Annotated in this window: 58 protein-coding genes, 8 tRNA genes and 1 other RNA gene (1 of these 67 running past the window's edge); 28 read left to right on the forward strand and 39 right to left on the reverse strand. The window is 45.0% G+C overall.

The features are described from left to right. Positions 1-108: 108 nt before the first annotated feature. The 12 genes from ACED45_RS12125 to mutY form a co-directional block, all read right to left on the reverse strand. Positions 109-184 (reverse strand) — tRNA-Phe (locus tag ACED45_RS12125). A 235-nt stretch (positions 185-419) separates the two neighbouring features. Further along, entirely contained in the window at positions 420-2045 is a 1626-nt protein-coding gene (locus tag ACED45_RS12130; RefSeq protein ID WP_371714139.1) for a methyl-accepting chemotaxis protein, read from the reverse strand. Between the two features lie 394 nt (positions 2046-2439). Next, positions 2440-2515, reverse strand: a tRNA-Asn gene (locus tag ACED45_RS12135). Between the two features lie 56 nt (positions 2516-2571). Next, positions 2572-2647, reverse strand: a tRNA-Phe gene (locus ACED45_RS12140). A 7-nt stretch (positions 2648-2654) separates the two neighbouring features. Beyond that, positions 2655-2730: transfer RNA gene (locus ACED45_RS12145), tRNA-Thr, on the reverse strand. 71 nt (positions 2731-2801) lie between these two features. Then, positions 2802-2877 (reverse strand) — tRNA-Asn (locus ACED45_RS12150). 56 nt (positions 2878-2933) lie between these two features. Continuing rightward, a tRNA-Phe gene (locus ACED45_RS12155) sits at positions 2934-3009 on the reverse strand. 7 nt (positions 3010-3016) lie between these two features. Beyond that, a tRNA-Thr gene (locus ACED45_RS12160) sits at positions 3017-3092 on the reverse strand. 74 nt (positions 3093-3166) lie between these two features. Continuing rightward, positions 3167-3242: transfer RNA gene (locus ACED45_RS12165), tRNA-Phe, on the reverse strand. A 103-nt stretch (positions 3243-3345) separates the two neighbouring features. Continuing rightward, positions 3346-4479 (reverse strand): membrane-bound lytic murein transglycosylase MltC, encoded by a 1134-nt coding sequence (mltC, locus tag ACED45_RS12170; RefSeq protein ID WP_048659428.1) that lies wholly within the window; start codon positions 4477-4479, stop codon positions 3346-3348. 69 nt (positions 4480-4548) lie between these two features. Then, entirely contained in the window at positions 4549-4821 is a 273-nt protein-coding gene (locus ACED45_RS12175) for an oxidative damage protection protein (RefSeq protein ID WP_010435637.1), read from the reverse strand. A gap of 28 nt (positions 4822-4849) precedes the next feature. Continuing rightward, positions 4850-5911: an A/G-specific adenine glycosylase gene (gene mutY, locus ACED45_RS12180; protein ID WP_048659427.1), complete on the reverse strand. Its 1062-nt coding sequence runs from the start codon at positions 5909-5911 to the stop codon at positions 4850-4852. A 165-nt stretch (positions 5912-6076) separates the two neighbouring features. Between mutY and trmB the strand changes: the two genes are divergently transcribed. Together trmB and glsB are read left to right on the forward strand one after the other, a co-directional pair. Next, positions 6077-6796, forward strand: a complete 720-nt coding sequence (gene trmB, locus ACED45_RS12185; protein WP_010435641.1) for a tRNA (guanosine(46)-N7)-methyltransferase TrmB — start codon at positions 6077-6079, stop codon at positions 6794-6796. Between the two features lie 185 nt (positions 6797-6981). Beyond that, complete coding sequence (gene glsB / locus ACED45_RS12190) at positions 6982-7902, forward strand: glutaminase B (protein ID WP_048668736.1); 921 nt, start codon at positions 6982-6984, stop codon at positions 7900-7902. A 111-nt stretch (positions 7903-8013) separates the two neighbouring features. Here glsB and hemW read toward each other — a convergent pair whose 3' ends face one another. From hemW to ACED45_RS12225, 7 genes are all read right to left on the reverse strand, one after another. Continuing rightward, positions 8014-9201 carry a radical SAM family heme chaperone HemW gene (gene hemW, locus ACED45_RS12195; RefSeq protein WP_371714140.1) on the reverse strand — a complete coding sequence of 396 codons (1188 nt, stop codon included), beginning with the start codon at positions 9199-9201 and terminating at the stop codon, positions 8014-8016. Continuing rightward, positions 9201-9800 carry an XTP/dITP diphosphatase gene (locus ACED45_RS12200; RefSeq protein ID WP_048668738.1) on the reverse strand — a complete coding sequence of 200 codons (600 nt, stop codon included), beginning with the start codon at positions 9798-9800 and terminating at the stop codon, positions 9201-9203. Before ACED45_RS12200 ends, hemW begins: the two co-directional genes overlap by 1 nt. Before the next feature lie 46 nt (positions 9801-9846). Continuing rightward, positions 9847-10278, reverse strand: a complete 432-nt coding sequence (locus ACED45_RS12205) for a DUF4426 domain-containing protein (RefSeq protein ID WP_102431289.1) — start codon at positions 10276-10278, stop codon at positions 9847-9849. Between the two features lie 28 nt (positions 10279-10306). After that, a complete protein-coding gene (gene yggU / locus ACED45_RS12210) occupies positions 10307-10597 on the reverse strand; it encodes a DUF167 family protein YggU (protein ID WP_009847703.1) in 291 nt (96 codons plus the stop codon). A gap of 29 nt (positions 10598-10626) precedes the next feature. Next, positions 10627-11184 carry a YggT family protein gene (locus tag ACED45_RS12215; RefSeq protein WP_017067798.1) on the reverse strand — a complete coding sequence of 186 codons (558 nt, stop codon included), beginning with the start codon at positions 11182-11184 and terminating at the stop codon, positions 10627-10629. Positions 11185-11260: 76 nt separating this feature from the next. After that, positions 11261-12079 carry a pyrroline-5-carboxylate reductase gene (proC, locus tag ACED45_RS12220; protein ID WP_102431288.1) on the reverse strand — a complete coding sequence of 273 codons (819 nt, stop codon included), beginning with the start codon at positions 12077-12079 and terminating at the stop codon, positions 11261-11263. 82 nt (positions 12080-12161) lie between these two features. Next, the gene (locus ACED45_RS12225) at positions 12162-12866 is read right to left on the reverse strand and encodes a YggS family pyridoxal phosphate-dependent enzyme (protein WP_102431287.1); all 705 of its coding nucleotides are present in this window, start codon (positions 12864-12866) and stop codon (positions 12162-12164) included. 26 nt (positions 12867-12892) lie between these two features. Here ACED45_RS12225 and ACED45_RS12230 point away from each other — a divergent pair, with 26 nt between their 5' ends. Next, entirely contained in the window at positions 12893-13930 is a 1038-nt protein-coding gene (locus ACED45_RS12230) for a type IV pilus twitching motility protein PilT (RefSeq protein ID WP_371714141.1), read from the forward strand. A gap of 14 nt (positions 13931-13944) precedes the next feature. Continuing rightward, positions 13945-15054 carry a PilT/PilU family type 4a pilus ATPase gene (locus ACED45_RS12235; RefSeq protein ID WP_048668740.1) on the forward strand — a complete coding sequence of 370 codons (1110 nt, stop codon included), beginning with the start codon at positions 13945-13947 and terminating at the stop codon, positions 15052-15054. 69 nt (positions 15055-15123) lie between these two features. Here the strand turns inward: ACED45_RS12235 and ACED45_RS12240 are convergent, their stop codons facing one another. The 9 genes from ACED45_RS12240 to metK form a co-directional block, all read right to left on the reverse strand. After that, a complete protein-coding gene (locus tag ACED45_RS12240) occupies positions 15124-15282 on the reverse strand; it encodes a hypothetical protein (protein WP_165886710.1) in 159 nt (52 codons plus the stop codon). Between the two features lie 98 nt (positions 15283-15380). Next, entirely contained in the window at positions 15381-15803 is a 423-nt protein-coding gene (gene ruvX / locus ACED45_RS12245; RefSeq protein WP_048659417.1) for a Holliday junction resolvase RuvX, read from the reverse strand. A gap of 55 nt (positions 15804-15858) precedes the next feature. After that, on the reverse strand, positions 15859-16422 hold the full coding sequence (locus ACED45_RS12250) for a YqgE/AlgH family protein (protein WP_371714142.1): 564 nt from the start codon (positions 16420-16422) through the stop codon (positions 15859-15861). Between the two features lie 104 nt (positions 16423-16526). Further along, entirely contained in the window at positions 16527-17477 is a 951-nt protein-coding gene (gene gshB / locus ACED45_RS12255) for a glutathione synthase (RefSeq protein ID WP_371714143.1), read from the reverse strand. A 9-nt stretch (positions 17478-17486) separates the two neighbouring features. Then, positions 17487-18218, reverse strand: a complete 732-nt coding sequence (gene rsmE, locus ACED45_RS12260) for a 16S rRNA (uracil(1498)-N(3))-methyltransferase (RefSeq protein WP_055319636.1) — start codon at positions 18216-18218, stop codon at positions 17487-17489. 152 nt (positions 18219-18370) lie between these two features. Beyond that, entirely contained in the window at positions 18371-19102 is a 732-nt protein-coding gene (locus ACED45_RS12265) for an endonuclease (RefSeq protein WP_102333138.1), read from the reverse strand. Positions 19103-19253: 151 nt separating this feature from the next. Continuing rightward, positions 19254-19754 (reverse strand): SprT family zinc-dependent metalloprotease, encoded by a 501-nt coding sequence (locus ACED45_RS12270; RefSeq protein WP_123284043.1) that lies wholly within the window; start codon positions 19752-19754, stop codon positions 19254-19256. A gap of 80 nt (positions 19755-19834) precedes the next feature. Continuing rightward, a complete protein-coding gene (locus tag ACED45_RS12275) occupies positions 19835-20632 on the reverse strand; it encodes a DUF2189 domain-containing protein (RefSeq protein WP_017067802.1) in 798 nt (265 codons plus the stop codon). Positions 20633-21001: 369 nt separating this feature from the next. Then, the gene (metK, locus tag ACED45_RS12280; protein WP_017062234.1) at positions 21002-22156 is read right to left on the reverse strand and encodes a methionine adenosyltransferase; all 1155 of its coding nucleotides are present in this window, start codon (positions 22154-22156) and stop codon (positions 21002-21004) included. 358 nt (positions 22157-22514) lie between these two features. Here metK and tkt point away from each other — a divergent pair, with 358 nt between their 5' ends. The 5 genes from tkt (at position 22515) to mscS (ending at position 29579) form a co-directional block, all read left to right on the forward strand. Then, entirely contained in the window at positions 22515-24509 is a 1995-nt protein-coding gene (gene tkt / locus ACED45_RS12285; protein ID WP_048605833.1) for a transketolase, read from the forward strand. A 213-nt stretch (positions 24510-24722) separates the two neighbouring features. Continuing rightward, complete coding sequence (epd, locus tag ACED45_RS12290; protein ID WP_065675480.1) at positions 24723-25772, forward strand: erythrose-4-phosphate dehydrogenase; 1050 nt, start codon at positions 24723-24725, stop codon at positions 25770-25772. A 166-nt stretch (positions 25773-25938) separates the two neighbouring features. Next, entirely contained in the window at positions 25939-27102 is a 1164-nt protein-coding gene (locus ACED45_RS12295) for a phosphoglycerate kinase (protein ID WP_017059064.1), read from the forward strand. Positions 27103-27257: 155 nt separating this feature from the next. Continuing rightward, positions 27258-28334, forward strand: coding sequence for a class II fructose-bisphosphate aldolase (fbaA, locus tag ACED45_RS12300; RefSeq protein ID WP_060982706.1), 1077 nt, complete (start codon positions 27258-27260; stop codon positions 28332-28334). A 378-nt stretch (positions 28335-28712) separates the two neighbouring features. Next, complete coding sequence (gene mscS, locus ACED45_RS12305) at positions 28713-29579, forward strand: small-conductance mechanosensitive channel MscS (protein WP_171732413.1); 867 nt, start codon at positions 28713-28715, stop codon at positions 29577-29579. An 82-nt stretch (positions 29580-29661) separates the two neighbouring features. Here mscS and ACED45_RS12310 read toward each other — a convergent pair whose 3' ends face one another. Further along, on the reverse strand, positions 29662-30291 hold the full coding sequence (locus tag ACED45_RS12310) for a LysE/ArgO family amino acid transporter (protein ID WP_146490595.1): 630 nt from the start codon (positions 30289-30291) through the stop codon (positions 29662-29664). A 142-nt stretch (positions 30292-30433) separates the two neighbouring features. Between ACED45_RS12310 and ACED45_RS12315 the strand changes: the two genes are divergently transcribed. Beyond that, positions 30434-31330, forward strand: coding sequence for a LysR family transcriptional regulator ArgP (locus tag ACED45_RS12315; RefSeq protein WP_055319632.1), 897 nt, complete (start codon positions 30434-30436; stop codon positions 31328-31330). Between the two features lie 111 nt (positions 31331-31441). Next, a complete protein-coding gene (locus ACED45_RS12320; RefSeq protein WP_371714144.1) occupies positions 31442-32155 on the forward strand; it encodes an oxidative stress defense protein in 714 nt (237 codons plus the stop codon). A gap of 112 nt (positions 32156-32267) precedes the next feature. Here ACED45_RS12320 and serA read toward each other — a convergent pair whose 3' ends face one another. The 5 genes from serA to zapA all read right to left on the reverse strand — a co-directional run bounded on the left by serA (position 32268) and on the right by zapA (position 35625). Further along, positions 32268-33497 carry a phosphoglycerate dehydrogenase gene (gene serA, locus ACED45_RS12325; protein ID WP_371714145.1) on the reverse strand — a complete coding sequence of 410 codons (1230 nt, stop codon included), beginning with the start codon at positions 33495-33497 and terminating at the stop codon, positions 32268-32270. 261 nt (positions 33498-33758) lie between these two features. Then, positions 33759-34415: a ribose-5-phosphate isomerase RpiA gene (rpiA, locus tag ACED45_RS12330; RefSeq protein WP_048605825.1), complete on the reverse strand. Its 657-nt coding sequence runs from the start codon at positions 34413-34415 to the stop codon at positions 33759-33761. 101 nt (positions 34416-34516) lie between these two features. Further along, a complete protein-coding gene (locus ACED45_RS12335) occupies positions 34517-35116 on the reverse strand; it encodes a 5-formyltetrahydrofolate cyclo-ligase (protein WP_371714146.1) in 600 nt (199 codons plus the stop codon). 6 nt (positions 35117-35122) lie between these two features. Beyond that, a non-coding RNA gene (gene ssrS / locus ACED45_RS12340) (6S RNA) lies at positions 35123-35305 on the reverse strand. An 11-nt stretch (positions 35306-35316) separates the two neighbouring features. Next, positions 35317-35625, reverse strand: coding sequence for a cell division protein ZapA (gene zapA / locus ACED45_RS12345; protein ID WP_004735366.1), 309 nt, complete (start codon positions 35623-35625; stop codon positions 35317-35319). 308 nt (positions 35626-35933) lie between these two features. Here zapA and ACED45_RS12350 point away from each other — a divergent pair, with 308 nt between their 5' ends. The 3 genes from ACED45_RS12350 to ACED45_RS12360 are packed head-to-tail and all read left to right on the forward strand — an operon-like array spanning position 35934 to position 38947. Further along, positions 35934-36509 carry a YecA/YgfB family protein gene (locus ACED45_RS12350; protein ID WP_019826273.1) on the forward strand — a complete coding sequence of 192 codons (576 nt, stop codon included), beginning with the start codon at positions 35934-35936 and terminating at the stop codon, positions 36507-36509. A gap of 24 nt (positions 36510-36533) precedes the next feature. Beyond that, positions 36534-37712: a 2-octaprenyl-6-methoxyphenyl hydroxylase gene (ubiH, locus tag ACED45_RS12355; RefSeq protein WP_371714154.1), complete on the forward strand. Its 1179-nt coding sequence runs from the start codon at positions 36534-36536 to the stop codon at positions 37710-37712. 11 nt (positions 37713-37723) lie between these two features. After that, positions 37724-38947, forward strand: a complete 1224-nt coding sequence (locus ACED45_RS12360; protein WP_371714147.1) for an FAD-dependent 2-octaprenylphenol hydroxylase — start codon at positions 37724-37726, stop codon at positions 38945-38947. 99 nt (positions 38948-39046) lie between these two features. On the opposite strand, the gene ACED45_RS12365 is transcribed toward ACED45_RS12360, so the two are convergent. The 3 genes from ACED45_RS12365 to ygfZ form a co-directional block, all read right to left on the reverse strand. Then, positions 39047-39253, reverse strand: coding sequence for a DUF1107 domain-containing protein (locus ACED45_RS12365; RefSeq protein WP_009847660.1), 207 nt, complete (start codon positions 39251-39253; stop codon positions 39047-39049). A gap of 562 nt (positions 39254-39815) precedes the next feature. Continuing rightward, the gene (locus tag ACED45_RS12370; RefSeq protein WP_371714148.1) at positions 39816-40277 is read right to left on the reverse strand and encodes an aminoacyl-tRNA deacylase; all 462 of its coding nucleotides are present in this window, start codon (positions 40275-40277) and stop codon (positions 39816-39818) included. A gap of 4 nt (positions 40278-40281) precedes the next feature. Next, the gene (gene ygfZ / locus ACED45_RS12375) at positions 40282-41253 is read right to left on the reverse strand and encodes a tRNA-modifying protein YgfZ (protein WP_371714149.1); all 972 of its coding nucleotides are present in this window, start codon (positions 41251-41253) and stop codon (positions 40282-40284) included. Positions 41254-41420: 167 nt separating this feature from the next. Here ygfZ and ACED45_RS12380 point away from each other — a divergent pair, with 167 nt between their 5' ends. Beyond that, positions 41421-41681, forward strand: coding sequence for an FAD assembly factor SdhE (locus tag ACED45_RS12380; protein WP_004735374.1), 261 nt, complete (start codon positions 41421-41423; stop codon positions 41679-41681). Beyond that, a complete protein-coding gene (locus ACED45_RS12385; RefSeq protein ID WP_371714150.1) occupies positions 41629-42048 on the forward strand; it encodes a protein YgfX in 420 nt (139 codons plus the stop codon). The genes ACED45_RS12380 and ACED45_RS12385 overlap by 53 nt, the downstream gene beginning before the upstream one ends. A 101-nt stretch (positions 42049-42149) precedes the next feature. On the opposite strand, the gene nadB is transcribed toward ACED45_RS12385, so the two are convergent. After that, the gene (gene nadB, locus ACED45_RS12390; RefSeq protein WP_371714151.1) at positions 42150-43766 is read right to left on the reverse strand and encodes an L-aspartate oxidase; all 1617 of its coding nucleotides are present in this window, start codon (positions 43764-43766) and stop codon (positions 42150-42152) included. Positions 43767-44155: 389 nt separating this feature from the next. Here nadB and rpoE point away from each other — a divergent pair, with 389 nt between their 5' ends. The 11 genes from rpoE (at position 44156) to acpS (ending at position 53561) form a co-directional block, all read left to right on the forward strand. Next, positions 44156-44734, forward strand: a complete 579-nt coding sequence (rpoE, locus tag ACED45_RS12395) for an RNA polymerase sigma factor RpoE (protein WP_008223963.1) — start codon at positions 44156-44158, stop codon at positions 44732-44734. A gap of 26 nt (positions 44735-44760) precedes the next feature. Beyond that, positions 44761-45384 carry an RseA family anti-sigma factor gene (locus tag ACED45_RS12400; RefSeq protein ID WP_371714152.1) on the forward strand — a complete coding sequence of 208 codons (624 nt, stop codon included), beginning with the start codon at positions 44761-44763 and terminating at the stop codon, positions 45382-45384. Next, positions 45381-46343 (forward strand): sigma-E factor regulatory protein RseB, encoded by a 963-nt coding sequence (gene rseB, locus ACED45_RS12405; protein ID WP_048659400.1) that lies wholly within the window; start codon positions 45381-45383, stop codon positions 46341-46343. The genes ACED45_RS12400 and rseB overlap by 4 nt, the downstream gene beginning before the upstream one ends. Continuing rightward, positions 46340-46810 carry a SoxR reducing system RseC family protein gene (locus ACED45_RS12410; protein ID WP_048605807.1) on the forward strand — a complete coding sequence of 157 codons (471 nt, stop codon included), beginning with the start codon at positions 46340-46342 and terminating at the stop codon, positions 46808-46810. Before rseB ends, ACED45_RS12410 begins: the two co-directional genes overlap by 4 nt. A 137-nt stretch (positions 46811-46947) precedes the next feature. After that, the gene (gene lepA / locus ACED45_RS12415) at positions 46948-48741 is read left to right on the forward strand and encodes a translation elongation factor 4 (RefSeq protein ID WP_048615653.1); all 1794 of its coding nucleotides are present in this window, start codon (positions 46948-46950) and stop codon (positions 48739-48741) included. Between the two features lie 245 nt (positions 48742-48986). Next, complete coding sequence (lepB, locus tag ACED45_RS12420; protein WP_017066013.1) at positions 48987-49883, forward strand: signal peptidase I; 897 nt, start codon at positions 48987-48989, stop codon at positions 49881-49883. A 26-nt stretch (positions 49884-49909) separates the two neighbouring features. After that, entirely contained in the window at positions 49910-50587 is a 678-nt protein-coding gene (rnc, locus tag ACED45_RS12425) for a ribonuclease III (protein ID WP_017066012.1), read from the forward strand. Beyond that, positions 50580-51551: a GTPase Era gene (era, locus tag ACED45_RS12430; protein ID WP_017059042.1), complete on the forward strand. Its 972-nt coding sequence runs from the start codon at positions 50580-50582 to the stop codon at positions 51549-51551. Before rnc ends, era begins: the two co-directional genes overlap by 8 nt. A 102-nt stretch (positions 51552-51653) precedes the next feature. Further along, positions 51654-52382 (forward strand): DNA repair protein RecO, encoded by a 729-nt coding sequence (gene recO, locus ACED45_RS12435; protein ID WP_019826299.1) that lies wholly within the window; start codon positions 51654-51656, stop codon positions 52380-52382. Further along, positions 52379-53116, forward strand: a complete 738-nt coding sequence (gene pdxJ / locus ACED45_RS12440; RefSeq protein WP_102319871.1) for a pyridoxine 5'-phosphate synthase — start codon at positions 52379-52381, stop codon at positions 53114-53116. The genes recO and pdxJ overlap by 4 nt, the downstream gene beginning before the upstream one ends. Positions 53117-53180: 64 nt before the next feature. Next, the gene (gene acpS / locus ACED45_RS12445; RefSeq protein ID WP_017059039.1) at positions 53181-53561 is read left to right on the forward strand and encodes a holo-ACP synthase; all 381 of its coding nucleotides are present in this window, start codon (positions 53181-53183) and stop codon (positions 53559-53561) included. A 125-nt stretch (positions 53562-53686) separates the two neighbouring features. Here the strand turns inward: acpS and barA are convergent, their stop codons facing one another. After that, on the reverse strand, positions 53687-56500 hold the full coding sequence (gene barA, locus ACED45_RS12450) for a two-component sensor histidine kinase BarA (protein ID WP_371714153.1): 2814 nt from the start codon (positions 56498-56500) through the stop codon (positions 53687-53689). A gap of 165 nt (positions 56501-56665) precedes the next feature. Between barA and rlmD the strand changes: the two genes are divergently transcribed. Next, a protein-coding gene (gene rlmD, locus ACED45_RS12455) for a 23S rRNA (uracil(1939)-C(5))-methyltransferase RlmD (RefSeq protein WP_055319625.1) crosses the window boundary here: on the forward strand, positions 56666-57671 show its 5' portion. The gene runs 314 nt beyond the window's last position; 1006 of the gene's 1320 nt are visible here — the first part of the coding sequence; it begins with the start codon at positions 56666-56668; its stop codon lies beyond the right edge, outside the window.

A 57671-nucleotide genomic window follows, 5' to 3' on the forward strand; every position in this document is an offset into this window, starting at 1 on the left:
TGGTGACCTACTGATTACAAGTCAGTTGCTCTACCTACTGAGCTAAGTCGGCACATAATATTTCTTTGTGCTTTACTGTTGTTGTCTAGGACACCAACAAATAAATTGTGGTGCCCGGAGGCGGAATCGAACCACCGACACGAGGATTTTCAATCCTCTGCTCTACCGACTGAGCTATCCGGGCGACGAGGTGTATTAAACGTGTTTTCGCGTTCTGGGTCAACATTAAATTGCAAAAAAAGTATCGTTTGATGTTTTTCTATACTTAGTGGGTTGTTTTTGCTCATTTGGGGTGAAAAACCTAGGTCTAGCATGCCCTAAAAGATAGTAAAACTACGGTTAACTACACTGAATGGGCGCCGAAATAAAAAAAGCACGTATGAAAACGTGCTTTTTTATTTAAAAATTTTCTAGGGAGTTTAGTGTTTTACTTCAAACCTATTAACCCAAGCTTCTAATTCGTTTGAAAGAGAGGCAAGAGTTTGGGTGCTGCTATGACTTTCTGTTACGACATTGCTCAGTTGGTTACCGCTCTCTTCGATCATATTAATACGCTTCGATATATCATCGCTCACCTGAGTCTGCTCAGCGGCCGCAGTTGCGATTTGATGACTCATTGATGAAATGGACTCTAATGCGACAACAATCTGTTGTAGTGCTTCAGAGGCGTTTTGAGACTCTGTTACGGTACTTTCACTGGTCGCGGCACAAACTTCCATGGTTTGAATTGCGTTGCGAGATCCTTCTTGAAGGTTGTTAATCATTAATTGGATTTCTTTGGTGCTCGATTGTGTTCGGCCTGCAAGGTTACGAACCTCATCTGCTACAACCGCAAATCCACGACCTTGTTCGCCAGCTCGAGCTGCTTCAATGGCTGCGTTAAGTGCCAACAGGTTAGTTTGCTCCGCTATATCACCAATCACATCCAATACTTTCGCAATGTTGTTTACATCGTTATCTAGGTTAGCGACAGCTTCGCTTGCTGTGCCTAGTTGGCCTGCTAGGCCTTGAATGTTGTCTACTGTGTTGTGAATCAGTTGTTGGGTATGCTGGCTCTGTTTATCGGCCTCGTCGGTGTTGCGCGCGGTATCGCTAGCTGAATCAGCAACGTTATTGGCTGAAGAGGCCATCTCGGTCATTGCTGTCGCGATCATCTCTGTTGATTGCTGTTGGGTCTCTGTTAGTTGAGCAATTGACCCAGCACGGTCTTCTACGCGCTGCAGTTCTCCCCTTAATGCCAGCATTGAAGCGTCTAGGTTTGATACCAACTCAGCCAGTGACTTACTCATTTGTTGTACGGCGTGGTAAATACTGCCGTTTGTCGCCTGAGTTTCGAAAGTGGTTTGAATTCGACCTTGTGCTACGGCTTGTACAGCTTCTCTTACATCTTTAGGTTCGCCACCAAGAAGCGCTAGCATGCGTTTAATAGATACAATTAGGCTCGATAGAATAAGACCAGCAATCACGACACAAAGGAACAGCTGCCATTGAGCGGTAGACCAGAAACGAGCGTTAACTTCATTGAACCCGATACCTGTGCCGACAACCCAGCCCCAATGTGGTGTTTTCTCTGCTATAGACAGTTTTTCTTCAATCGTTCCATCTGGCAGTTTTTGTGTCCAGGTGTACTCAATGATCTGCCCAGTACGATTACCAAGTACTCTTTGGATTAGTTGACCAACACTATTCCCGTTGCCATCTTTAAAGTCGTTAAAGCTGGTTCCGTGTAATTGAGGATCTAATGGTGTCGCGACAAACGTCATGTTCTCATCGGCTACGTAAACATATTCATTATCTTTATAGATGTTGTTACGTAGAAGGCGAGTAGCTAGTTGCTTAGCTTGCTCTTCTTCTAGAGTGCCATCAATCGCCATTTTTTCGACTTCAGTAAGGATGCTGTATGCACTCTTAAATAGCTCGGTCACGCGAGCTTTGTTGTCCATGTTGCTCGCGACTCTCAATGTCCATAAACCAGTAGCGGTCAGTGCTAGCAGGGCGATCAAGATGATGCCCGATAATAAGTAAGCTTGCGTTTTTAGTTTCATGTTTCCCCGCGCAGCGATTCAATAATTAGTATTAGGTATAGTTCATCGAATCTTAATCTAAGTCGTGTATGGCAGATATTAGAAAGATATCAAAACATGATAGAGATTAAATTTTCGAAGAAAAAAAAGTAATGAAATGGAATTCTGTTTGTTTTGATGTGACGGCTTACGGAGTTAAGGTGGGGAAGGGGATTTCTGGGATTAGTTGGTTCTGTTGGAATAGAGGTTCTTTATAGAACTTAGAATCAACTGCTGTAGTGAAGGTACTAGAAGGATATGACTCAACTTATCGAGACTGATTAAGAGTTGCGTTGAGCTGATGTGTCTATTGAATAGAGTTTGTTTTTGTTCAAACGAAAAAAAGCCAAGTCTTTCGACTTGGCTTTCTTGAATGTGGCTCCCCTTGCAAGACTTGAACTTGCGACATACGGATTAACAGTCCGCCGTTCTACCAACTGAACTAAAGGGGAATTATTTGTGTCAACATCAGGCCTATAAAGACCATTATTTGTTAAGCACCAAATAATGGTGCCTCGAGGCGGAATCGAACCACCGACACGCGGATTTTCAATCCGCTGCTCTACCGACTGAGCTATCGAGGCAAAAGAATGGTGCCGACTACCGGAGTCGAACTGGTGACCTACTGATTACAAGTCAGTTGCTCTACCTACTGAGCTAAGTCGGCACACTAAATTCTTTGCTTAAAGAGTTAAACTCTTCAATTAAAACCTCATATAAAATGAAGTTCTTTAAAAATGGCTCCCCTTGCAAGACTTGAACTTGCGACATACGGATTAACAGTCCGCCGTTCTACCAACTGAACTAAAGGGGAATTATTTGTGTCAACATCAGGTCTATAAAGACCATTATTTGTTAAGCACCAAATAATGGTGCCTCGAGGCGGAATCGAACCACCGACACGCGGATTTTCAATCCGCTGCTCTACCGACTGAGCTATCGAGGCAAAAGAATGGTGCCGACTACCGGAGTCGAACTGGTGACCTACTGATTACAAGTCAGTTGCTCTACCTACTGAGCTAAGTCGGCACACTAAATTCTTTTTGCTTTCGTCCGTGCTACCACTCCCTGTTAAAGAGTGTTGACACCAACAAATCAAATTGTGGTGCCCGGAGGCGGAATCGAACCACCGACACGAGGATTTTCAATCCTCTGCTCTACCGACTGAGCTATCCGGGCAACGGAGCGCTATTAAACGGATTTTCTGCATAACCGTCAACACCTTTTTTGAAAATAATTAAAAAAAACGTTCGTTAGTTGTTTTTTTATTCAAAAGTGAGGCTTACGTTTTACCTTGGTTAAAATCTTTCTTGAATTTTGTTACTTTTTCTAAGTATCGGCGCGACTCTTTGTTTGGGTGTTTCTTAGTAAGTGCCCAGTACGCTTGGCTAGGTTGCAGCGAGTTTAAGTCTCGCATTGCTCGTTTTCTGTCCTTACTGAAGGTGTTGAGCACGCCACCCGTGCCGCCGTTGTATGCTGAAATCATACTGTATTCGAGCGTTGTCGGATGTTTTACGTCTTTCAAATAACGATTTTTAAGGATGTAAAAATATGCGGTACCAGCATCAATGTTGTTTTCTGGATTGAATAAATACTCTGGGCTGGGCTCTCCAGGCTTGTTCTTTACTAGTTTAAAGACATCTCGACCTGCGGTTTTAGGCACCACTTGCATCAGACCGTATGCATTTGCCCAACTCACCGCGTATGGGTTGAAACTACTCTCTGTCTTGATTATTGCGTAGATCAAGTCTTCAGGAATGTCGTAACGCTGAGATGCTCGTCGAACGATGTCGGCGTATTGGTAACTACGCTGGCTAGCGTGATCGGCCACCATTGGGATCTCAACGTAATAGGCTTTTTTAAAGTCGACTTCTTTGGTTTTTAGGTTGTTAGCGATCAGGTAATCCGCGAATTGGTTAGCGCGCCATGTCCATTGAATGGGCTTTTTATCTTGGTCTACAACTTGATTATAGAGGAAAGGTTTGCCTTCTAACTTGATGCTTTTGGAAGAGAATAGATCGACATGCGCCGGATCATCAGGCGTCAAAAGCGTTGTCATGATCGCGTTTTTGAGGTGTTTTTTAGGCTCAGTAGAGGAGACGGTTTCTACCGTTATGAGGCCTTCGCTAAAGTTTACTTCTGAACGGCTTAGGTAATTATCTATGTATTTCACATAGTTACTTTTACCGGCCATCTTTACTTCACTGCTGCCCCAGCGCTTTTGGATATTGCCAGAAAAGCTATTAATCAAAGAGTCTAGTGCTCCGGTGTCTTTTTCAAACTGACCGGGTAGCTCTGCCAAATTGCTTACAAATCGGTTGGTCGGCTCATAATTAACATCATAAATGCTTTCGACAAATTCACGGCTGCAGCCAGTTAATAACATGGCTGTTAGGAAGTAACTTAGCTTTTTCATAGTTCCTCATACAAAAATGACATCGCAGCGTTAACCATGATGTCATTAAAAATTGCTTAAATAAATGTCTTATTCGCTTGGTGGAGTATAGCCATCAATTACGACATCTTTACCTTCGAAAAGGAAGTTAACCATCTCAGTTTCAAGAAGTTTACGATGTTCAGGATCCATCATGTTTAGCTTCTTTTCATTGATCAGCATTGTTTGCTTGCTTTGCCATTGTCCCCAAGCTTCTTTAGACACGTTGTCAAAGATACGTTTACCTAAGTCACCTGGGTAAAGTTGAAAATCTAGGCCTTCAGCATCTTTTTGAAGGCGAGCACAAAATACAGTGCGGCTCATAGTGGTTCCTCTTATGGCGTTCGTTGATTCAAACGGCGTCGTTCAGTTCAAAGGGTAGGCTCTCAATAAGCTGCTTTACAGGAGCGGCTAGGCCAATTTCTTCCGGTTTTGATAAGTTATACCAGAGACCTTTAGTCCCTTCCATTATCAAATCTGGTTGTTTATCTAATTTCACTAATACTGGCGTGATATCTAAGTGGTAGTGGCTGAAAGTATGTCGAAACGCAATCATGGTCTCGATTGAATCGGTTTCACTGTCTTTGATCGAGCGAAGATCTAACTGATGTTCGATCTCTGCATTTTCATTTTGAGGGAAACAGAATAGCCCTCCCCAGATACCAGATTGAGGGCGTTGTTCGAGCCATACTTGATTGTTGTGGTACAGAATCACAAACCATGTTTCTTTTACTGGTTTTTCTTTCTTAGGTTTCTTACCTGGAAAGTCGAGTTGTTTATCAAGTTTCTTGGCTTCACACATGCTTTCAATCGGGCACAACGCACATTTAGGCTTGCTACGGGTGCAAACCATCGCGCCCATATCCATCATTGCTTGATTGTACTTATCGACATCTTTCTTCGGTGTGTGTGCTTCGGCGTGTTCCCAGAGCTGGTTCTCGACTTTCTTTTGTCCTGGCCAACCTTCAACGGCAAAGCTTCTCGCAAGTGTTCGTTTTACATTGCCATCAAGAATCGCATGAGGAAGTTTGTGAACCGAAGACAGCACTGCAGCTGCCGTCGAGCGACCTATGCCCGGTAGCGCGTTCATCTCTTCGATAGAAAGCGGAAATTCACCACCATATTGCTCAGCAACGATCTTGGCTGCTTTATGTAGATTGCGAGCTCGTGCGTAGTAACCAAGCCCTGTCCATAAGTGCAGAACCTCATCTTGTTCGGCGTTCGCTAGGTCGATAACCGTTGGAAAGCGTTCTAAGAATCGCTGGTAGTATGGAATCACCGTGGCGACTTGAGTCTGCTGAAGCATAATTTCAGATAGCCAAACGGTGTAGGCGGTTTTGTTTTGTTGCCAAGGTAATTCTTTACGCCCGTAGGCGTCATACCACTTTAATATGGCGGTTGCGAAAGGAGTCACGACATGCTCTATGCTTTGCTATTATTAGAAGCGAAATTGCACCACACTTAACGTTGGATGTAAAACAGACAAATTGTGTGGGAATTTATCCACGGAAAGACTTGCACCGAAGGCAATTCTTTGGATAATCCCCGCTTTGATTAATCAATGTGCAGGCAAAAATCAATGAGTGAAGTGACCACTAACGAATATACTGAAGACGGCAAACTGGTTCGTAAGATCCGTAGTTTTGTTCGCCGCGAAGGCCGCTTAACAAAAGGCCAAGAAAACGCGATGAATGAATGTTGGCCAACAATGGGTATCGACTACAACCCAGAGCTTCTTAACTGGAAAGAAGTATTTGGCAACGATAACCCAGTTGTACTAGAAATTGGCTTCGGTATGGGTGCATCACTGGTTGAAATGGCAAAGAACGCACCTGAGAAAAACTTCTTAGGTATTGAAGTTCACAGCCCAGGTGTTGGTGCTTGTTTAGGTACAGCGCGTGATGCTGGCGTAACTAACCTGCGTGTAATGTGTCACGATGCAGTAGAAGTATTTGAACACATGATTCCAGATAGCAGCCTGCATACACTGCAACTGTTCTTCCCTGACCCATGGCACAAAGCTCGTCACCACAAACGTCGTATCGTTAAGGCTGAGTTTGCAGAAATGGTTCGCGGTAAGCTTCAACTTGATACTGGTATTTTCCACATGGCAACAGACTGGGAAAACTACGCAGAGCACATGATTGAAGTGATGAACGTTGCTCCAGGCTTCGAGAATATCGCTGAAGATGGTGATTACATTCCTCGCCCAGATGAGCGTCCACTGACTAAATTTGAAGCTCGTGGCCACCGTCTTGGTCATGGTGTTTGGGATATTAAGTACAAGCGTACTAAGTAATTATCGAGCACAACAAGTGAAGGTAAACCTGCTTTAGGTTAAACCTTACACTTTGTGGGATTGATTAAAGCCAACATTATTGTAATGTTGGCTTTTTTGTCCTTAGGCTTTTATTGCGATAAAGGTTTAAGGACAGAAAGTAATGTTAGAACCCTACAAAAATAACAATATAGAAGTAAGCATACATGAAACCAACTCAAGCTATTTTAGCCGAGATTTTAGACGAAGTTCGTCCCCTAATTGGTCAGGGAAAGGTTGCTGATTATATCCCTGCATTGGCTCGCGTATCGAACCAGAAACTGGCGATTGCGGTATACACCAATGAAGGTGAGGTGATTCAAGCGGGTGATGCAGAGGAAGCCTTTTCTGTGCAATCCATCTCTAAAGCCTTGAGCCTGACATTAGCTATGGTGTTATACAAGCCTGAAGAGATTTGGCAACGCGTAGGCAAAGAGCCTTCTGGCCAAGCCTTTAACTCTATGATTCAGCTTGAGATGGAACATGGGATTCCCCGTAACCCGTTCATTAATGCGGGCGCAATTGTCGTTGCAGACCTACTACAAAGCCGCTTATCTGCGCCTAGACACCGCTTATTGGAGTTTGTGCGTCAGTTGTCGGGCGACACCCATATCGTCTATGACAAGATAGTAGCGGCTTCAGAAATGATGCACAGCGATCGTAATGCGGCTATCGCTTACTTGATGCGTTCATTTGGTAACTTTGAAAATGATGTTATCCCTGTTTTGAATAACTACTTTCATGCCTGTGCGCTTAAAATGACGTGTGTGGACTTGGCAAAAACCTTTAGCTATTTGGCAAACAAAGGTGTGTCGGTTCAAACCAAGAAAGAGATCATCACGCCAGTTCAAACCAAGCAGTTGAATGCTTTGCTTGCGACATGCGGTTTGTATGATGGGGCTGGTGAGTTTGCTTACCGTGTTGGGATGCCAGGTAAATCGGGTGTGGGTGGCGGTATTATCGCTATCGTTCCTGGCGAAATGACTATTGCGGTGTGGTCTCCAGAGCTTGACCCTTCTGGTAACTCTTTAGCAGGTACTAAGGCGCTAGAGTTGCTTTCTGAGCGAATTGGTCGTTCTATTTTCTAAGAGAAAGATGCGAGCACGGGCTTCGTCCTGTAGAACGCTTCGCTCCGAGAGGGGGCTATAAAATAAAAAGGGTTGGCCCTAAAACCAACCCTTACACAATATCTCTCGAATCTATTCGTCCTCTTCTGCCATAAAAGCTTCCAGCAAATCGTTGAGGAATAGCTTCCCTTTTTCTGTTATCTGCCAGTGAGTGTCGGTTTCATTCAAGTAGCCTAGCTCTTTTGCCCATTCAATAGTTTCTTGAATCGAGTCAAAACCAAGCCCAGTCGTATCGATAAAATCTTGCTTTGGACATGCTTCCATTAGCCTAAAGCGGTTCATGAAGAACTCAAAAGGGCGGTCTTCATTGGGCACTTCAAATTCGTCTGATAGATAAGGCTTCACCATGTTCTGGTACGCTGCTAGGTAGCCTCTAGGATGCTTAACCTTAGTGGTGCGAACAATGCGCCCATCAGCAAAGCTCAGCTTGCCATGAGAGCCACAGCCAATACCTAAGTAGTCACCGAAGCGCCAGTAGTTGAGGTTATGTTGGCATTGATATCCAGGCTTGCTGTAGCCTGAGATTTCGTACTGTACATACCCTGCGTCTGCGAGCTTCTTATGGCCTAGGTCGAATATATCCCAAAGGTCATCATCGTCAGGTAGCTTTGGCGTTTTGTAATAGAACATGGTGTTAGGTTCTATTGTTAGCTGATACCAAGATAAATGCGGAGGATCGAGCTCGATCGCTTTGTCTAAATCAGACAGTGCCTGATCAATGCTCTGATCGGGTAAGCCGTGCATTAAGTCTAGATTGAAGCTATTCAATCCAACTTTATGCGCTAAATGAGCGGCATTCACAGCTTCGTCTTGACCATGAATACGCCCAAGTCTTTCAAGCTTATCTTGCTCAAAACTTTGCACACCCACCGAGATTCGACTCACTCCTGCCTTTTGGTAACCTGCAAAACGCTCAGCTTCGATAGTTCCCGGGTTGGCTTCCATGGTGATTTCTATTTCAGGTTTGAACGGAATACGTTGCTCAATACCTTGTAGTAACCGCCCGATGCCTTCAGGAGAGAATAAACTCGGAGTTCCTCCACCTATAAAGATTGAGTGCAATGGACGAGGCATACCATTGAGCTGATATTTTTCGATATCGGTATCGAGATCCTCAAGCAGTGCATCGATGTACTCTTTCTCTGGGATCTCGGCTTTGAGGGCGTGAGAGTTAAAATCACAATACGGACACTTTTGTACACACCATGGGATGTGGACATAGAGGCTAAGTGCTGGTGGTATTAGCGCTGCATTGTGCATTACAGAGCTTGCTCCTTGAGAGTCTTTAATAGTGACGCAAGCGCTTTACCACGGTGTGATAGTTGCTTCTTACGTGAAGATTCAAGCTCTGCTGATGCGCAGTTATCTTCTGGAACAAAGAATACGGGATCGTAGCCAAAGCCATTCTCACCATGTTCTTCGGTAAGGATGCGACCTTCCCATTTCCCGTGACACACTAGAGGTGTTGGATCATTCTCGTGACGCATTAGCACCAACACACAGTGGAAACGCGCAGTACGCTTTTCAGTTTCGACACCTTGCATCGCGTTTAGCAATTTTTCGATGTTCTGTTTATCGGTTGCCCCTTCACCTGAGTAACGCGCTGAGTAGATGCCCGGAGCACCATTTAAGTAATCAACCTCTAAACCTGAGTCGTCAGCAATCGCTGGCTGTCCTGTTTCTTTCGCGGCGTGGCGAGCTTTGATGATGGCATTTTCAATGAAAGTTGTCCCCGTTTCAGCGACTTCTGAAACGTTAAATTCACTTTGTGCGACCACGTCAAAGCCAAACTCAGACAGAATATCTGCCATCTCGCGAACTTTACCTTGGTTGCCTGTTGCTAAAACAATCTTGCTCATGGGAATGTGACTCTAATAAGTGAATAAATGAAAAGTAAGGGATAGCTTACTCTTCTATATAGAATTTCTGTGTGAAGCGCAGTGGGCCAGTGCCTTTCAAGCCTGCGTTAACATCGATGTTAAAGGTGATGTTCTCTTCGTGAGTTACAGGGAACTCAGCAAGGTAATAAATCGCATCACCTTCTTTGATTTCTCGAAACTTCAAAGTTCGGGTGTTTCCAACGAGGTTCTTCGCTGTTCCCGTAATTTTAGCCGTTGTAGCAGGCTTGCCTAGGGAAGCCTTGTCTAACACGCTGATGTTGAGGATTGCTGAGTATCCATTTCGCTTAAGTTTGTATTGCTTAGCGACTTGCGCAGTTAGAAACGTGGAATTAAAAGCCGAGTAGTGAACCTCGACATCTTTGATGTTTTTAAACTGCCCTGCCCAACTAGGTAGGGCAATAAGAGAGGTGAGTAGTGCTGTTATCCATAGACGCATAATGACTCCAATAAATAGCAAAAAGCCATCATAGGATGGCTTTGACTTCAGTTGGGATTTGGCTTGGCGAGCATATTCGAACTTGCTTATGCCGACCGAGCTCTCCCTTTTCTATCTTAATTTGCCCTTTTGCGACCTTAAACTGTTTCGCTAGGTATTTCGCTAAATGGGCATTGGCTTTGCCATCTACCGGTGGGGCGGTAATGGCAATTTTTAGTTCCTCACCATGCAAGCCAACAATCTTGTCTCGGCTTGCTTTGGGTTGGATATAGAGCCTAAGAAGAATATCGTCTTCCTCGGCCCAAACCGCTTTTGGCATCGTCAAAGTACCTGATGTTTGTACTTGAATTATAGTTGATACCAAATAGGACCAATCATGTCGCCCATTAGGAAGTTCGCAAATTGCAGAACAATGAACAGAACCAGTACGCTTAGGTCGAAACCACCCATGTCCGGAAGGATACGGCGAATAGGCACTAACATTGGTTCAGTCAGTTGATGGAATACGTACTCTATTGGGCTACGACCTTGGCTTACCCAGCTTAGGATTGCACGGATAAGTAGAACCCAGAAAATTAAACCACCAGCCGCTTTGAGCAGAGACAGTGCACCAAAGATTAGGAAGCTAATATCGAAAACGGCAGCGCCGCCAGAGATAATCAGGTTTAGAGCAACGAACTTAAGTACACACAGCACATAAGCAAAAACAACCGTCGCAAGATCAAGGCTGCCGATAGATGGAATAACTCGGCGTAGTGGGGCAACAACCGGTTGTGTCGCTTTTACGATGAATTGTGAGAATGGGTTGTAGAAATCTGCACGTGATGCTTGTAGCCAGATACGCAAGATCACAACCATGATGTAAAGATCAAAAACGGTCGAGATCAGAAAGCTCATCGAGTTCATATTGTTTCCTTTTTCGGATTTACTTGCCGCTTAGATATAACCTGAGCGGCAAAATGCTTGTTTACCTTGATTGGTACTAAAACAGTTTTTCCATCTCTTCAGCCCGAGCGACTGCCGCTTGCATGGCTTTGGCTACGATGTCTGATAGTTGATGTTCGTTAAACGTGCGTAGTGCTTCTGCGGTCGTGCCGCCTTTTGATGTCACTTGTTCACGCAGTGTTGATAATTCAGTCTCTTGGTTTGCTACCACCATCTCTGCCGCGCCTAACGCAGACTGCTGAACTAATTTACGAGCGGTTTCTTGGTCGAAGCCTTGGTTGACTGCTTCTGCTTGCATCGCTTCCATAAACAGGAAGAAGTAAGCCGGAGCACTACCCGCCGCCGCAATAATGTTATTGATACCAGATTCTTGCTCAACCCAGCTTACTTCACCTACAGCTTGCATCAGCTGAGAAGCAAAGTCTTTATCATCTTGGCTAACGGTTGAATCGGCATAAAGACCGCTCATCCCCTTCCCAAGTAGTGATGGCGTGTTTGGCATCACACGAACAAGGTTCAGCTGGCAGTTTAACATCTCATTGAGTCGATTCGCATTAATACCCGCGGCAATTGAGATAACCAGTTTGTTGCTGAAGTCGATATCTTGTAAGGGCTTACATACATTAGCCATCATTTGTGGCTTCACGGATAACACGACAACGTCTGCTTGCTCTGCTGCTGCAATATTATCGCTGGTGGTATTGATGCCGTATTCTTGTTCTAACGGCAACCTTCTGGTTTCTGAAGGTGCGGTTGCCGTAATCTTTTGCGCTGGGTAACCACTCGCGACTAAGCCCGCTACAATTGAGCGAACCATGTTTCCCGCCCCAATAAAGGCGATGTTCTTATGTTCCATATATAAAATCCTGAGCGTGTCGCTGCGCGGATAAGGCGAAGCGGTATCAATACTTGTACTTGTCGTTGGTTACTTACTACGGCTATTTCGCGTAATCACGAGCGCCGAAAATAGCCGTTCCAATACGAACCATTGTGCTGCCAGCCTCAACGGCTGCATCCATATCACCACTCATCCCCATAGACAGGGTATCGATGTCTGGATACTTCGCGGATAACTTATCTTTAAGCTCTGCCAGTTGAGAGAACGCATTAAGCTGTGATTGATAGTCAGAGACGTTTGCAGGAATCGACATCAATCCTCTTAAGGTGAGGTTAGGGAGCGATGAAATCAACTCCGCGAGTGCAAAAACTGTCTCTTCTGAGGTTCCTGACTTAGACTCTTCACCACTGGTGTTTACCTGAATCAGCACCTGTAGAGGTGGAAGTTCGCTTGGACGTTGATCATTAAGTCTTTGTGCGATCTTATCGCGATCAACGGAATGTACCCATTGGAAGCTTTCCGCGATTGGACGAGTTTTATTGGACTGAATTGGACCAATAAAGTGCCACTCTAAATCTAGGTTAGAATGTTGTTCTGAAAAGTGTTTTACTTTATCGACACCTTCTTGAACATAGTTTTCACCAAAGGCAACTTGGCCTCCGAGTGCGGCTTCTAGAATCGCATCAATAGGTTTAGTTTTGCTGACGGCTAAAAGTTGCACGGACTCTGGAGCTCGTCCGCACTTTTGCTCAGCACTACGAATCTGTGAGGTGATTTGTTCGATATTTTGTTGAATACTACTCATAGCTGACTTTACTTAAGGGAAAATAAATGGATATCACTGAGTTACTAGATTTTAGTGTAAAGCATAACGCGTCAGATCTACATCTTTCTGCGGGTGTATCTCCAATGGTACGTATAGATGGTGAAGTAAGGAAGCTTGGAATCCCAGCTTTGAGTCATGCTGATGTGCATCGTTTGGTTTTTGAGATCATGAGCGATTCGCAGCGTGGTGAGTTTGAAGAAAAATTGGAAGTCGACTTCTCTTTTGAATTGCCCAATGTTGGTCGTTTCCGTGTGAATGCTTTTAACCAAGCTCGTGGTTGCTCGGCTGTCTTTCGAACTATCCCTGTAGAAATCCCAACTTTAGATCAACTAGGTGCGCCTGAAATCTTTGAAAAGATTGCCAACTACGAAAAAGGTTTAGTGCTCGTTACTGGCCCAACAGGCTCTGGTAAATCAACGACCCTTGCGGCGATGGTTGATTACGTAAACCGCAACCACAACAAACATATCCTGACGATCGAAGACCCGATTGAATTCGTTCACACCAACAATAAATGCCTTGTTAACCAGCGTGAGGTCCATCGTGATACTCACAGCTTCAAAGCGGCGCTGCGCAGCGCGTTACGTGAAGACCCAGATGTTATCCTTGTTGGTGAGCTTCGTGACCAAGAAACGATCAGCTTAGCGCTAACCGCAGCGGAAACCGGTCACTTGGTTTTTGGTACCCTACATACCAGCTCTGCAGCAAAAACGATTGACCGTATCATTGATGTTTTCCCTGGTAGCGATAAAGACATGGTGCGTTCAATGCTGTCTGAATCGTTACGATCGGTAATTGCACAGAAGCTGCTAAAACGTGTAGGGGGTGGTCGTGTGGCTTGCCATGAAATCATGATGGCGACACTAGCGATCAGAAACTTGATTCGTGAAGATAAGGTCGCTCAGATGTATTCGATCATTCAAACGGGCGCAGCACATGGCATGCAAACTATGGAGCAAAACGCGAAGCAGCTGATGGCTCAAGGCTTGGTTGATTCGGAAGAGGTTGAGAAAAAAATCGAAATTGAAACCTCAATGTTTTAATCAAGGTGCACATAATGGAATTGAATCAAATCCTTGAGGGAATGTTGTCTCAAAAAGCGTCCGATCTTTATATCACTGTCGATGCGCCTGTCTTGTTCCGTGTCGATGGTGAACTACGACCGCAAGGCGAGAAGCTGAATTTGGTTCAGGTCGCTCAACTACTTGATGCGATGATGGATCAAGACCGACGTGATGAATATCAGCAAACGCGTGAGGCTAATTTTGCCATAGTGCGTGACTTTGGGCGTTTTCGTGTCAGTGCATTCTTTCAACGAGAGCTACCTGGAGCGGTCATTCGACGTATCGAGACTAACATCCCAACCTTTGAGCAATTAAAGCTTCCAGATGTACTGCAGGACCTTTCAATCGCTAAGCGCGGACTTGTGTTGGTGGTTGGGGCGACAGGCTCTGGTAAATCGACCTCAATGGCTGCGATGACTGGTTATCGCAATACCAACCGCTCGGGGCATATCTTGACGGTTGAAGACCCAATTGAATTCGTTCACGAACATAAAAAATGTATCGTGACTCAACGTGAGGTTGGGCTCGACACCGAGAGCTATGAAGTCGCACTTAAGAACTCGTTACGTCAAGCGCCAGACATGATCTTGATTGGCGAAATCCGTAGCCGTGAAACCATGGAATACGCGATGACCTTTGCTGAAACGGGTCACTTGTGTATGGCAACTTTGCACGCCAATAACGCTAACCAAGCGTTAGAACGTATTCTCCACTTGGTACCGAAGGAACAAAAAGAGCAGTTCTTGTTTGATTTGTCGATGAACTTGCGTGGTGTGGTGGCTCAGCAATTAATCAGAGATAAGAATGGCAGCGGTCGCCATGGTGTGTTTGAGATTCTACTCAACAGCCCTCGTGTGTCTGACTTGATTCGTCGTGGTGAACTACATGAACTGAAAGCAACCATGGCAAAATCAAAAGAGATTGGTATGCAGACCTTTGACCAAGCTTTATATGATTTAGTTGTAGCAGGCAAGATCAGCGAAGAGGATGCGTTTCACAGTGCTGACTCTGCTAATGACTTACGTTTGATGCTAAAAACCAGACGTGGCGATGATGACTACGGGACTGGTGCTTTGGCCGGGGTAAAGATAGACATGGGTTAGGTTGAATGCCTAGTGTCTGGTGCCAATAAAAAACCCGCTGAGATGCGGGTTTTTTGTAAAGTGAATAAATTAGTGATTAGCAAAACGGTTGTTGTCGTTCGAGTAGCCACGCTCTTTCTCTAATTTAATTTTAGTTGGATATTGTTCGCCAGTGTAACCCGCTGAACCACCCATTGAACTGCATGCTGAAATGGTTAGAGCGGTGAAGATTGCTAGAAAAATTTTCATTTGAACTCCCACGTTCTGATTTTGAATTGCATCGACATTACGGCGTGAAATTCGTGTGGGATCACAAATTAGTTCAAATTTTGCTCACTTAATTTTCGTTACGAATATTGCGCTTCAAACCAGCTCTCTAAAATGACGACTGCAGACTGGTTATCTACATTGCCTTTACTTAATGCTTTATAGCCACCCATGTCAAAAAGATCGGCTCTTGCTTCTGCAGTCGATAGCCTCTCATCATGCAGTTCAACATCAACACCAAAGCGCCCTTTAAGGCGGTTAGCGAACTTCTTCGCTCTAGGTGTGATGGTGGCTAGATCTTTGCCATGAAGGTCGGTAGGAAGGCCAACCACAATCAGGTTCGGTTGCCACTCCTTAATTTGCTTTTCGATATCGTCCCAGTTAGGAATTCCGTCTTTGGCTTTAAAGGCTTTCAGTGGGCTTGCTGTGCCTGTGATTTCTTGTCCTATCGCACTGCCGATACTTTTTGTACCGTAGTCAAATGCCATAATTGTTCGTGACATGGGGGTTCCAAATTTATCTGTGTTTGAGAGTGTCTGTTTATTTAGCTGATTTGAGCTAGGCGTGACCAGCGTCTGCTGAAAGCTGAGCCGCATTAATGCCTAACATCTGCACGGCGACTTTCCAGCGGTCAGAAATCGGTGTATCGAAGATGACCTTTGGATCGGCTTCAACGGTTAACCATGAGTTCTCGGTAAGTTCGGTTTCTAGTTGTCCCGGTTCCCATCCTGCATACCCAAGTGCGACTAAATAATTCATCGGCTCATCTTCTGTGCCCAACACCATCAAGATATCTTTTGAGGTTGTCACTGAGATTTGATCTGTCATGTTGATGCTGGATTGATAGTTGCCTTTAGGTTTGTGCAAAATAAACCCACGGTCTTCTGCGACCGGCCCACCGTTCAATACTGGCTTATCAAGACTTGCCTGATTCGATTTCGGCTGCTCAGAATCAACCTCAACTTGTTTAAGCATGCTTCCGACAGTGACATCGATAGGAGCGTTGATCATTAAGCCCATCGCACCTTCGTCGTTGTGTTCACAAAGGTAAATTACCGAATTTTGAAAGTAGGGGTCTTTCATTCCGGGCATAGCAACCAGAAAGTGGTTCGTTAAATTCATAGAGCCTCCTGCCAGTGTGTTCCCAGTAAAGGAAAAAGAGCGGCGTGAAGCCGCTCATTGATTCTGTGCCGTTTGCGAATAGCTAAGGCTTTCTTTAGTTTAGGCTATTTAGCGTTAACGCGACGCTCGATTGCGTCCATTAATTTACCTGTTACCGAAATATCAAAAGCAGCTTCAATTTCACGGATACAAGTAGGGCTGGTCACGTTAATTTCTGTCAGCTTGTCGCCGATAACATCCAGTCCGACAAAGATTAAGCCTTTTTCTTTTAGTGAAGGAGCCACTGCTCGTGCAATAGCCCAGTCTGTTTCACTTAACGGACGAGCTTCACCTGTACCGCCAGCGGCTAGGTTGCCGCGTGTTTCGCCTTTAGCTGGAATACGAGCTAGGCAGTAAGGCATTGGCTCACCGTCAACCACGAGAATACGCTTATCACCATTGCTGATGTCAGGAACAAAGGTTTGTGCCATTGCGTAGTTTTGACCATGGTTGGTCAGCGTTTCAATGATCACCGATACGTTTGGATCGCCTTCCTTCACGCGGAAGATAGACGCACCACCCATACCATCAAGTGGTTTTAGGATCACGTCACCATGCTTCTCACGAAACTCTTTAATCTTTTCAGCTTTACGAGTCACGATGGTAGTTGGTGTTAGCTCTGGGAACCAAGCCGTGAACAACTTTTCGTTACAGTCACGTAGGCTTTGTGGCTTGTTTACGATCAGTGCGCCGTTTTCTTCAGCACGCTCAAGAATGTAGGTCGCGTAAATGTATTCAGTATCAAACGGAGGATCTTTACGCATCAATACTGCATCTAAATCAGATAGCGCGATAGTCTGTTCTGACTTGAATTTATACCAACCGTTTGGGTCTTCCTTTAGTTCTACAACCTTAGTGTCAGCAATGGCTACGCCTTGATCTAAGTGTAGATCATCCATTTCCATGTAATGGATTTCGTAACCACGACGCTGAGCTTCAAGCATCATGGCAAAGCTAGAGTCTTTTTTGATGTTAATGGATGAAATTGGATCCATTACGATGCCAAGTTTGATCATTTTTTTCTCCTAGCCTAGATCGCCAAAACGGACTTGTAAGGCAGTAATTGCGGTTAGAGCAGCTGTTTCGGTACGAAGTACACGTGGGCCGAGTAGCGTCTCTTCAAATTTGTATTGCTCTGTCATGCCGATTTCTTCAGCCGACAAGCCACCTTCAGGACCAATCAATAGGCGTACCTTGCTGATAGGTTCTGGAAGGGTGTTAATTGAGTACTTTGCTCGAGGGTGCAGGTTTAGCTTTAGTGCTTCGCTTGGTTCGCTGCACCATTCTTCAAGCTGCATAATTGGACGAATGACTGGAACCGTATTACGGCCACACTGTTCACACGCCGCGATAGCAATCTTTTGCCACTGTGCGAGTTTTTTCTCAAAGCGTTTTGTATCAAGCTTAACGCCACATCGCTCTGAAATTAGAGGGGTAATGGTGTTCACACCAAGCTCAACCGATTTCTGAATGGTGAACTCCATTTTGTCACCACGTGAAATCACTTGGCCTAAATGTAAGTCTAACGGAGATTCGCTGCTGCGCTCGATGCGTTCAGAAACATTAACGGTGACATTTTTCTTTGACACTTCAGTGATTGTCGCTGGAAATTCAGCACCACTGCCATCAAATAGAAGGACTTCTTGGCCTTCTTTCATGCGAAGGACACGACCAACATGACCCGCGGCATCTTCGCCTAAAGCGAGTGAACCTAACTGATGAATGCGTTCTGGGTGATGGATACGAGGGATTCTCATGCTGGTAAACCTATAAATATGTTCATTTGGGTATTTTGTCTCTGCCTAACATGGATGCTTTTGGTTGAAAAAACAAGGGTAGAGCAAGAGTTTCAGGGGCAATTCTGAAACTCTTGTTTGAGATAGTTGGAATGTTGATTGTACGAGTGACGTTATTTACAAGCAGGGTAAACAAATGGGTTGTGATTTCCTTGGATGGCATAGATTCGCTCATCCCGAGTACATTCCCACTTGTCGACAGGAAATTGCTTGTTCCACGCCATCATCAGGTTGGTTTGCTGCTTAGATAGCTTGAAGCCATACTCTTGGCTCATGTAAAGGTAGGTACGCGCGATAGAGCCTTTTGCTCTGTCTGGCGGCATCACCTTACGCTGCTTGAAGTTGACCTGCATTTCGCACTGACCATAGCTCACGCCATCCATTCCATTCCACTGGCTGAAGTTGTAGTTCGAACGGTCACCATTTACTTCACCGATAGCTGGCGTTAGGTTGTGGAGATCGGCTTCCATGGACTTGAATACTTTGTCATTGCGAGTGCAGTTCTTGCGCCCGCCATCTTGCCAGCACTGACGCTGGTGGCCGAATTGCCAAGCTGGAACCACGTGTTCCCACTCAATTCGACTCGCTCGCTTTTGTTGTTTTCGGACTTGATAACCACAGCCGTCAAGGTCGGGAATCCCTTTCTTTTTGTCCTTCCATGTAATGTCACAACCACAATAAAATGAAGTCGGGTGGTCGAGATAAATCTTCACCGCTTCTCTTTTTGCTTTGGAGAATGAGCTCGGTGGTGCGGCGAAAACGCTTTGGGTTACCAGTAGGCCAAATACTATTGATAAGTAAAAAGACACAGGTAGGCCAAATGCTTTGATGGTGAGTTTTTGCATAGAAAAAGACTGATAAAAGTATGATAAACATCAGTCTAGCACTCAAAGGATGAGTTTCTCCATTACATTTCTATCATCAACTTAATCGAGTGTTGCTTTCTGAAATAAAAAGGATGGGGTTACCAAATCGAATAGGTGCGAGTCTAGGACTTTAGCTGAGCTGTGTGCCTGTGAAGGATAAGGTTTGATTGCACTGCTGGCAGCGATAGGTCGATTGATTTCGAAGCACTTTATTGTGTCGTCTGATTGATAATGGGTAAGTGGTGCACTCACATCGATATTCAAAGGTTTTCCCTTGAACTGAAGCGATTTCAAAGCTGTGAGTTGTTTTGGCTGGAACGTTGAATACCTTTTCCATCACGTATTTCCACTCGTTTCCGTGAGGCCTAACACGTCCGAAAACCTGATGCGTGATTAGGTGTGCGAGCTCATGCGGCACAACTTCGTTGATGAAGGCGTCTTCATTTTCAGAAAATAGTACGTGGTTGAGCTTAATTTCGTTGAGCTGAAGGTAGGCCTTTCCCGCCGCTTTACCTCTTAACTTGAAGGTGATAGTTGGGTGTGGAAATTCACGAGAGAAATGTTGATTTGCGATAGCTAGGCACTCGGCCAATTTCTTATTTGCTCGATGTTGTTGCGGGGTGTAAGACAAACGTTGTTAACTCCAAATAAAAGACCTCAGCGTTTAAGCCAAGGCCTCATCATAACATTGCTTTTTGATCTAGCGATGCTTTACACGTGATGTTTTTTCTTAATGATCTCGTGATAAGCGTGCCATGTACCATAACCAAGTAGCGGCATGGTGACGATCATTCCGATGCCGTAGGTGGCAAAACCCACCAGAATACCGGCACAAATAATACTTGCCCAAACCACCATTGCAGGAATGTTCGATTTCACGGCATTAAAGCTAGTGAAAATCGCACTCATCACATCAACGCGTCTCTCCATCATTAACGGAATTGAAAATGCTGAGATGCTAAATATGAGGCTTGCGATAACAAAACCAATCACAGAACCCGTAATTAAGAAGGGAGCGAACTCAGCCAATGGTGCGCCTTGCACAGAAGGGTAGAGCGCGTGCAATAACGCAGCGATACGCATCCAGAATATCATCGCAACCATCAACACAATCGCAAAGGCCCATTGGTGGGTGGAGTTGCGAGTGATGGCTTTCATTGAGTGCAGTAGGCTGGCGTTATGGCCTTTTTCTCTTTCCCAAGCTGCGTCATACAAGCCTAGGGCAAGAAACGGCCCTATCAGCATGTAGACGATCAGGCTTGGCATCACGACTAAGTGTGTTCCTTGCCATTGGACAAGTTGAACAATCGCAATTGCTGCACCCATAAAGCACAATCCGTAAAATGCGCTGATTAATGGCATTCTTACTAAGTCATGCAGAGCAAGCGACAACCAATGAAAGGGTGCGGAAATACTGATTTGGTTGCAAGGAATGGTGCGAGCGTAATCCTTATCGCTAACCTTGTGTTTTTTATCGTTCAGTTCGGATGGGTGCGCGGTACGAGGCATAGATCCCCCTAGTTAAATAACGTCCTAGTTATAATTCCATAAGGCTCATCGATGTGGCTTGTGTGAGAGTTATGGTGTTTGAGCTAAATTGCTCTTTGTCATCCCAGTTATTGTTCTAGCGTGCATTTAACGAGCGTTATCAGACTGAATTAATTTAAGTTAAATGTGAGCTTGATCGCCTAGGAGTTACCTTAACTATTGTCAGTAGTGCTAGAAAACACAAATTATCAGCGGCTTTTTATACTAAGTGGTTAACGGTAAAGAAGGGCGTTGGAGAAGGGTATTGTGAGTGAAAGTTCGGTAAGTACATAAAAATAAAGCCCTTACTAAGCAGTAAGGGCTTTAAAGAAACAAATCGCAGTGGCTAAATTATTTTAGGCCCGCGAAGTCCGCAAGGATTGCTGCTTTGTCAGTCGCTTCCCAAGGGAACTCTTCACGACCGAAGTGGCCGTATGCAGCAGTTTGCTTGTAGATAGGCTGAAGAAGGTTCAGCATCTCTTGAAGGCCGTATGGACGTAGGTCGAAGTTTTGACGAACTGCTTCAATGATGATTTCGTGCGCTACTTTCTCAGTACCGAACGTTTCAACCATGATAGATGTTGGATCAGCAACACCAATAGCGTAAGACAGTTGAATCTCACAACGATCAGCCATGCCAGCAGCAACGATGTTTTTCGCAACGTAACGAGCCGCGTAAGCTGCAGAACGGTCAACTTTTGATGGATCTTTACCTGAGAATGCACCGCCACCGTGACGAGCTGCGCCGCCGTAGGTATCAACGATGATCTTACGACCAGTTAAACCACAGTCACCCATTGGGCCACCGATTACGAAACGGCCTGTTGGGTTGATGAAGAAGTTAGTATCTTTGTTGATCCACTCAGCAGGAAGTACTGGCTTGATGATTTCTTCCATTACTGCTTCGCGTAGGTCAGGCGTTGTTACTGAATCACAGTGTTGAGTAGAAAGAACAACAGCATCGATACCAACGATCTTACCTTGGTCGTATTGGAACGTAACTTGAGATTTCGCATCTGGGCGAAGGAAGTCAAGCTTACCGCTCTTACGTACTTCAGCTTGCTTCTTAACAAGAAGGTGAGAGTAAGTAATTGGAGCTGGCATTAGGATAGGAGTTTCGTTAGTCGCGTAACCAAACATGATACCTTGGTCGCCTGCGCCTTGCTCTTTAGGGTCTTCTTTATCAACACCTTGGTTGATGTCTGGAGACTGCTTACCAATTGTGTTTAGAACAGCACAAGAGTCAGCGTCAAAGCCCATATCAGAATGAACGTAACCAATTTCACGTACTGTTTCACGAGTGATTTCTTCGATATCAACCCATGCAGACGTTGTCACTTCACCGCCAACCATAACCATGCCGGTTTTAACGTAAGTCTCACAAGCAACACGTGCTTTTGGATCTTGTTCCAAGATGGCATCAAGAACAGCATCAGAGATTTGGTCTGCAATTTTATCTGGATGACCTTCTGAAACAGATTCAGAAGTGAATAGGTGCTTAGCCATGAGAGCTCCACTTTTAAGTTTTTGGTGTAAATAGTTTATGGCGTCGCAAGCTAGGAAGCGCCGCCATTAAATACAGTATATTTTGTAGGTGTTTCTACATCTAGACGGCTATTCTAAATTCCAGCGGTCGAATTACAAGCTCTTTTTTATGATATGTCATAACTAATCGTTTGCGTATCGATCGAGATAAGCCACTGCTAAGTGATGTAAATGTTCGAAAATTGCGAAAAATGACCGTTAAAATGCCAGTAAAACGTTTGCAGTCGCAATAGTCGTTTGAGAGAATACCCGCGCTAATAAAAATGAAAACTTTAGCAATTATCTCTTTTTTAAATCGCTTATGTATCCAGGAGCAGACATGCCTTCTCGTAAAGATCTAGCCAATGCAATCCGCGCACTTAGCATGGACGGTGTTCAACAAGCAAATTCAGGCCACCCAGGCGCACCTATGGGCATGGCTGACATCGCTGAGGTTCTTTGGCGTGGCCACTTGAACCACAACCCAGCAAACCCAGAATGGGCTGACCGCGACCGTTTTATTCTGTCTAACGGCCATGGTTCAATGTTGATTTATTCTCTGCTTCACCTTGCAGGTTACGAGCTTTCAATTGAAGACCTGAAAAACTTCCGTCAACTGCACTCTAAGACTCCAGGTCACCCTGAGTACGGTTACGCTCCTGGTATCGAAACAACGACTGGTCCTCTAGGTCAAGGCATCACTAACGCTGTTGGTATGGCAATGGCTGAGAAAGCACTGGCGGCACAGTTCAACAAAGAAGGCCACGACATCGTAGACCACTACACTTATGCATTCATGGGTGATGGCTGTCTGATGGAAGGTATCTCTCACGAAGCATGTTCTCTAGCAGGTACGCTAGGTCTTGGTAAGCTGGTTGCTTTTTGGGATGACAACGGCATCTCTATCGATGGTGAAGTTGAAGGTTGGTTCTCTGACGATACACCTAAGCGTTTTGAAGCATACGGCTGGCACGTAATCCCAGCAGTAGATGGTCACGACTCTGACGCTATCAACGCAGCGATTGAAGCGGCTAAAGCGGATCCTCGTCCTACGCTTATCTGTACTAAAACTATCATCGGTTTTGGTTCTCCAAACAAAGCGGGTACGCATGACTGTCACGGTGCTCCACTAGGTGCTGATGAAATCACAGCAACTAAAGCAGCATTGGGTTGGGAACACGGTCCTTTCGAAATCCCAGCAGATATCGCAGCTGAGTGGAATGCGAAAGAAGCAGGCGCAGCGAAAGAAGCAGCGTGGAACGCGAAGTTTGACGCATACGCAGCGGCTTACCCAGAGCTAGCAGCTGAATTCAAACGTCGTACTAACGGCGAGCTACCCGCTGAGTGGGAAGAGAAAGCAAACGCAATCATTGCTGATCTTCAAGCTAACCCAGCAAACATCGCTTCACGTAAAGCATCTCAAAACGCACTAGAAGCGTTTGGTCAAATGCTTCCAGAATTCATGGGCGGCTCTGCTGACCTTGCGCCTTCTAACCTGACTATGTGGTCTGGTTCTAAGTCTCTTGAAGCAACTGACTTCTCTGGTAACTACATCCATTACGGTGTACGTGAATTCGGTATGACGGCTATCATGAACGGTATCGCTCTGCACGGTGGTTTCGTGCCATACGGCGCAACGTTCCTAATGTTCATGGAATACGCGCGTAACGCAATGCGTATGGCTGCTCTGATGAAAGTTCAGAACATCCAAGTTTACACGCACGATTCTATCGGCTTAGGCGAAGATGGCCCTACTCACCAACCGGTTGAGCAGATCGCTTCTCTACGTCTGACTCCAAACATGAGCACATGGCGTCCATGTGACCAAGTTGAATCTGCAGTGGCTTGGAAACTGGCTATTGAGCGTAAAGATGGTCCTTCATCTCTAATCTTCTCTCGTCAAAACCTTGCACAACAAGATCGTAATGCTGAGCAAGTTGCTAACATCGCTAAGGGTGGTTACATCCTGAAAGATTGTGAAGGCAAGCCAGAGCTAATCATCATTGCAACTGGTTCTGAAGTTGAGCTTGCAGTTGAAGCTGCTGCACAACTAACCGCTGAAGGTAAAGCAGTACGCGTAGTATCTATGCCTGCAACTGACGCGTTCGACAAGCAAGACGCTGAATACCGTGAGTCTGTACTTCCATCTGACGTTACAGCGCGTATCGCAGTAGAAGCTGGCATCGCTGACTTCTGGTACAAATACGTTGGCTTCGGTGGCAAGATCATCGGTATGACAACGTTCGGCGAATCTGCACCAGCAGGTGAGCTATTCAAGATGTTCGGTTTCACTACTGAAAACGTAGTAAACACAGCGAAAGAGCTTCTTGCTTAATCATTGACTGATGGCCTTGTGCTAACAGTTAAATGAAGGAAAAAACCGAGCGCTGAGCTCGGTTTTTTGTATCTGGGATTTGTTTCTTCTAGGCTTATCTCTACAAGCAACAGATTAACCTGTCTTAACTAAACGGCGTTATTCAAGTAATGCCTTTTGGGTAGGATTCAGTTATCATCTGTTGCACGAAATTTTGGTTAGATGTACGGAACTATGCTAAAAGTCGCGATAAACGGATTTGGAAGAATAGGGCGTAATGTATTACGCGCTGTCTATGAAAGTGGCAAAAGCCAACAAATCAAAGTAGTAGCTGTTAATGAGCTTGCTCAGCCTGACGCTATGGCTCATCTATTGCAATACGACACTAGTCACGGCCGCTTCGGCAAGAAAATCTCCAACGATCAAGAGCACATCTATGTCCATCACGGCATTGGTGCGGAAGATAAAGGTGAGTTCGATACCATTCGTATCTTACATCTTGCTGATATTGAGCTGTTGCCTTGGCGTGACCTAGAAGTGGATATTGTTCTCGACTGTACCGGAGTTTATGGTTGCCGAGATGACGGCCTAGCGCACATTGCTGCTGGGGCAAAAAAGGTACTGTTTTCTCACCCTGGTGCCAATGACCTCGATAACACCATTATCTATGGTGTGAATCACGATACCATTGAAGCGGACCACCGAATCGTTTCCAATGGCTCATGCACCACCAACTGTATTGTCCCTATCATTAAGGTTCTTGATGACGCCTTTGGCATTGAGTCCGGTACTATTACGACTATTCACTCTTCAATGAATGATCAACAAGTTATCGATGCGTACCACAGCGATTTGCGTCGTACTCGAGCGGCAAGCCAATCGATCATTCCTGTCGATACCAAGTTGCATAAAGGTATTGAAAGAATCTTCCCGAAATTTTCCAACAAATTTGAAGCTATATCTGTGCGTGTGCCGACGGTAAACGTAACAGCGATGGATTTAAGTGTCACAATTAATGCAAATGTGAAAGTTAATGACGTAAATCAAACCATTGTTAATGCATCCCAGTGTACATTACACAATATAGTTGACTATACTGAAGCGCCGCTCGTTTCCATCGACTTTAATCACGATCCCCATAGCGCAATCGTTGATGGTTCACAAACTCGAGTGAGCAACGGCCACTTAGTTAAAATGCTAGTGTGGTGTGACAATGAATGGGGCTTTGCGAACCGAATGCTAGATACGGTTCTTGCAATGCAAGCTTCTGAAGGCAAGAAGTAAGACCTAGAAGCAAATGTGCGGATTATTTATTTTTTAGCTTGAAATAAATACTAAGAGTCCACATATTATTGGTAGTGAAAGAATTACCAGTTGAATAATTTATAGGCTTAGCAGGGTTGCTGAGTTTCCAAAACTTTATATTTATTTAAATTTGAGAGGACAAATCATGTCTGTGATCAAGATGACTGACCTGGAACTTGCAGGTAAACGCGTATTTATCCGTGCTGACCTAAACGTACCAGTAAAAGACGGTAAAGTAACTTCAGATGCACGTATCCTTGCATCTCTACCAACTATCAAACTTTGCCTAGAAGCTGGCGCAAAGGTAATGGTTACTTCTCACCTTGGTCGTCCTACTGAAGGCGAATACAACGAAGAGTTCTCTCTAGCTCCTGTAGTTAACTACCTAAACGACGCACTAGACTGCGAAGTTAAACTAGCTAAAGATTACGTAAACGGCCTAGAGCTAAACGCTGGTGAACTTGTTGTTCTTGAAAACGTTCGCTTTAACAAAGGCGAAAAGAAGAACGAAGAAGCGCTTTCTAAGCAATACGCTGCACTATGTGACATCTTCGTAATGGATGCATTCGGTACAGCTCACCGTGCTCAAGCTTCTACACACGGTGTTGGTACTTACGCTCCTGTAGCATGTGCTGGCCCTCTTCTAGCTGCTGAGCTTGAAGCGCTTGGTAAAGCAATGGACAACCCAGCTCGCCCACTAGTGGCTATCGTTGGTGGTTCTAAGGTTTCTACTAAACTAACAGTTCTAGAATCTCTTTCTAAAATTGCTGACCAGCTTGTTGTTGGTGGTGGTATCGCGAACACATTCATCGCTGCTGAAGGCCACAACGTAGGTAAGTCTCTATACGAAGCTGACCTAGTTGAAACGGCTCAAAAACTAATGAAAGAGTGTGCTATCCCAGTAGCGACTGACGTTGCATGTGCTAAAGCATTCGACGAAAACGCAGAAGCTGAAATCAAGCACGTTTCTGAAGTTCAAGACGACGACATGATCTTCGACCTTGGTCCAGATTCAACTGCGGCACTAGCTGAAATCATCGGCAACGCTAAAACTATCCTTTGGAACGGCCCTGTAGGCGTATTCGAATTCAAAAACTTCGAAGCGGGTACAGCTGGTATCTCTAAAGCAATCGCTGAGTCTGCAGGCTTCTCTGTAGCAGGTGGTGGTGACACGCTAGCAGCTATCGACAAGTTCGGTATCAAAGCTGACGTTTCTTACATCTCTACTGGCGGTGGCGCTTTCCTTGAATTCGTTGAAGGTAAAGTACTTCCTGCAGTAGCAATGCTTGAAGAGCGTGCTAAAGCATAATTGATTTAGAAAGGCGAGATGTGAATCTCGCCTTTTAACGTTTGCTGCATATCACACTTTTTTGCTAGAATGACATAAGTTGTGAGCAAACGATTGCAAGTTTTTGAACTTAAGTTTTTTAATCTTAAAACGATAGAATAAATAGGACTATTTCCATGTCTAAGATCTTCGATTTTGTAAAACCTGGTGTAATTTCTGGCGATGACGTACAGAAAGTATTTGAAATCGCAAAAGAGAACAAGTTTGCACTTCCTGCTGTAAACGTTGTTAACACTGATTCAATCAACGGTGTTCTAGAAGCAGCTGCTAAAGTTAAAGCTCCTGTTGTTGTTCAGTTCTCTAACGGCGGTGCTGGTTTCTTCGCTGGTAAAGGCGTTAAACTTGAAGGTCAAGGCGCACAAATCCTTGGCGCTGTTGCTGGTGCAAAATACGTACACGCTGTTGCTGAGTCTTACGGTGTTCCAGTTATCCTGCACACTGACCACGCTGCTAAGAAACTTCTTCCATGGATCGACGGTCTACTAGACGCTGGTGAAGAGTTCTTCGCACAAACTGGTAAGCCTCTTTTCTCTTCTCACATGATCGATCTTTCTGAAGAGTCTCTAGAAGAGAACATCGAAACATGTGCTAAGTACCTAGAGCGCATGGCTAAAATGAACATGACTCTAGAAATCGAACTAGGTTGTACTGGTGGTGAAGAAGATGGCGTTGATAACTCTGATATGGACGCATCTGAGCTTTACACTTCTCCTGAAGATGTAGCTTACGCTTACGAAATCCTAAACGCAGTTAGCCCTCGTTTCACTATCGCGGCTTCTTTCGGTAACGTACACGGTGTTTACCAAGCTGGTAACGTTGTACTTACTCCAACTATCCTACGTGACTCTCAAGCATACTGTGCAGAGAAGTTCGGTATTGCACCTAACGCTCTAAACTTCGTATTCCACGGTGGTTCTGGTTCTTCTGAAGCAGAAATCCAAGAGTCTATCGGTTACGGTGTTATCAAAATGAACATCGATACTGATACACAGTGGGCAACTTGGGATGGTATCCGTACTTACTCTGCTGAAAACTTCGATTACCTACAAGGTCAAATCGGTAACCCTAAAGGCGAAGACCAACCAAACAAGAAGTTCTACGATCCACGCGTATGGCTACGTGCTGGTCAAGCTTCAATGGTTACTCGTCTTGAGAAAGCATTTGCTGACCTTAACGCTATCGACGTACTATAATTCTTTGAATTAAGTACTCTTTAAATTTTAAAAACCCGCTCATTGAGCGGGTTTTTTTATATCTGATAAAAACTTGTATTAAATATGTGAAAAACCTAGCCTCCGGTGAATAAATTTCGTAGTCTTTTAGTTATCGGTATTTGTGTTTATCGGTAAGTTTTAATAATTCAAAAGCTTACATAAATATGACTTTGCAATCTGTCAAAGATAGGATATCGTGCCAGAAAATCTGAACTTGGTTCAGTTTATAAAAAGGACTTGGCTTTAATTTACTTTGAACACAATGACTTAACGGTCATTAACCTGTTTATTATATTGCAGAGTAAATTAGGCTTAAGGCAGTTTAGCCCATAGCATATTATATAGAGGATGCACATTATGGCTGATAGTTCGACAGCGATTGAGACTCCACTTGTGGATGGTTTGTCTCAAGCAGAGCAGTGGTTAACAAATAATTCAGATTTATTTATCCAATATGGCGTAAATATCATTTCAGCACTGATAATTCTATTTATTGGTAACCTTATTGTTAAAGCCGTAGCGAATAGCGTGTCTAAGGTTCTTCAGAAGAAGAAAATGGACCGAGCGGTTATTGAGTTTATTCACGGTTTAGTCCGTTACTTATTGTTTGTTATTGTTTTAATTGCTGCACTTGGTCGTTTAGGTGTTCAAACGGCATCCGTAGTTGCTGTTATTGGTGCGGCTGGTTTAGCCGTTGGTCTTGCACTACAAGGCTCACTATCTAACTTTGCTGCTGGTGTACTTATCGTCGCATTCCGTCCATTCAAGTCTGGTGACTACGTGGAAATTGGTGGTGTTGCGGGTTCAGTGGATTCAATTCAGATCTTCCAAACTGTTCTAACAACGCCAGATAACAAAATGGTAGTGGTACCAAACGGTAGCGTTATTGGTAGCCCAATTACTAACTACTCTCGTCATGACACACGTCGTATCGACCTAATGATCGGTGTTTCTTACGGTGCTGATCTACAAAAGACCAAAGAACTTCTGACTAAGATTTGTGAATCTGATGAGCGTGTATTGAAAGAGCCTGGTGTTCAAGTTGGTGTTCACACACTAGCGGACTCTTCAGTAAACTTTGTGGTTCGCCCATGGGTTAGTACTGCAGAGTACTGGAATGTTTACTTCGACCTGATGCAAGCAATCAAAGAAGGCTTGGATAAAGAAGGTATCGAAATTCCATTCCCACAAATGGATGTTCACATGAACAAAGTTGAGGGCTAATAAAGCTTCGACAAGTTGAATAAAAAGGCGGATAACTTAGGTTATCCGCCTTTTTTCTTGGAGCTATATTTTCAGATTATTTCTACCAATACTGCTCAATAAGTCCATTGGCGAGTACCGCTGCGATAGCAAACATCATAGTTGCTACTGCGATATCAATGCCTTTCTTAACATTCGGTTTAGATAGTGTTGGACCTAGCTTTGCTGCGCCCAATGACAAAGAATAAAACCAGACGAACGAAGCTAAGATGGTCCCGATAGCAAACGCAATTCTGTCGTTACCTTCAAACTGCCCGCCAATCGATCCAAGAATCACCACGGTATCCAAATAGAGGTGAGGGTTTAATACTGTAACCGCCAATGCACCCAAAATAACGGTGCGCTTACCGCGAGCCAGTATCTCTCCTTTCGACTCCTCGCTTGAGGGTGCTTTAAAGGCACTGCGCAGTGATAACAAACCATACACGGTTAGAAAAGCGATGCCGCCTAACGTCACTGAGGTGAGTAGCAATTCATTTTGCGACAGAATCGCACCGCCACCAAAGATACCCAATGAGATAAACAGAGTATCGAGCAGGCTACAGATTGTCGCGGTGGTTAAATGGTGGTTGCGCTTTATCCCTTGATTTAGGACGTACGCATTCTGAGCGCCAATAGGGATAATCATGCTTGCCCCTAGACCAAAACCTTGTAATAAAACCCAAAAACTCATTTTAACCTCCACTTATTTAACGATATTTACGTGCTATATGGCGAAGATACTCCGCCCCTTTAAATAAGTATAATTAATGATTTTAATCTATTATTAGAGTTGCTAATGTGGTGGTGAGATAGCTTAAAAAGGAAGCAAATTGATGCGCGGATTGGATTATAAATGGATAGAAGCACTGGATGCCGTAGTAAAACAACGTGGCTTCGAAAGGGCTGCTGAGCAGTTATATATATCCCAGTCGGCGATATCTCAGCGCATCAAACAGCTGGAAAAGTGGTTGGCTCAGCCTGCCTTAGTGAGAGAAAGCCCGCCTAGGCCAACGCCTGCGGGTAAAAAATTACTGGGCTTATATCGTCGTGTTCGGTTGTTAGAGCACGAACTTGTGCCTGAGTTGATGAATGAAGAGGGAACTCAGCCACTATCGATATCCATAGCCACCAACGCTGATAGTTTGGCGACATGGCTGCTACCGGCTTTGTCGGATGTGATGAAATCTCGCCAAGTCGAGTTGAACCTCGCGATTCATGGTGAGTCGAGAACCATTGAAAAGATAAAAAGTGGCGAGGTGGCAGGTGCAATCAGTTTGGAGTCTCAAGCGATTCCAGGCTGCAGTGCCGACTATCTTGGTAGGATGGATTATGTGTGTGTGGCTAGCCCTGATTTTCATCAGCGTTACTTTGCAGAGGGCGTAAACTACGCCACTTTAAGCAAAGCGCCTGCGGTTTCCTATGATCAATACGATGATCTGCATAAGAAGTTTCTGCATGATCATTTTAACGTACCGAGAGACAGTGTGATCAATCATACAGTCGGCAGTTCAGAAGCATTCGTGCGCTTAGCATTATCGGGGGTTGCCTACTGTCTGATTCCTCGATTACAGATCATTGACGAGCTAGAGTCTGGTGCTCTGATTGATATTACCCCTGGCTTTCTGCTGTCTTATCGTATCTATTGGCACCATTGGCAGCTCGAAAGTGGGATGTTAAAAGAGGTATCCCAAGCGATATTAAGTTTTGCTCACAATCACTTACCTCAGTAAGCTGTTGGTTTTTTCAGCGTCAAAGTTCTGTTAGAAGTGCGTGCTCTGGATTGGCTAAACGATAAATTGCTCTATGATGAAAGTACATTTGTTTAGCATGGGTCATACCTAATGAAGCTTGTACCAAAGATGTTAGCAACGTCTCTTACTCTTACTGCGGCGTTGAGTGCTGTGAGTTTTCCATCATTGGCAGACTCTCCATCCTTTCCGCATATTTCAACGACAGGCTATGGTGAAGTGATCGCGACACCAGATATGGCGACATTTTCTGTGAGAGTCGTGGAATCGACGATGACCGCTGAACAGGCTAAAAATACTGTTGATAAAGTGGTAACGGGCTTTCTAAATAAGCTGCACCAAGCGGGTGTCGATGAGGCGAGTGTACACAGCTCGAACCTGTATTTATCTCCTCAATACCACTATCCAAAAGATGGTAAACCGGAACTGGTTGGCTACCGCGCCTCGCGTAATGTGACCGTTCAAGTGAATGAACTGGCCAATCTAAACGAGTATATGGATATTGCTATCGGCCAGGGCATTAATCAGATCGATAACATCCAGCTTCAAGTTCGCGACCAAGCTAAGTATCAAGAGCAGGCGCGCTTAGAAGCCATTAAAGATGCGACATCAAAAGCTAAATCATTAGCGAGTGGTTTTGAACGTGAGTTGGGTGATGTATGGCGCGTGGACTACAGCGCCCAATCTTCTCAGCCTGTACTCATGCGCTCAATGGCGATGGATGCAAGAACAGAATCGAACTCTTATGAAGACTCAACGATCACCATTCGTGATCGCGTGAATGTGATCTACCAGATCGAAGAGTAATGATAACGCCATAGAAGGTTTTGGATCATGATGATCTAATTACCTACGATAGGCCAAATGCTAAAAAGGCTCTCATCATGAGAGCCTTTTTTATGCATTTTGAGTGCGATGGTTAGTGAAGAAGACGAGCACGGATTGTGCCTTCGATCTCTTTCAGTTTAAGCAGTGCTTCTTCTGAGCGATCGGCTTCTACATCAATAACTACATAACCCATATCAGCCGCAGTCTGTAGGTACTGACCCGCGATGTTGATCCCTTCTTCAGCGAAGATGGTGTTGATCTGAGTTAGGATACCTGGGCGGTTTTCGTGGATGTGTAATAAACGAGACGTGCCAGTATGCAGTGGTAGTGATACCTCTGGGAAGTTAACACTTGATAGTGTAGAGCCGTTATCAGAGTATTTTGCTAATTTTCCAGCAACTTCAACACCAATGTTCTCTTGTGCTTCTTGAGTTGAACCACCCACGTGAGGCGTTAGGATCACGTTATCGAACTGCATTAATGGCGACTCAAACGGGTCTGCATTGGTTTTGGGTTCTGTTGGAAAGACGTCAATAGCCGCACCAGCAAGGTGACCAGACTCCAGAGCGCCACACAGAGCAGGAATATCGACTACCGTGCCACGAGCTGCGTTGATAAAGATAGAACCAGGCTTCATGCGCTCGAATTCTTCCTTACCCATCATGTCTTTTGTTTCGTTGGTTTCAGGGACGTGCAAAGAGATTACGTCACACTTGTTCAGTAGTTCCGTCATGGTATGAACTTGCGTAGCGTTACCCAAAGACAGTTTGTTTTCAATGTCGTAGAAGTAAACGCGCATACCAAGGTTTTCCGCAATAATACCCAGCTGAGTACCGATATGACCGTAACCTATAATACCTAAACGCTTACCACGAGCTTCGTAAGAGTTGTCTGCACTCTTTTTCCAGATACCACGGTGAGCAAGGGCGTTCCTTTCTGGAATGCCACGTAGTAGTAATAAAATCTGACCAAGAACGAGCTCAGCAACGCTTCGAGTGTTTGAGAACGGTGCGTTGAACACGGGGATACCGCGTTTTGCTGCTGCTTGAAGGTTGACTTGGTTAGTACCAATACAGAAACAACCAATAGCAACCAGTTTTTCAGCTGCATCAATAACTTCTTGGGAGATGTTAGTGCGAGAACGAATACCAATGAAGTGAGCATCTTTAACTGCTTCAAGAAGTTCATCTTCCGGTAGCGAGCCTTTGTGGTACTCAATGTTTGTGTAACCAGCGGCTTGCAGTACTTCTACAGAAGAAGGGTGAAGACCTTCTAGAAGTAGAATTTTTATTTTTTCTTTTTCCAGTGAAACTTTGGCCATTGTTCTCGTCCTTAAAATGGAAAGGTTGGGCAAATGCGGCGCACGTGCTACAAAATGGCTGAAAGGGGAACAAATTCACCACTTTGTTAGGAGACAAACGTTTTCCCTGTGCGTCTTCTGAACAATAAAGTAACAAAAAAAAAATGTTTTGGGTAAGAAAATTACGGAATAAGACATAATTTTACAGCAATAAAGCAAAAAAAACGGCGCCCTAGGGCACCGTATGTAATGAAGTAACAGAAAAACTCAATCTTCCATTATTCATTCTTCGATTTTTGCACCTTCAGGCGTGCCAGTGATAACCACATCAGCGCCACGGTGAGCGAACAGACCAACCGTTACCACACCAGCAATACCATTGATGATATCTTCTAGTTGTTTCGGGTTTTCGATCGCCATGCCGTACACATCTAGGATCACGTTGCCGTTATCTGTTGTGCAGCCTTCGCGGTAAACTGGGTCACCACCAAGCTTAACCAACTCACGAGCAACGTACGAGCGTGCCATTGGGATTACTTCAACCGGTAGTGGGAATTTACCCAACACATCAACGGCTTTAGTACCGTCAACAATACACACAAACTTATCAGAGATAGCCGCTACGATTTTTTCACGAGTCAAAGCAGCGCCACCGCCTTTGATCATATCGCGTGAAGCGTTAATTTCGTCTGCGCCATCAACATAGATGTCTAATTTGAATACGTCGTTGCACTCAAATACTTTGATTTCTAGTGCTTCTAGTTTTTCAGTAGAGGCTACAGAGCTTGAAACCGCACCTTTGATTTTGTCTTTCATTGTGCCAAGTGCGTCGATGAAGTGATTTACTGTTGAGCCAGTACCTACACCTACAATGCTGCCTTCTTCAACATATTGAAGTGCTGCCCAGCCAGCTGCTTTTTTCATTTCATCTTGAGTCATGCCATTCTCCTGAATAAGGTCTTGCGCTTTGAATTAATCGTTCGCGTATTGAAGTTAACGTTTGGTATCGAGGTTAACGTTTGCGGCGCGATTATAGCGCTTTAATGGTTGTTTTCCCATTGCCAAGTTTTACTCGGAGTCACGATTTTAGGCAACGGAATGTCCCAACCTTCAATTGGTAAGCGATCGACATGTTGGCAATCGTGAGCAAGGCCAATAGGTGTTGCGCCATTGCCCGTCTCGAACCACTTCGCCAAGGTGCGATCGTAATATCCGCCGCCCATGCCTAAGCGATGCCCTTGAGAGTCAAAGCCGACAAGGGGCGTAAGAATAAGGTCGAGTTGCTGGCAAGGTTTAACCAGCATCTGATTGAGCTGAGGTTCGACAATACCGTATTTATTCAAGACCGTAGGTGTTGTTGGCGAGTAGTGCAGAAACAGCAAGTGTCCGGCAGAGAAGGGGTGCAATACTGGTAAATAAGTTTGCTTACCTTGCGCCCATAACCATTCGATTAAAGGCTGGGTATCGAGTTCGCCATCAATGGAAATATAAAGAGCGATATGCTGAGCAGACTGAATCTCATTGAGTTGAGAACACTGCTTAACTAAGTCTATACCGGATTGAGTTTGTTGGTAGCCAGATAAGGCATTGCGCTTGATACGGATCTGTTTGCGAAATTCGCTGCGTGTGAGCGTCTTCATAAGAAGGGATACCCCAAAGTGCCGTTGAGAATAGATGGCCCTTGAACCAGCGAGTTCAAGGCGGATCAGCAATGATTACCGTAGGCTTCTCGGCGGACCGAGCATGCTCAATAGCACTCAAGTACTAACCCTTAGGGATTGCTTATCGGCTCGGGGACGTGAATCCTCTGACAAACACTCCAGGGTAAATTTTGTGTACGCTATTGCTGTCCGTGCTTAACTTTACTGAGGACATCTGAAAGTGATGTCGTGAGCTGTTCCATTCGCTCGGTCAGTGCGTTTTGTTCGTCGTTTGCTTCAAACTTCTTGGTTTGCAGCTCATAACAAATATTCAGAGCTGCGATCGTTAGCAGCTTCACTTCATTGGTTACCTTAGTACGTTCAGCCATCTCTTTCAATCGATTATCAAGATCGGCCGCCGCTGCAATTAATGACTCTTCTTGCCCTGGTGGACAATTCACTCGAGTCAGTTTTCCTAATATTTCAACGTCTACCGCTTGATTACTCATGATGGATGAACTCTTTAACGCGCTATTTTAAGGCTGTTGCCCTTCGCCATTTTTTGAGAAAGAAAAAGTGCAAGTACCGATGAGGAAGCAATCTCCTCTGAGGGAGAAACTATAGGTAAACCGCTATTAAGATTCAAGCTTTTCAGAGTGACTGTTTGTAAATGAGAGCTTGAGCACACAGTAATTCAGCAAATTGAACAATTGATAGTCAGTCATCCTTCAATTGCTGGGGATCGATGCTTACCAGAATTGGGGTGAAGTGGTACGATTATACTATCGATATAAAGAATAACTGAGCGAGCTATCTGATGAGCGAAACTACTTTACCTGACTACCTAACGGTTGCGACTGAACTTCAATCGGCAAGTCTAGCCGTAACCCCTGCTGAGATGCATGGTTTATTAACGGGTATGTTAAGCGGAGGCTTAAACCTTGCAGATAAAAGCTGGCAACCACTGATCTTCGATTACACCAATGAAGGCATGGGCTGGCCAGATCGCGCGCTAACGTTAGCGGAAGCAACATTGAAAGTTACAACCAGTGAAATCACAGGCTCAGGTATGGAACTGTCTATGTTACTGCCGGATGAAGATGCAAGCGCGAGCGTGTTTGATCTTGCTGATGGTGTGTCTGATTGGATTAACCATTTCATTTCTGGTTTGGGGCTTGTTGGGGCTCAATTGAACAAAGCGTCTGAAGGCACCAAAGAAGCGTTGGCGGATCTTGAAGAGATGGCGAAGCTAGGCATTGACGAAGAAGATGATCTGGAAGAGCAAGCACAACTTCTAGAACACGTTATTGAGCACGTAAAAGCGTGTGCATTAACGATTCATGCTGAATTTGGTGCACGCCCATCTGAAGATGCGGCGCCAACCATTCATTAATTAGTTGGCCGGTTTGAGGTTATGATGGCTCAGTATGATGTTGTAATTGCTGGTGGCGCAATGGCAGGGGCAACCTTAGCCCTTGCTTTGAATCACCTAAGCCAAGGTTCATTGTCGATTGCGGTAGTGGAGCCTTATCAGGTTGATCATCAAGCTCATCCAGGGTTTGATTCTCGTTCGATTGCTTTGTCCTATGGCACGGTGCAGATCCTGGATTCTTTGCAGTTGTGGCAATCTATCGCTCCAGTAGCGACCCCGATTAAAGATATCCATGTTTCGGATAGAGGACATGCCGGAATGACAGACATCTACAGTGAAGAGCTTGCTGTAGATGCGCTTGGCTACGTGGTCGAGTTAGCCGATGTGGGGCGAATCTATCAACAGAAACTTGAATCAGAAGCGGCAATTACCATGCTTTGCCCTGAGTCTGTCAGTAAAGTTGAACGTGAAGAAGCGTTGACGACGATTGAACTGACAAGTGGGCAAACCATAACGACTAAGTTATTGGTTGCAGCTGATGGTGCAATCTCAACCTGTTGCCAACAGATCAATATCTCATTGAGTGAGCACGACTTTGAGCAAGTTGCTGTGATTGCCAATATCGTGGCGAGTGAACCTCACCAAGGTCGCGCATTTGAGCGTTTTACTCACCATGGGCCAGTTGCTCTATTACCGATGAGTGACAACCGTTTATCGCTGGTTTGGTGTTTGACACCAGAGCAAGCACAAAAAGTGATGACGCTAAACGACAACGAATTTCTTGAGCAGCTGCAGAACGATTTTGGCTGGCGACTTGGTCGATTAGAGAAAGTCGGCAAGCGTGCTAGTTACCCACTGATTCTTCGTCACCGACAGCAAAATATCTCTCATCGATTTGCTATTGTTGGCAATGCCGCTCAAACGCTCCACCCAATTGCGGGGCAAGGCTTTAACCTTGGTATCCGAGATGTGGCTTCCTTGGCAGAAGAGTTATGTCGCCAGTTGGATGATGTGGGTCGTTACAATGGTCTTGTTAACTTTAGAAAGCGTAGAGAACAAGACAGAGACGCAACGATCACGCTGACTTCAAGCCTAGTTCATCTGTTCTCAAACGATTTTATGACCGCTCGCATTGGGCGTAATCTTGGGTTAGCCGTAATAGATAACCTTCCACCACTTAAAGGTCCACTTTTGCGTCATACGCTTGGCCTAGTAGAAAGATAAGGTAATAAATAATGATGCAAAGTGTTGATATCGCGATTGTTGGTGGTGGCATGGTTGGCCTAGCGCTTGCTGCTGCCTTGAAAGACAGTGACCTAAGAATTGCTGTCATTGAAGGCAGAGCGCCTAGTGAAGGGCTGAGCGAGCTGCCTGATGTACGCGTGTCTGCATTGAGTCGTTCTAGTGAAGTGATTCTTCGTAACCTAGGGGCATGGCAAGGCATTGAACAAAGACGAGCTGCACCATATCAAGCGATGGAAGTGTGGGAGCAAGACAGCTTCGCTCGTATTGAGTTTGACTCGACACGCTTGGCTCAGCCGAACTTGGGTCATATCGTTGAAAATCGTGTGATTCAATTAGCGCTGCTTGATCAGGTTAAGAAGCAAGACAATGTCAGCCTGTATATGCCCGCAACGTGTAAAACGATGGCGATTGGTGAAAGTGAAGCTTGGTTAACATTGGACAATGGTCAAGCTCTGACTGCTAAGCTGGTTGTTGGAGCAGATGGCGCAAACTCTTGGGTTCGTAAGCAGCAAGATATCCCATTAACACATTGGGATTACGGCCACAGTGCGATTGTCGCGAACATCAAAACCACAGAGCCGCACCACAGCGTTGCTCGTCAAATATTCACACCTCAAGGCCCATTGGCATTCCTACCAATGCAACCAAGCCACATGAGCTCGATTGTTTGGTCTACGGAGCCTAATCGTGCCGAGAAGCTTGTATCAATGTCAGATGCTGATTTTAATAAACAGCTAACGTCAGAGTTCGACTCAAAGCTCGGACTGTGCGAAGTGGTTGGTGACCGTTTTGCCTTCCCACTACGTATGCGTTATGCGCGTGACTTTGCGGTAGAGCGTGTGGCTTTGGTTGGTGATGCTGCTCATACCATTCATCCATTAGCAGGGCAGGGCGTTAACCTTGGCTTATTAGACGCAGCAAGCTTAGCACAAGAGCTGTTAAAGCTATGGTCTGCGGGTGAGGACATTGGCACCAAGCGTAATCTTCGCGGCTACGAGCGCTGGAGAAAAGCAGAGGCGGCGAAGATGATAGCTTCAATGCAGGGCTTTAAAGATCTGTTTGAAGGCGATAACCCAGCTAAGAAGCTGATTCGTGGTATCGGTATGAAGCTTGCTGGCCAATTACCGGGTGCGAAAGATGAGATCATGAAGCGCGCACTGGGTTTGTCAGGTAATCTTCCTGACTTAGCTAAGCGACCAGTGACTCATAGATAGTGACATAGTGTTCTGGTGATTTATCGAATCATCATTGATACGAAAAAAGGGTTGGCATTATGCCAACCCTTTTTGTTTTTAATTCTGTAGGTAATCAGGTCATGCGTACGCGCAGCGCAGTTTCATGATTTCACTATTTATTTCTTTCACTGTTTGAAAGTGACGTTTTTCTGCTCGGTCTGGTAGCACTAGCTTACCGTTATCAAACTCAAATTTTCCTACGCCGTAAATGTAGATTCGTCCTTTGAAAAGTCGACTTACATGTTTAGCAATCATACTCGGTGTATAGCGCTTAAACAGTCTCATTCTTAATTATCCTTATATTTACCTAGCCTGCATATTATAGAAAAACTCCGAGATAATAATTGTGATAAGCATGGAGTAATATGCAGTAGAGTTGACGTTAATTAGATATTTGTGCTGTTCTAAGCACTTTCTTCAGTAAATATCTATTTTTACGTGAGCTCCTCCCCAAAATAATACTGAGTAGTGAACTGCCGTGAACTTTCCTGTTCGGTATTAAGCAGTGATAATGTTACAAGTATAAGAATAGGCGGGATTTTTTTGTTTGTGTAATCAAATTGTAAATTTTGGACAAAAAAAAGCCCGTCTAAAACGGGCGAATAGTCACAGATGCATTACACAAAAGTGGATACTGATGTTACTCAGTGGATTCACTTGTACTGATTTGCTTAATAGCTAGTCAGTAAATTCACAATAACGCAAATTTAACTTTGTGACTACTTATGCTTTTATTTTGAGTAACTATTTATTAAGGGTGTGCTCTTCTTATGACGAAGTTCACACTAAAAATGTACTCAATGAAATATTTAAATGAAGTTTGCGAAGCATGATCTGATTGAAACGATCATCGACTGATGTCAGCGACGGTCGGAGCACATAGCGCCATAAGATCATTGAGATCCAACGCAACGCCAGCCATTCGATCACCCGAGCTAATGGTAACGGTCGAGTTGTTCTGAATGGAAGGATCAAAAATGATCGGCATGTGTCTCTTTAGAGCGAGCGGACCCACACAACCCACTTTAAAGCCAGTGATCGCTTCAACATCAGCGAGCGACACGCAGGTCATTCGACGGCAATTCAGAACTGAGCGTACTTTCTTGGGATCGACAGAGCGATCGCCAGCAGTACAGGCTAATGCATACTGATTACCCATATCCTTGAGCAGGATGCACTTCACCATTTGAGATGGGTCGATGCCTCGCTCTTGCGCGGTTTCTTCAATGCTAGTGGTTGGTTTGCTTTGCATCAGCAGGCGATAGTCCACCTGCTGTTGATCTAGCCATTGTGTAATCAGTGTTTCCACGTGATTACTCGTCTTCGAGGCTGTAAGGCAGTGGCAGGATATTCCATACTTGATCAGGCTGCGCAGTCAATCGAAGCTGAACATCATTATCAAGGTTGTTTGGCAATACCATCAAACCAATCGCTTTGTTATCAGCAAATTGATATACGTTTAATAATCGACCTGCACCACGCCAGTTCTCACCAACACTACGCTCTAGTTCAATAGGGTTCTCTAGAGACAATACTTCTGCTGTTGTTCCTGAAACAATGCGCATCTCACGCTTGTTCATGCCACGGTACTTAGCACGAGCTACTGTTTCTTGACCTGTGTAACAGCCTTTGGTAAAGCTGATGCCACCAATTGCTTGCAGGTTAAGAGCCTGAGGAATATGTTCGTTTTGCTCTGCTTTGGTTAGGTTAGGCTGAGCATCGAGAATTTCATGATACTGCCATAGAGCTTCTGATACTTTCTCCGCAGCGCTGTCTGATACCAAGGCTTCAGCTGCTTGTTCTGTCACAAGTAGAGCCCAGCGGTTGTCAGAGACTTTAACCGCGCTACCACCAGAGATAGCACGCACATTACCTTGGCTTTCTGAAATAGAATCAATGTATTGATCCGCAGCCGCGCCCATCACACCGATAACAACATCTGTCGTTTGTTCAATATCAACCTTAGAAAACACCGCGTATTTTTTGATTTCAACGAGCTCGACTTCAATCGCAGATTTAGGCTGCATGAGTGCGTAACCGCCATTGTGATGGAACAGGCGGAAGATGCTCCATACCTTTCCTTTTGCATCACAGTGTGCGCCTAGCGTGGATTCATCATTAGGAAGAGTGACGATATCGCACGTTACTTGACCCTGTAGGTACGACTTTTTGTCATCGCCTATCATGGTGATTGCGCTCCAGTCGGACACGTGTGTCATCATCAGTTCTGGAAGCGATTCATTTTGCGTATGAGCGAGTGGCTGAAATGTGTTTTTCCAATCCATTTTATCTTTCCTAAGAATTTTATTTGGCTCTATGTTAATCCGGTTCTGTTTCTTTGTCAGCCTAGGTTTTTTTGTGAGCTTAGATAGGGACTGTGACTCACATAGTAGTTGCAGGGCGTATGACTTGTTACACTCCGAGAAAGAAAAATTATAGGTGAGGATAGCCAATGTACACTGCAGAGCAGAAAGCACGAATTAAATGGGGTTGCCGTCGTGGCATGTTAGAACTTGATGTAGTCATCATGCCATTTTTCGAAGAGTGTTTTGATTCATTGCAAGAGCAGGAACAGCGCGAGTTTGTTTCTCTATTAGAGTGTGATGACCCAGATTTGTTTACTTGGGTAATGGGACACGGACGCAGTGAAAACCTAGGCCATGCATCAATGGTTGATAAAATTGTCGCACACAACCTCAGCAAGGTTCGTTAAGCTTCAGCTTAACCCTTCGTATTCCGCATTATTTGCAAAAGGCACTATTTTTGGGTGCCTTTTGTTTTTCATCGTCCTGTCTTCTATTCCACTTGCCGCCAGCCTTTATTGCTTAGCTTTAATGATCCGCTTGTTCAGAAACAACCATGTGACTCTAAACAGCGCCCATGGGAAGTTTGATTACAAAGAGGATGGTGATATTCGACTCAATGACCGAACTTACCGACTCAAGTCTGTTGATAAGATCTGGGCGCAGTTCTTTGTTAAATTGCAGTTTGAGTGCGGGCACTCGGTATTGCTTTGGCGCGACAGCTGTTGCGAGCATGAATATCGTCACTTTCTGGCGAACTTACAACGAGCACGCTAGATAAAAGAAAGCGTTAGACAAAAGAAAAGGGAGCACACGGCTCCCTTTCGTTTAATTATTTTTTGCTGACGACTAATTAGCTAATCACGTTTAACCAATTATTATGCTTGGCGTTTCTCTGGTGTCAGAATCGTTGGTCCACTGTCTTCTGCAAGTTCAGGGTAATCCAACGTGTAGTGCAGGCCGCGGCTCTCTTTGCGTTGCATTGCACAGCGAACCATTAGCTCAGCCACTTGTAGTAAGTTACGCAGTTCTAATAGGTTATTCGAAACCTTGAAGTAGCTGTAGTACTCATGAGTTTCTTGTTGCAGCATCTGAATACGGCGCAGTGCGCGTTCAAGGCGCTTGTCCGTTCGAACAATACCCATGTAATCCCACATGAATAGACGCAGCTCGTGCCAGTTGTGCTGAATGATAACTTCTTCATCACTGTTGGTGACTTGGCTTTCATCCCATGCAGGCAGTTCAGCACACAATTGAGATTGGTCGATGTTCTCAACGATATCTTTTGCTGCTGCCCATGCGTAAACCACACACTCAAGCAGTGAGTTAGAAGCCATACGGTTTGCACCGTGTAAGCCGGTATAGCTCACTTCACCAATCGCATACAAGTTAGTCAGGTCGGTTTGACCCTGCTTATTAACCATGACACCACCACAAGTGTAGTGAGCGGCTGGCACGATAGGGATTGGCTCTTTGGTCATATCTATGCCCAAGTCCATTAAGCGAGTGTGGATCATTGGGAAGTGCGTTGTGATGAATTCTTCAGGCTTGTGGCTGATATCAACATACATGCAGTCAGCACCTAAGCGCTTCATTTCGAAGTCAATCGCACGAGCAACTACGTCACGAGGAGCCAACTCACCGCGCTCATCGAAGTCCTTCATAAAGCGAGAACCATCTGGACGACGCAAGTAAGCACCTTCACCACGCAGTGCTTCCGTTAGCAGGAAGTTACGAGCTTCTGGGTGGAATAAGCAAGTCGGGTGGAACTGGTTGAACTCAAGATTTGCCACACGACAACCTGCACGCCAAGCGATAGCAATACCATCACCTGAGGAGACATCTGGGTTAGAGGTGTATTGGTAAACCTTTGAAGCGCCGCCTGTTGCTAATACAACAAATTTAGCGCGCACGGTTTCAACGTGTTCTTGGTTACGGTTCCAAATGTAGGCACCAATAACCTTGTCTTTCGAACCACCAATCTTATCTTCAGTGATCAAATCCAGCGCGTTGTGGCGCTCGAAGATCTCTATATTTGGGTGGTTGTTGACGTTATCTTGTAGTGAGGTTTGCATCGCCATGCCAGTTGCATCGGCAGCGTGCAGAATTCTGCGGTGACTGTGGCCACCCTCACGAGTGAGGTGATATTTCGGTTGGCCGTCTGTGCTGTTCTCATCTTTATCAAATGGAACACCACCATCAATCAGCCATTGCACACACTCTTTAGCATTTTCAGCAATGAATTGAACTGTATCTTCTTCACATAACCCAGCCCCAGCAATTTGAGTATCCTCTACATGAGACTCAATACTGTCCGACTCATCGAACACCGCGGCGATACCACCTTGTGCGTAATACGTCGATCCTTCGCTGCGTGGTCCTTTGCTTAATACAATTACTTTTGCATGTTCTGCTACGCGTAAGGCTAATGACAAGCCTGCCGCACCACTTCCTACCACTAATACATCACACTGATGTTCACGGTTTGCGTTCATAAAACTTATTAAATCCCGGGCTATAGTCGAGTTGTCCACTCTCAATTGACTTTGTCTTGTTTTAGGAGTTTGGATAAGACTGTTATAATCTCTCCAGAGTCATCCTTAAACGCTATGCAAAATCAATATATAGACAGCTATCTAGAAATATTTAATTGCTCAATACCATTGCTTTTGCTCAAGTTTCCCCAAATTTATAGGGATAGCTATTTTTATTACATCACATTGTGAAACAATAATGGCAAATAATTTTAAGAAAGTTGGAACTTTCGGTATTTGGCTTAGTCACAATAGTGCTCTTGTAGACGGTGGTGTCAATACTACATTTCGCATAATTAGTACCCATATCTGCGAAGGTAAGGGTTATAACAATAGGAGTACCCGCTCGAATGAACGAGCAGCTAACCGATCAAGTGTTGATTGAGCGAGTTCAGAGTGGAGATAAGCAGGCATTTAACTTACTAGTGGTTAAGTATCAAAACAAAGTTTGTAATCTTATCTCTCGATACGTGAATAATTCCGGTGATGTACCTGATGTAGCACAAGAAGCTTTTATTAAAGCTTACCGCGCGATACCTAACTTTCGTGGCGAGAGTGCCTTCTATACATGGTTGTACCGAATTGCCGTGAACACCGCTAAAAATCATATTGTTGCCCAAAGCCGTAGGCCGCCAGCAACAGATGTAGATGCAGAAGATGCAGAATATTACGAAACAGGCAGCGCGTTAAAAGAAATATCGAACCCTGAGAACTTAACGCTGTCAAAAGAATTGAAACAAGTCGTTTTTGGAGCGATTGAAGCGCTACCAGAAGACTTAAAAACTGCAATGACGTTGCGTGAGCTCGAAGGTTTGAGCTACGAAGAGATTGCAGAAGTAATGGATTGCCCTGTAGGAACCGTACGTTCGCGTATTTTCCGAGCTCGTGAAGCGGTGGAAAAGAAAATTAAACCTCTTTTGCAACGCTAGAACTTGTAATAATTATGGTGAAAATAATGGCTGATAAAGAAAAGCTTTCGGCACTCATGGATGGTGAAACGATCGATAAAGCTCTCATTGTAGATCTCGAGTCCGATCAAGAAAGCATGGATACCTGGCAGAGTTACCATTTAATTGGTGATGTTATGCGTGGGGATGCGCCAGAAGCTCAAGATTGGAACATTGCTAACAATGTGGCAGCAGCGCTTGAAGCTGAGCCTGCACATAGTGCAATGCCGAACCTGCACCAAGTGAATGTTGAACCTACTGTTGCTCCAATTGAAGAGCAGCCTAAACCTCAGCAAGCGAAGCGCCAGCTTCCGGCTTGGTTCCAACAGTTTGGACAAGTTGCCTTAGCAGCGTGTGTTTCATTAGCGGTTGTATTAGGTGTTCAACAATATGGTGGCAGCGATCCTGCAGTTCCAGAGCAGTTGCCTGTACTCCAGACGATTCCATTTGCGGGTTCTGCGGAACCAGTAAGTTTAACGCGTGACTCTGTTGAGAAGCCGGCATCGGAAGCTAACTTGCAAGAGCAGCGTAAACGCGTTCATGCAATGCTAGAAGATTATGAGCTTCAGCTAAGACTAAACAGTGATGCATCGCCAATGCAAGATGCACATCTAGAATCGGACATTGAATGAAGAAAATCCTGGTCAGTGCACTGACACTGTTCAGCTTGATGTCTCCAACAGCCTTTGCAGAGGAAACCACTGCAAAGGCCTTGTTGCATCAAATGAACGAGGCCAGTCAGCATCTAAATTATGAACTCTCCTACATATTGATAAAGAAGAGCAGTATTGAACCTCTTGTTTATCGCCATGCAGTTAACGACGACCAACAACTTGCACACCTTGTTTACCTAAGCGGCCCTGTTCGTGAAGTTATTCGACGTGGCAATGAAGTGAGCTACATCGAACCGGGTACAGAGCCATTTACGATTCAGTCTGGCAGTATGGTTGCACCTGTTATTCCGATGATTAATAGAGATATCGAATCACTGAATCAGTACTACGACTTCGTAAAAGTTGGGCGCTCTCGTGAAGCGGGCAGCACTACTCAAGTACTGCGGGTCGTGCCGAAAGATGGCCTTCGCTATTCTTACGTGGTTTGGGTAGACGAGAAAACAAGCCTTCCTTTGCGTGCCGACCTTTTGGACCGTGATGGCGAAGTGCTTGAACAGTACCGCACGATCTCTTACGTGGTGAACGACAAGATTGCTGAGGCGATGGGTGGCTTGAACCAAGCTCAATTGCCAAAAGTCTTATCACTGCCGGAAGGCTTAGTGAGTGAAACTAACTGGCAAGCGTCTTGGATTCCTGAAGGGTTTAAGTCAAAAGAGCTTAGCCGCTATCAAATGGCTGCGACCGATAAAATGGTTGAGAGTCAGCTTTTCAGTGATGGATTGTTTAGCTTTTCGGTTTATATCGCCGATAAAGACGAACATTCATTGAAAGGGCAATTGGTACGCCAAGGACGCAGAACCTTACACAGCTTAGTGATTGGCGATAAAGAAATTTCTGTGGTTGGTGATATTCCGCCAGCAACCGCCAAACGTATTGCTCAATCAGTTACGTTTAATAAATTGGAACCAGCGCAATGATGACCGCGCTGGCGACCGTTAGCTCGGTTGAACAAAAAGGTAAGCAATATTTTGTTCAACTGAGCTGCGAGCAACAAACCAGTTGCAGCAGTTGTTCTTCTCAAAAAAGCTGCGGAACGGGTATTGTGACTAAGGCTGTTGGCAATAAATCTTTGTTTTGGCAGCTTAAAACCAAAAGCTTAGTCAAAGCAGGACAAATCGTAGAAATTGGCTTTCCAGAAAAAAGCCTACTTCAGTCGGCGGCGATCGTTTATCTCATCCCACTTTTCATGTTGATGATTGGTGCTGGTTTTGGACAACTCTTGTTGCAACCCTTACTTCAAGGGGGCGAGGGCATTGTTATCTTAAGTGCAGCACTGTTTACTGCTGGTGGGATTGCCTTAGCGAAGCGGTTAGCCAAACCCATGGAAGACAAATCCAAGCAAGAAGTCGTCTTGATTCGAATCCTTGGTGAGTCTCTCGTCTAATTTATGATGCTTCTTGCCCTTAAATTGGGTAGAATCTGCCAACTTGATTGAAATGCCGCCACCAATGCTGACTGTAGATTGGACGTGTCGCGGCTTTCTTATTATCCCTATTCAAAGAGTTTAGTCACACCAAGCCTATGAAGCACATTCGTAATTTTTCGATTATCGCCCACATCGACCACGGTAAGTCGACCCTTTCTGACCGCTTAATCCAAGTTTGTGGAGGATTAAGTGAACGTGAGATGGCAGCTCAAGTCCTCGATTCTATGGATATAGAACGCGAGCGTGGTATTACAATTAAAGCGCAGAGTGTGACTTTAGATTACAAAGCTAAAGATGGTGAAACTTACCAGCTTAACTTTATCGACACTCCTGGACACGTAGACTTCTCTTACGAAGTATCTCGTTCTCTAGCGGCTTGTGAAGGCGCACTACTTGTAGTGGATGCAGGCCAGGGTGTTGAAGCACAAACTCTAGCAAACTGTTACACAGCAATCGAAATGGAGCTGGAAGTAGTGCCAATCTTGAACAAGATTGACCTACCAGCTGCTGAACCAGAGCGTGTTGCTGAAGAGATCGAAGAGATCGTTGGCATCGATGCGATGGAAGCGACTCGCTGTTCTGCTAAAACAGGTTTAGGCGTAGATGATGTTCTAGAAAACATCGTAACGGCTATCCCACCACCGGAAGGTGATCCTGAAGCGCCTCTACAAGCGTTGATCATTGACTCTTGGTTCGATAACTACCTTGGCGTAGTTTCTTTGGTTCGTATTAAAAACGGTAAGCTGAAGAAGAACGACAAGATTCGAGTAATGTCGACAGACCAAGTTTGGGGTGTTGACCGTCTAGGTATCTTCACGCCTAAGCAAATCGACACGACAGAGCTAAATACTGGCGAAGTAGGTTGGGTTGTTTGTGGTATTAAAGACATCCTAGGTGCACCAGTTGGTGATACGTTGACGCTTGCAAAAGGCGGCAGCACTGAACGTCTGCCTGGTTTCCAAAAAGTGAAGCCTCAGGTATACGCAGGTCTATTCCCTGTATCATCTGATGACTACGAAAACTTCCGTGACGCGTTAGGCAAGCTAAGCCTGAACGATGCGTCATTGTTCTTTGAACCAGAAAGTTCAGCAGCACTTGGTTTTGGTTTCCGTTGTGGCTTCTTAGGCATGCTTCACATGGAGATCATCCAAGAGCGTCTAGAGCGTGAATACGACCTAGACCTAATCACGACTGCACCAACAGTAGTGTATGAAGTTGTAAAAACAGATAAAACGGTTCTTTACGTTGATAGCCCGGCTAAACTGCCAGCGGTTAATGACCTAGAAGAAATTCGTGAACCAATTGCACGCTGTAATATCCTGGTACCTTCGGATTACCTAGGTAACGTAATCACACTGTGTGTAGAGAAGCGTGGCGTACAAGTAGACATGGTTTACCACGGTAATCAAGTTGCTGTGACGTACGATCTTCCTATGGCTGAAGTAGTTCTCGACTTCTTCGACCGTCTGAAGTCAACGTCTCGCGGTTACGCATCATTGGATTACAACTTCCAACGTTACGAGCCATCAAACATGGTACGTGTAGACGTATTACTGAATGGCGAAACGGTTGATGCTCTAGCGATCATTACGCACAAAGATATTGCTCAGTCTCGTGGTCGTCTACTGGTAGAGAAGATGAAAGAATTCATCCCTCGTCAGATGTTCGATATCGCGATTCAAGCAGCGATTGGTAACCACATCATTGCTCGTTCTACAGTAAAACAACTGCGTAAGAACGTAATCGCAAAATGTTACGGTGGTGATATCAGTCGTAAGAAGAAACTTCTTAAGAAACAAAAAGAAGGTAAGAAGCGTATGAAGCAGATCGGTAACGTTGAACTGCCTCAAGAAGCTTTCCTTGCAATCCTTCACGTTGGAAAAGACTAGGTATCAATCGCATTAACTATCTGCTGAACATTACTGGTTAAAATCGTTTATTTCTTTGTTGCAAAGATTGCAATTAGGCCCACTAGTCACTGCACTTTGCGCCTCGAACTAAACGATTTTTCCTTCGTCATCTTCCCAGCATTTAGTCAGCATGATTGATACAAATTAGAAATATTAAGCAGAGTGAAAGAGTTATGCTCTTTCACTTTCGTTATTTTTAAAGAAATGAAATTTAAGGGATATCAATGGCTAATACATTTTCGCTTATCTTAGTGATCGTAACTCTAGTGACCGGCATTGTATGGGCGTTGGAAAAGTTTGTGTGGGCGAAGAAGCGCCAGCAAAAGCTTGCTGACGTTGAAGCACAATCGAATGGCCTAGACGCTGAAACCAGCGCAAAAGTTACGGCTCAGCCTTGGTGGGTTGAGAACAGTGTGTCCATTTTCCCGGTAATTGCATTTGTTTTGATCTTGCGTTCATTCATCTATGAACCGTTTCAAATCCCTTCTGGCTCGATGATGCCAACCCTTTTGGTTGGTGATTTCATCTTGGTAGAGAAGTACGCGTACGGTCTAAAAGACCCAGTATGGCGCACTCAATTGGTAGAAACAGGCAAGCCAGAACGCGGTGACTCAATCGTATTTAAGTACCCACCTCAGCCAAACATCGACTACATTAAGCGTGTTGTTGGTATGCCTGGTGACACGATTCGCTACAGCAGTCGTAAAGAGATCTGCATTCAGGCGAAGGGTACAAGTAGCTGTGAACCAGTGAAACTAAGTAATGTTGAAGAGAGCCAATTTATTCAAGATGGTGTGCCTCTGATTCAGCTGAACGAACAGCTTGGAGACGTAGAACACCAGATTTTAGTTAACCCATTGCGCCGCGATCGTGTGCAAGCATATCAGCCTCGCAATGGTGTTAACGAATGGGTCGTTCCAGAAGGCCAGTACTTTGTGATGGGTGATAACCGTGACAACAGTGCCGATAGCCGTTACTGGGGCTTTGTCCCTGAAGCAAACCTTGTTGGTAAGGCCGTTGCTATTTGGATCAGCTTCGAATTCGAACGCGGTTCAGACAGTGTACTTCCAACATGGATTCCTACTGGTGTGCGTTTTAATCGCATCGGTGGGATTCATTAATCGATCACATAACACATCGAGAGAGCATGAATTCTCCAATTGATAAACTAGAGAGAAAGATTGGCTATCAGTTTAATGATGCCGATCTTATCCACTTGGCGCTGACTCACCGCAGCGCCGCAGGTAAACATAACGAACGTCTTGAGTTTCTGGGCGATTCAATTTTAAGTTTTGTTATCGCTGATGATCTTTACCACCGTTTTCCTAAGGTAAACGAAGGTGATATGAGCCGCATGCGCGCAACATTAGTACGTGGTCATACATTGGCAGAACTAGGTCGTGAATTCGAACTAGGAGATTACTTAAAATTAGGTCCAGGTGAGTTGAAGAGTGGCGGTTTCCGTCGTGATTCTATTCTAGCGGATGCGGTTGAAGCGGTCATAGGCGCTGTCTATTTAGATAGTGATACCGAGACGGTTCGCGGCATTATTTTAAGCTGGTACCAATCTCGCCTAGATGCTATTCAGCCTGGAGTATCTCAAAAAGATCCGAAAACTCGCCTACAAGAGTTTTTGCAAGGTCGAAGAAATCCTCTACCTGTCTACACAGTGACTAATATTAAAGGTGAAGCACACAACCAAGAGTTTACGGTTGAGTGTGAAGTGGCAGGTGTGGATAAACCTGTTATCGGTAAAGGCACTAGCCGCCGCAAGGCAGAACAAGCGGCTGCTGAAACAGCATTAGAGCAACTAAGCAATGTCTGATAACAACCAAGATTTCGATATCGATGCATTCTTTTCATCTGATAGCAAAAAAACAGGCCTACCGGAAAACCAACACTGTGGCTTCATCGCTATTGTCGGTCGCCCAAATGTAGGTAAGTCGACGCTTCTGAACCATATTCTGGGTCAGAAGATTTCTATTACATCACGTAAACCACAGACGACACGTCACCGTATTATGGGCGTTGAAACTGAGGGTGATTACCAAGCGATCTTTGTTGATACTCCTGGACTTCATATTGAAGAAAAGCGTGCCATCAACCGCTTGATGAACCGTGCGGCGAACAGCTCATTGAGTGATGTAAACCTAGTATTCTTCCTTGTCGATGGTACTCACTGGACTGACGACGATGAGATGGTTCTGAACAAACTGAAGAAGACTGACTTCCCAGTTGTACTTTGCATCAACAAAGTAGATAACGTTCAAGACCGTACTAACGTGATGCAGCACATGATGGAAGTCTCTAAGAAGATGGACTTCATTGATGTAGTGCCAATCTCAGCGAAGCAAGGTAAAAATATTGATGTACTGCGTAAGCACGTACGTGAACATTTACCTAAAGCGACACACCACTTCCCTGAAGAATACGTGACTGATCGCTCGCAACGTTTTATGGCCTCTGAAATTATCCGTGAAAAGCTGATGCGCTTTACGGGTGACGAGCTACCTTACTCGGTAACGGTTGAAATCGAACGTTTCGATTACAACCCAGATAACGATGGCTTCCACATCAATGCACTGATTCTTGTTGAGCGTACAGGCCAGAAGAAAATGGTGATTGGTAAAGCGGGCGAGAAGATCAAAACAATTGGTCGTGAAGCGCGTATCGATATGGAAGAGCTATTCGGTCGTAAGGTTTACCTAGAGACTTGGGTTAAGGTTAAATCTGGCTGGGCTGATGATGAGCGTGCACTTCGCTCGTTAGGCTACATCGACGATCTATAATATATTGAACGTCACTTTCTGAGATTAAGAAAGTTGAACTGAAGATAAATCCAAGAGAGAGTGCGAACTCTCTCTTTTTGTATCTGTAATAAGGGTAAGTGATTGAGCGAAGGGTTACAGCGATGCTTTGTGTTGCACCGTCGACCATACAGTGAGTCGAGCCTGATCTTGGACGTCTTCAGCGAAGAGTTCGGTCGGGTGACGTTGATGTCTAAAGGCGCTCGCAGCAAGCGTTCCAATTTGAAAGGTGCATTACAACCTTTTACGCCGCTATTGCTTAAGTGGTCTGGTAATGGTTCGATGAAAACCTTACGCCAAGCTGAACCCATCAGCTTGGGGCTCCCTCTCGCCGGTATTAATCTGTATTCAGGCATGTACGTGAACGAGCTTATCGGTCGGGTATTGATGGCGGAAGTACCGATGCCTGCACTTTTTCACGACTATCTTCATGCTTTAACAGAGCTGGCGCATAATGATAATCCTGAGCCAGCACTGCGTCGCTTTGAGCTGGCTCTATTATCTGCTATGGGTTACGGCGTCGACTTTTTACACTGCGCGGGCACTGGCGAAGCGATTGATCCGAGCATGACTTATCGCTATCGAGAGCAGAAAGGTTTCATCGCTTCAGTACGTCGAGATAACCTGACTTTTATGGGCGATGAACTTATTGCAATCAGCGAACGTAGGTTTATCACTAAAGAGCAGTTAAAAGCGGCAAAACGCTTTACACGCATAGCCTTAAAGCCGTATCTTGGCGGCAAACCATTAAAAAGTAGAGAGCTATTTATGCCAACAATAGCCCTCTCCAGAGCACGGAGTATTGGAAAATGAGCTCAATCCTTTTAGGCGTTAATATCGACCATATTGCAACACTACGTAATGCACGTGGTACTAAATACCCAGATCCAGTACACGCAGCTGAAATCGCTGAACGTGCTGGTGCAGATGGCATTACTATTCACCTGCGTGAAGACCGTCGTCACATCGTTGATCGCGATGTGCGTATTCTGGCTGAAACACTTCAAACTCGCATGAACTTGGAGATGGCCGTAACGGACGAGATGGTTCAAATTGCACTCGATACTAATCCTGAGTTTGTTTGTCTGGTTCCTGAAAAACGTGAAGAGCTAACCACTGAAGGTGGCTTGGACGTAGTTGGTCAACTAGAGAAGATCAAAGCGGCGACACAAAAACTGTCTGCAGCAGGTATCAAGGTATCTCTGTTTATCGATGCTGACCGTGAGCAAATCGATGCTGCAAAAGCGTGTGGCGCACCGTTCATTGAACTGCACACGGGTCACTATGCTGATGCTAAGACAGAAGAAGATCAACAAGACGAGCTTAAGAAGATCGCAGCAGGCGCAAGCTATGCAGATGACTTAGGTATCACAGTCAATGCGGGTCATGGTCTGACTTACCACAACGTCGCACCGATTGCGGCTCTTCCTGAGATCTACGAGCTGAACATCGGTCACTCGATCATGGGACGCGCAGTGTTTGATGGTTTGAACAAAGCCGTTGCAGACATGAAAGCTGTGATGGAAACAGCACGCAACAACGCTTAATTTTCTAAACCGTAAGCGACGAATTAGTAGAATTAATAGATAGAAGTTTAGTAGTAGGGTAAGCATGGCTGTTGTTGGATTAGGTACAGATATCGCAGAAATTGAACGTGTTGAAAAGGCATTGTCACGAAGTGGTGACGCTTTTGCTCAGCGTATTTTGACCGATTCTGAGTTTGAAGTATTCCAGCAACTCAAGCAAAAAGGGCGTTACCTTGCAAAACGTTTTGCTGCTAAAGAAGCTGCATCTAAGGCGTTAGGTACGGGGATTGCGCTGGGTGTTACCTTCCACGACTTTGAGATTTCAAACGATGAGCATGGTAAGCCAGTATTGAGCTTACACAAGAAAGCGCGTGAAATCGCAGAGGCGAATGGCACAACATCGATTCATCTGACTATCTCGGATGAGCGTCACTACGCTGTGGCAACGGTGTTACTCGAATCGTAAACAGATTATCGCGACTTTATATCTAGTGCTCTTGACTCTAGACAGAAAAAAGCAGAGCTCATGAGCTCTGCTTTTTTATTGGCGGGTAAACCCTCTAAAGAATACTAGTGAGTAACAAGTACCCGCTAGGCCTTCGCCTGTTTCAAGTAGTGAATCGCGGTTGCTTGAACCTTATCTAATTCATCCTGAAGCTCGAAAAGCTCAGGTTCAATGTCTTCAACAGAAGTACCTGAACGCAGCTCTTTCTCTATTGTCGCACATACCGATTTTAGCCTTGGTACGCCGCTGTACGAGCTGCTGCCATGCATCTTGTGAATGATGTGTATCAGCTCTTCAACTGGATAGTCACTGTCTTCTATCGCTTTGTCTGCTGCCTCATACACCTCTGGAATAAAGTCGACGAGCATTTGCAGCATATCGCGTGCGAGGTCTTCTTTATTGGCGGCTTGTTTCATCGCAGCTTGCCAATCAATGATGATGTTTGTGTGCACGCTGGCTTCAATTTCTGACACCGGACCGTTGTCGACTTCAGCAGAGACCGCTGGGTGGTCTGGATCTATTTTTTCGATGAGCTCAACCTCAGAGGTCGAGCTCCAATGAATCAGAACCTGCTGTAACACATGCTCTTCAATAGGTTTGGTTAGGTAGTCATCCATGCCCGCTTCAAGCAGTCGATCTCGTTCGCCAATCATTGCATGTGCGGTCACGGCAATTACAGGTGTATTCGCATTGTTCGCCAGTTTTTTGATGTTCTGACAAGCGGTTACACCGTCCATCTGTGGCATTTGAATATCCATGAAGATGATATCAAATGGCGTCTCTGTCGCTTTGTCTATCGCCTGCTGACCACTGGTACAACTGATGACGGTTTCTACACGCTCTTTAAGCAGCGCGGTAATCAACTTAAGGTTGGCTGGGTTGTCGTCTACTGCCATCACAGTAAGCGGAAGCTTCTCTTCTGAGTGTGTTTCAATCGCTGGTGCAATCAAGGTGGGCGCCTGATTCGATACCAGAGTTTGCAGTAACTTCTTGCGAGAAAGAGGTTTAGTGATGCATTGAACATCGACCTCTTTCATTAGTTGCTCACCCAACGCTAGCTCGGTACTTGGTGTGCCAATAATCACGTTTTGGGCAATCTTCTTCGCACCGATCGCCCAACCACTCACGGTATCAAATTGATATTCTTGATTGGCGGCTAGGTTAAGCAAAACGTAGTCATACGAGGTGGTCTCGTCTGGCATTACCGAACGATACGTTACCACTAAGCCTTCTTGAGTTAGGATTTGCTGAGTAATCGATGCCGCTTGCATGTTTGGTTCGATCAGCAGCAGTTGTTTGTCTTGTAGACACTGAGTCTCAATCAGCTCTGTCATTGGCATATCAGTCGTTGATAGTCTCAACGTAAACCAGAAGGTTGACCCTTGATGTAGACGACTAGTTAGGCTGATCTCTCCGCCCATTTGGCTGACCAGTTTTTGGGTGATAACCAGACCTAAGCCTGTACCACCATAACGACGAGAGATACTTGCATCGGCTTGGCTGAAGGCCTGGAATAGCTGAGCTTGTTGACGCTCCGAAATACCAATACCCGTATCGCGAACCATGAATTGCAGCTCAATGTTGTCTTCGCTTTGTGAGCGAAGCTCAACGCTGATATCAATGTTGCCGCGCTCGGTAAATTTGATTGAGTTGCCGACTAGGTTGGTCAGGATCTGTTGAATACGCAGTGGATCGCCCACCACGCCTGGCGGTACTTTAGGATCGATCTTCAGTGTCAGCTCAAGGCCTTTCTCGTGAGCGTTGGTTGCTTGAAGGTTTACTACTTCTTCAAGGCTAGCTTGGAATTCAAATGGGATGTTTTCTAGAGCCAGTTTACCGGCTTCAAGTTTCGAAAAGTCCAAGATATCGTTGATGATGCTAAGCAGGTTATTTGCCGATCGTTCAATGGTTTGTAGGTAATCGGTTTGGCTGTTCGATAGGTGAGTCTTAAGCATTTGACGAGTGAAGCCAATCACACCATTCAGAGGTGTTCTTAGTTCGTGAGACATATTCGCCAGGAATTCAGACTTAACACGAGCTGCTTCTTGAGCTCGTTTCTTCGCTATGTCTAACTCAACGTTTTGAATCTCTAATTGCTCAAGGGTTTCTCGCAAGTCTGATGTGGCTTGGTCGATACTGTGCTGCATCTCGACGTGATACTCTGACAACGATACCGCCATCGCGTTGATGCCGTTTTTCAGTGAGTCTAGCTCACCATGCATTTTGCCTTCGATACGTACATCTAGGTGGCCTCGACGAATTCGGTCGACCATGTTCTTCATGTGTGTGATCGGCTGGGTTACGTCATGCATCAAGCGGAAAGCAAAGACACCAGACAACCCAAGCCCGAGAATCAGAACTAAGAAGGCAGAGAACACTTCTTGATATTGCTGCAATCGAAGAGAAGATAGGTCTAATTCAATCGCAATATAACCGATCGCTTGGTTGGCTTGAGACTGACCGTTGGCTGAATTGATGTATTGGCCTTCGGCTATGATCGGCGTCCGCAGAATCAGCGTGTTATCGAGCAGGTTCGATGAGCTTAAATGCGGGATCGGTTTATCTTTCGGATAGGTTAGGCTTTCAAAATCAGGGTGGAAGTTTGAGGTTACAAACAACTCATGACGTTCATCAAACACCGCGATACTGCGCACCAGCTTAGAATTCTTTCGATGCGCATAGCTAATAAGCTGACGAACAGACTCTCGACTTTCGAGCTTCATGCCTGATTCACTCGCAATCGCAAGTGGCTCAATGATGCTAGTACCAGTGTTAACCACTTGCCCCTCAAGGTCTTGATAGCGGTTAAATGAGAAAAATGCACTCAATAGCAACCCAATAATCAGGGTTGGAGCTAGAGTTAAGGTAATTACACGGGCTCTTAAGCCATATCTGGTCATGTTCTTTAATTACATCGAGGTCTGGATATGGGAAAATAACGCACACAATGGCGGTTAAGTGAACGGTAAGCTTAATCAAAGCCGTGACGTTCGACAATGATTCCAAGACATAATAGTGAGTCCTGGATACCAATTACTTATTAAAAGATACATTAGGCACAAGCAATGGCACGTTTTTTCCAACCAAAAAAGAAAACTCAACTCGAGACCAAGCATCAATCGGTTTTGGTTGAACGAATGGATCACAATGGCGCTGGCATCGCTTATCAGAAGAATAAACCGGTTTTCATTGATGGCGCATTGCCAGGTGAGCAGGTGGTCATTCAACTTACTGAGAGCAAAAGTAAGTTTTCGCGAGCAAAGCTCATCAAATTGTTGAAGCCGAGCGAGCAGCGTTTAAAGCCATTTTGTAAGCACTTTAATCAGTGTGGTGGTTGTCACCTTCAGCATCTCGGTTATTCTTCTCAGGTTGAGCATAAATCGCAATCTCTTACGCACCTGATGAGCCAATACCAAACGGCTAATACTGAAGTTGCACAACCTATTATTGGTGATGAAACCGGTTATCGACGTCGCGCACGTATCAGCCTATTTGTTGATAAGAAGACACAGCAGCTTCAATTCGGTTTCCGTAAGAAGCAGAGTAAGCAGATTGAAAACATCACCGACTGTGCCGTGCTTGATCCTCGCCTTAATGTATTGCTTCCAAAACTGAAAAATTTACTCAACACTTTCAACAGCCTTACGTCTTTAGGACACGTTGAATTGGTATTGGGCGATACTGGTCCTGTTATGGTGCTACGTCACCTTAAGCCTTTGGTTGAAAAAGATGAACAAGCGCTGATAGCGTTAGCAAAAGAAGAAGGCGCGACGCTGTACTCAATGCCTGAAAGCGATAAGTTGGTTCGTTTAGTTGGTGATGCACCAGCCTATAGCGAAACTGGCGTGACGTTACCGTTTGAGCCAAACCACTTTATCCAAGTAAACCAGAAGGTTAACCAGCAGATGGTGGCTCAAGCGATTGAATGGTTAGAACCTAAAGCGGATGAGCGAGTGCTAGATCTGTTTTGTGGCTTAGGTAACTTCAGTCTACCTATCGCTCAACAATCGGCGTTTGTGGTTGGTGTAGAAGGCGTTGATGAAATGGTTCAGCAAGCCACATCTAACGCAG

The sequence above is a fragment of the Vibrio crassostreae genome (genome assembly GCF_041439375.1).
Taxonomy (GTDB): Bacteria; Pseudomonadota; Gammaproteobacteria; order Enterobacterales; family Vibrionaceae; genus Vibrio; species Vibrio crassostreae_D.

Coding starts and splice junctions, on each gene's coding strand:
- rpoE (WP_008223963.1), top strand. CDS start 44,156: ATGAACGAGCAGCTAACCGATCAAGTGTTGATTGAGCGAGTTCAGAGT.
- lepB (WP_017066013.1), top strand. CDS start 48,987: ATGGCTAATACATTTTCGCTTATCTTAGTGATCGTAACTCTAGTGACC.
- ACED45_RS12200 (WP_048668738.1), bottom strand. CDS start 9,800: ATGAGCAAGATTGTTTTAGCAACAGGCAACCAAGGTAAAGTTCGCGAG.
- ACED45_RS12230 (WP_371714141.1), top strand. CDS start 12,893: ATGGATATCACTGAGTTACTAGATTTTAGTGTAAAGCATAACGCGTCA.
- ACED45_RS12175 (WP_010435637.1), bottom strand. CDS start 4,821: ATGAGCCGCACTGTATTTTGTGCTCGCCTTCAAAAAGATGCTGAAGGC.
- fbaA (WP_060982706.1), top strand. CDS start 27,258: ATGTCTAAGATCTTCGATTTTGTAAAACCTGGTGTAATTTCTGGCGAT.
- rseB (WP_048659400.1), top strand. CDS start 45,381: ATGAAGAAAATCCTGGTCAGTGCACTGACACTGTTCAGCTTGATGTCT.
- ACED45_RS12225 (WP_102431287.1), bottom strand. CDS start 12,866: ATGAGTAGTATTCAACAAAATATCGAACAAATCACCTCACAGATTCGT.
- ubiH (WP_371714154.1), top strand. CDS start 36,534: ATGGCTCAGTATGATGTTGTAATTGCTGGTGGCGCAATGGCAGGGGCA.
- nadB (WP_371714151.1), bottom strand. CDS start 43,766: ATGAACGCAAACCGTGAACATCAGTGTGATGTATTAGTGGTAGGAAGT.
- rpiA (WP_048605825.1), bottom strand. CDS start 34,415: ATGACTCAAGATGAAATGAAAAAAGCAGCTGGCTGGGCAGCACTTCAA.
- ACED45_RS12215 (WP_017067798.1), bottom strand. CDS start 11,184: ATGAACTCGATGAGCTTTCTGATCTCGACCGTTTTTGATCTTTACATC.
- mltC (WP_048659428.1), bottom strand. CDS start 4,479: ATGAAAAAGCTAAGTTACTTCCTAACAGCCATGTTATTAACTGGCTGC.
- metK (WP_017062234.1), bottom strand. CDS start 22,156: ATGGCTAAGCACCTATTCACTTCTGAATCTGTTTCAGAAGGTCATCCA.
- rsmE (WP_055319636.1), bottom strand. CDS start 18,218: ATGAGAATCCCTCGTATCCATCACCCAGAACGCATTCATCAGTTAGGT.
- serA (WP_371714145.1), bottom strand. CDS start 33,497: ATGGCCAAAGTTTCACTGGAAAAAGAAAAAATAAAAATTCTACTTCTA.
- gshB (WP_371714143.1), bottom strand. CDS start 17,477: ATGATCAAACTTGGCATCGTAATGGATCCAATTTCATCCATTAACATC.
- ACED45_RS12275 (WP_017067802.1), bottom strand. CDS start 20,632: ATGCCTCGTACCGCGCACCCATCCGAACTGAACGATAAAAAACACAAG.
- zapA (WP_004735366.1), bottom strand. CDS start 35,625: ATGAGTAATCAAGCGGTAGACGTTGAAATATTAGGAAAACTGACTCGA.
- ACED45_RS12365 (WP_009847660.1), bottom strand. CDS start 39,253: ATGAGACTGTTTAAGCGCTATACACCGAGTATGATTGCTAAACATGTA.
- ACED45_RS12205 (WP_102431289.1), bottom strand. CDS start 10,278: ATGCGTCTATGGATAACAGCACTACTCACCTCTCTTATTGCCCTACCT.
- ACED45_RS12235 (WP_048668740.1), top strand. CDS start 13,945: ATGGAATTGAATCAAATCCTTGAGGGAATGTTGTCTCAAAAAGCGTCC.
- tkt (WP_048605833.1), top strand. CDS start 22,515: ATGCCTTCTCGTAAAGATCTAGCCAATGCAATCCGCGCACTTAGCATG.
- ACED45_RS12320 (WP_371714144.1), top strand. CDS start 31,442: ATGAAGCTTGTACCAAAGATGTTAGCAACGTCTCTTACTCTTACTGCG.
- ACED45_RS12130 (WP_371714139.1), bottom strand. CDS start 2,045: ATGAAACTAAAAACGCAAGCTTACTTATTATCGGGCATCATCTTGATC.
- ygfZ (WP_371714149.1), bottom strand. CDS start 41,253: ATGGATTGGAAAAACACATTTCAGCCACTCGCTCATACGCAAAATGAA.
- glsB (WP_048668736.1), top strand. CDS start 6,982: ATGAAACCAACTCAAGCTATTTTAGCCGAGATTTTAGACGAAGTTCGT.
- ACED45_RS12310 (WP_146490595.1), bottom strand. CDS start 30,291: ATGAGTTTTTGGGTTTTATTACAAGGTTTTGGTCTAGGGGCAAGCATG.
- proC (WP_102431288.1), bottom strand. CDS start 12,079: ATGGAACATAAGAACATCGCCTTTATTGGGGCGGGAAACATGGTTCGC.
- ACED45_RS12400 (WP_371714152.1), top strand. CDS start 44,761: ATGGCTGATAAAGAAAAGCTTTCGGCACTCATGGATGGTGAAACGATC.
- ACED45_RS12240 (WP_165886710.1), bottom strand. CDS start 15,282: ATGAAAATTTTTCTAGCAATCTTCACCGCTCTAACCATTTCAGCATGC.
- ACED45_RS12350 (WP_019826273.1), top strand. CDS start 35,934: ATGAGCGAAACTACTTTACCTGACTACCTAACGGTTGCGACTGAACTT.
- yggU (WP_009847703.1), bottom strand. CDS start 10,597: ATGCCAAAAGCGGTTTGGGCCGAGGAAGACGATATTCTTCTTAGGCTC.
- ruvX (WP_048659417.1), bottom strand. CDS start 15,803: ATGTCACGAACAATTATGGCATTTGACTACGGTACAAAAAGTATCGGC.
- rnc (WP_017066012.1), top strand. CDS start 49,910: ATGAATTCTCCAATTGATAAACTAGAGAGAAAGATTGGCTATCAGTTT.
- ACED45_RS12360 (WP_371714147.1), top strand. CDS start 37,724: ATGATGCAAAGTGTTGATATCGCGATTGTTGGTGGTGGCATGGTTGGC.
- era (WP_017059042.1), top strand. CDS start 50,580: ATGTCTGATAACAACCAAGATTTCGATATCGATGCATTCTTTTCATCT.
- ACED45_RS12315 (WP_055319632.1), top strand. CDS start 30,434: ATGCGCGGATTGGATTATAAATGGATAGAAGCACTGGATGCCGTAGTA.
- acpS (WP_017059039.1), top strand. CDS start 53,181: ATGGCTGTTGTTGGATTAGGTACAGATATCGCAGAAATTGAACGTGTT.
- ACED45_RS12335 (WP_371714146.1), bottom strand. CDS start 35,116: ATGAAGACGCTCACACGCAGCGAATTTCGCAAACAGATCCGTATCAAG.
- ACED45_RS12380 (WP_004735374.1), top strand. CDS start 41,421: ATGTACACTGCAGAGCAGAAAGCACGAATTAAATGGGGTTGCCGTCGT.
- barA (WP_371714153.1), bottom strand. CDS start 56,500: ATGACCAGATATGGCTTAAGAGCCCGTGTAATTACCTTAACTCTAGCT.
- ACED45_RS12250 (WP_371714142.1), bottom strand. CDS start 16,422: ATGAATTTAACGAACCACTTTCTGGTTGCTATGCCCGGAATGAAAGAC.
- trmB (WP_010435641.1), top strand. CDS start 6,077: ATGAGTGAAGTGACCACTAACGAATATACTGAAGACGGCAAACTGGTT.
- epd (WP_065675480.1), top strand. CDS start 24,723: ATGCTAAAAGTCGCGATAAACGGATTTGGAAGAATAGGGCGTAATGTA.
- ACED45_RS12265 (WP_102333138.1), bottom strand. CDS start 19,102: ATGCAAAAACTCACCATCAAAGCATTTGGCCTACCTGTGTCTTTTTAC.
- ACED45_RS12385 (WP_371714150.1), top strand. CDS start 41,629: ATGCATCAATGGTTGATAAAATTGTCGCACACAACCTCAGCAAGGTTC.
- ACED45_RS12295 (WP_017059064.1), top strand. CDS start 25,939: ATGTCTGTGATCAAGATGACTGACCTGGAACTTGCAGGTAAACGCGTA.
- pdxJ (WP_102319871.1), top strand. CDS start 52,379: ATGAGCTCAATCCTTTTAGGCGTTAATATCGACCATATTGCAACACTA.
- lepA (WP_048615653.1), top strand. CDS start 46,948: ATGAAGCACATTCGTAATTTTTCGATTATCGCCCACATCGACCACGGT.
- hemW (WP_371714140.1), bottom strand. CDS start 9,201: ATGCACAATGCAGCGCTAATACCACCAGCACTTAGCCTCTATGTCCAC.
- mscS (WP_171732413.1), top strand. CDS start 28,713: ATGGCTGATAGTTCGACAGCGATTGAGACTCCACTTGTGGATGGTTTG.
- ACED45_RS12410 (WP_048605807.1), top strand. CDS start 46,340: ATGATGACCGCGCTGGCGACCGTTAGCTCGGTTGAACAAAAAGGTAAG.